The 51,910-nt window shown below is 63.9% G+C and carries 55 protein-coding genes, 1 tRNA gene and 2 riboswitches (1 of these 58 cut by a window edge); of the genes, 23 read left to right on the top strand and 33 right to left on the bottom strand.

Features of this window, described 5'->3' with window-relative positions; all coding sequences use genetic code 11:
* Positions 1-717: the 3' portion of a hypothetical protein gene (locus tag GGQ99_RS23285; RefSeq protein WP_246389714.1), read on the top strand. Its footprint begins 66 nt before the window's first position; the window shows 717 of its 783 coding nt (coding positions 67-783); its start codon lies beyond the left edge, outside the window; the stop codon is at positions 715-717.
* Between the two features lie 5 nt (positions 718-722).
* On the opposite strand, the gene GGQ99_RS23280 is transcribed toward GGQ99_RS23285, so the two are convergent.
* Complete coding sequence (locus GGQ99_RS23280; RefSeq protein WP_183264347.1) at positions 723-1,205, bottom strand: hypothetical protein; 483 nt, start codon at positions 1,203-1,205, stop codon at positions 723-725.
* Between the two features lie 360 nt (positions 1,206-1,565).
* On the opposite strand from GGQ99_RS23280, the gene GGQ99_RS23275 reads away from it, so the two are divergent.
* The 3 genes from GGQ99_RS23275 (at position 1,566) to GGQ99_RS23265 (ending at position 4,050) form a co-directional block, all read left to right on the top strand.
* A complete protein-coding gene (locus GGQ99_RS23275; RefSeq protein ID WP_183264346.1) occupies positions 1,566-1,835 on the top strand; it encodes a hypothetical protein in 270 nt (89 codons plus the stop codon).
* On the top strand, positions 1,792-2,286 hold the full coding sequence (locus GGQ99_RS23270; RefSeq protein WP_183264345.1) for a hypothetical protein: 495 nt from the start codon (positions 1,792-1,794) through the stop codon (positions 2,284-2,286). Before GGQ99_RS23275 ends, GGQ99_RS23270 begins: the two co-directional genes overlap by 44 nt.
* A gap of 93 nt (positions 2,287-2,379) precedes the next feature.
* Entirely contained in the window at positions 2,380-4,050 is a 1,671-nt protein-coding gene (locus tag GGQ99_RS23265) for a recombinase family protein (protein WP_343061775.1), read from the top strand.
* Here the strand turns inward: GGQ99_RS23265 and GGQ99_RS23260 are convergent.
* Positions 4,007-4,083 (bottom strand) — tRNA-Met (locus GGQ99_RS23260). The genes GGQ99_RS23265 and GGQ99_RS23260 overlap by 44 nt on opposite strands.
* 82 nt (positions 4,084-4,165) lie before the next feature.
* Between GGQ99_RS23260 and GGQ99_RS23255 the strand changes: the two genes are divergently transcribed.
* Both GGQ99_RS23255 and GGQ99_RS23250 read left to right on the top strand, forming a co-directional pair.
* Positions 4,166-4,327, top strand: a complete 162-nt coding sequence (locus GGQ99_RS23255) for a hypothetical protein (RefSeq protein WP_183264344.1) — start codon at positions 4,166-4,168, stop codon at positions 4,325-4,327.
* 139 nt (positions 4,328-4,466) lie between these two features.
* Positions 4,467-5,420 (top strand): Gfo/Idh/MocA family protein, encoded by a 954-nt coding sequence (locus tag GGQ99_RS23250; protein ID WP_108607227.1) that lies wholly within the window; start codon positions 4,467-4,469, stop codon positions 5,418-5,420.
* An 87-nt stretch (positions 5,421-5,507) separates the two neighbouring features.
* On the opposite strand, the gene GGQ99_RS23245 is transcribed toward GGQ99_RS23250, so the two are convergent.
* Positions 5,508-5,894 (bottom strand): DUF1232 domain-containing protein, encoded by a 387-nt coding sequence (locus tag GGQ99_RS23245; protein WP_183264472.1) that lies wholly within the window; start codon positions 5,892-5,894, stop codon positions 5,508-5,510.
* Between the two features lie 5 nt (positions 5,895-5,899).
* Positions 5,900-7,090, bottom strand: a complete 1,191-nt coding sequence (mnmA, locus tag GGQ99_RS23240; protein WP_108607229.1) for a tRNA 2-thiouridine(34) synthase MnmA — start codon at positions 7,088-7,090, stop codon at positions 5,900-5,902.
* A gap of 268 nt (positions 7,091-7,358) precedes the next feature.
* On the opposite strand from mnmA, the gene sciP reads away from it, so the two are divergent.
* Positions 7,359-7,634, top strand: coding sequence for a CtrA inhibitor SciP (gene sciP, locus GGQ99_RS23235; RefSeq protein ID WP_013529904.1), 276 nt, complete (start codon positions 7,359-7,361; stop codon positions 7,632-7,634).
* An 81-nt stretch (positions 7,635-7,715) separates the two neighbouring features.
* On the opposite strand, the gene GGQ99_RS23230 is transcribed toward sciP, so the two are convergent.
* Complete coding sequence (locus tag GGQ99_RS23230; protein WP_183264343.1) at positions 7,716-8,642, bottom strand: NADP-dependent oxidoreductase; 927 nt, start codon at positions 8,640-8,642, stop codon at positions 7,716-7,718.
* A 155-nt stretch (positions 8,643-8,797) separates the two neighbouring features.
* Between GGQ99_RS23230 and GGQ99_RS23225 the strand changes: the two genes are divergently transcribed.
* The gene (locus GGQ99_RS23225; RefSeq protein ID WP_246389713.1) at positions 8,798-9,133 is read left to right on the top strand and encodes a winged helix-turn-helix transcriptional regulator; all 336 of its coding nucleotides are present in this window, start codon (positions 8,798-8,800) and stop codon (positions 9,131-9,133) included.
* Between the two features lie 49 nt (positions 9,134-9,182).
* On the opposite strand, the gene GGQ99_RS23220 is transcribed toward GGQ99_RS23225, so the two are convergent.
* A complete protein-coding gene (locus tag GGQ99_RS23220) occupies positions 9,183-9,560 on the bottom strand; it encodes a flagellar export protein FliJ (RefSeq protein ID WP_108607231.1) in 378 nt (125 codons plus the stop codon).
* A 451-nt stretch (positions 9,561-10,011) separates the two neighbouring features.
* Here GGQ99_RS23220 and ctrA point away from each other — a divergent pair, with 451 nt between their 5' ends.
* Positions 10,012-10,707, top strand: a complete 696-nt coding sequence (gene ctrA / locus GGQ99_RS23215; RefSeq protein WP_018429116.1) for a response regulator transcription factor CtrA — start codon at positions 10,012-10,014, stop codon at positions 10,705-10,707.
* Between the two features lie 60 nt (positions 10,708-10,767).
* On the opposite strand, the gene GGQ99_RS23210 is transcribed toward ctrA, so the two are convergent.
* Entirely contained in the window at positions 10,768-11,136 is a 369-nt protein-coding gene (locus tag GGQ99_RS23210) for a response regulator (RefSeq protein ID WP_183264341.1), read from the bottom strand.
* 228 nt (positions 11,137-11,364) lie between these two features.
* Positions 11,365-11,994, bottom strand: coding sequence for a histidine phosphotransferase ChpT (gene chpT / locus GGQ99_RS23205; protein ID WP_108609783.1), 630 nt, complete (start codon positions 11,992-11,994; stop codon positions 11,365-11,367).
* 334 nt (positions 11,995-12,328) lie between these two features.
* Between chpT and GGQ99_RS23200 the strand changes: the two genes are divergently transcribed.
* Together GGQ99_RS23200 and GGQ99_RS23195 are read left to right on the top strand one after the other, a co-directional pair.
* Entirely contained in the window at positions 12,329-12,910 is a 582-nt protein-coding gene (locus GGQ99_RS23200) for a DUF1134 domain-containing protein (RefSeq protein ID WP_055973511.1), read from the top strand.
* A 105-nt stretch (positions 12,911-13,015) separates the two neighbouring features.
* Entirely contained in the window at positions 13,016-14,143 is a 1,128-nt protein-coding gene (locus GGQ99_RS23195; protein ID WP_183264340.1) for a coiled-coil domain-containing protein, read from the top strand.
* Between the two features lie 2 nt (positions 14,144-14,145).
* Here the strand turns inward: GGQ99_RS23195 and GGQ99_RS23190 are convergent, their stop codons facing one another.
* From GGQ99_RS23190 to GGQ99_RS23170, 5 genes are all read right to left on the bottom strand, one after another.
* Positions 14,146-14,949: a TrmH family RNA methyltransferase gene (locus tag GGQ99_RS23190; RefSeq protein ID WP_183264339.1), complete on the bottom strand. Its 804-nt coding sequence runs from the start codon at positions 14,947-14,949 to the stop codon at positions 14,146-14,148.
* Positions 14,950-15,007: 58 nt separating this feature from the next.
* Positions 15,008-15,304 (bottom strand): ArsR/SmtB family transcription factor, encoded by a 297-nt coding sequence (locus GGQ99_RS23185; protein ID WP_055973517.1) that lies wholly within the window; start codon positions 15,302-15,304, stop codon positions 15,008-15,010.
* Between the two features lie 130 nt (positions 15,305-15,434).
* A complete protein-coding gene (locus GGQ99_RS23180; protein ID WP_183264471.1) occupies positions 15,435-16,211 on the bottom strand; it encodes a HugZ family pyridoxamine 5'-phosphate oxidase in 777 nt (258 codons plus the stop codon).
* Between the two features lie 133 nt (positions 16,212-16,344).
* A complete protein-coding gene (locus GGQ99_RS23175) occupies positions 16,345-17,106 on the bottom strand; it encodes a 3-hydroxyacyl-CoA dehydrogenase (protein WP_108607233.1) in 762 nt (253 codons plus the stop codon).
* 103 nt (positions 17,107-17,209) lie between these two features.
* Positions 17,210-17,746 carry a GNAT family N-acetyltransferase gene (locus tag GGQ99_RS23170; RefSeq protein ID WP_183264338.1) on the bottom strand — a complete coding sequence of 179 codons (537 nt, stop codon included), beginning with the start codon at positions 17,744-17,746 and terminating at the stop codon, positions 17,210-17,212.
* A gap of 274 nt (positions 17,747-18,020) precedes the next feature.
* On the opposite strand from GGQ99_RS23170, the gene GGQ99_RS23165 reads away from it, so the two are divergent.
* On the top strand, positions 18,021-19,010 hold the full coding sequence (locus GGQ99_RS23165) for a glutathione S-transferase family protein (RefSeq protein WP_183264337.1): 990 nt from the start codon (positions 18,021-18,023) through the stop codon (positions 19,008-19,010).
* 123 nt (positions 19,011-19,133) lie between these two features.
* Here the strand turns inward: GGQ99_RS23165 and GGQ99_RS23160 are convergent, their stop codons facing one another.
* Positions 19,134-19,634 carry an NUDIX domain-containing protein gene (locus tag GGQ99_RS23160; protein ID WP_183264336.1) on the bottom strand — a complete coding sequence of 167 codons (501 nt, stop codon included), beginning with the start codon at positions 19,632-19,634 and terminating at the stop codon, positions 19,134-19,136.
* 53 nt (positions 19,635-19,687) lie between these two features.
* Between GGQ99_RS23160 and GGQ99_RS23155 the strand changes: the two genes are divergently transcribed.
* The gene (locus GGQ99_RS23155) at positions 19,688-20,623 is read left to right on the top strand and encodes a metallophosphoesterase family protein (RefSeq protein WP_183264335.1); all 936 of its coding nucleotides are present in this window, start codon (positions 19,688-19,690) and stop codon (positions 20,621-20,623) included.
* Here the strand turns inward: GGQ99_RS23155 and GGQ99_RS23150 are convergent.
* The 6 genes from GGQ99_RS23150 to GGQ99_RS23125 form a co-directional block, all read right to left on the bottom strand.
* Positions 20,613-21,221, bottom strand: coding sequence for a hypothetical protein (locus GGQ99_RS23150; RefSeq protein WP_183264334.1), 609 nt, complete (start codon positions 21,219-21,221; stop codon positions 20,613-20,615). The genes GGQ99_RS23155 and GGQ99_RS23150 overlap by 11 nt on opposite strands.
* Positions 21,222-21,373: 152 nt before the next feature.
* Complete coding sequence (locus GGQ99_RS23145) at positions 21,374-22,174, bottom strand: alpha/beta fold hydrolase (protein WP_183264333.1); 801 nt, start codon at positions 22,172-22,174, stop codon at positions 21,374-21,376.
* A 128-nt stretch (positions 22,175-22,302) separates the two neighbouring features.
* Positions 22,303-24,060: a tetratricopeptide repeat protein gene (locus tag GGQ99_RS23140; RefSeq protein WP_183264332.1), complete on the bottom strand. Its 1,758-nt coding sequence runs from the start codon at positions 24,058-24,060 to the stop codon at positions 22,303-22,305.
* 136 nt (positions 24,061-24,196) lie between these two features.
* Positions 24,197-25,864 (bottom strand): 2-isopropylmalate synthase, encoded by a 1,668-nt coding sequence (leuA, locus tag GGQ99_RS23135; protein ID WP_183264470.1) that lies wholly within the window; start codon positions 25,862-25,864, stop codon positions 24,197-24,199.
* Positions 25,865-26,256: 392 nt separating this feature from the next.
* A complete protein-coding gene (locus tag GGQ99_RS23130; RefSeq protein WP_343061773.1) occupies positions 26,257-26,565 on the bottom strand; it encodes a DUF6958 family protein in 309 nt (102 codons plus the stop codon).
* 114 nt (positions 26,566-26,679) lie between these two features.
* On the bottom strand, positions 26,680-27,762 hold the full coding sequence (locus GGQ99_RS23125) for an AbrB family transcriptional regulator (protein WP_183264331.1): 1,083 nt from the start codon (positions 27,760-27,762) through the stop codon (positions 26,680-26,682).
* A 562-nt stretch (positions 27,763-28,324) separates the two neighbouring features.
* Here GGQ99_RS23125 and GGQ99_RS23120 point away from each other — a divergent pair.
* Together GGQ99_RS23120 and GGQ99_RS23115 are read left to right on the top strand one after the other, a co-directional pair.
* On the top strand, positions 28,325-29,263 hold the full coding sequence (locus GGQ99_RS23120; protein ID WP_425486855.1) for a multicopper oxidase domain-containing protein: 939 nt from the start codon (positions 28,325-28,327) through the stop codon (positions 29,261-29,263).
* Positions 29,260-30,465 (top strand): ZIP family metal transporter, encoded by a 1,206-nt coding sequence (locus GGQ99_RS23115; protein WP_183264330.1) that lies wholly within the window; start codon positions 29,260-29,262, stop codon positions 30,463-30,465. The genes GGQ99_RS23120 and GGQ99_RS23115 overlap by 4 nt, the downstream gene beginning before the upstream one ends.
* Before the next feature lie 10 nt (positions 30,466-30,475).
* Here GGQ99_RS23115 and GGQ99_RS23110 read toward each other — a convergent pair whose 3' ends face one another.
* Positions 30,476-30,775, bottom strand: coding sequence for a putative quinol monooxygenase (locus GGQ99_RS23110; RefSeq protein WP_183264329.1), 300 nt, complete (start codon positions 30,773-30,775; stop codon positions 30,476-30,478).
* A 246-nt stretch (positions 30,776-31,021) separates the two neighbouring features.
* Between GGQ99_RS23110 and GGQ99_RS23105 the strand changes: the two genes are divergently transcribed.
* Positions 31,022-31,789, top strand: coding sequence for an outer membrane protein (locus GGQ99_RS23105; RefSeq protein WP_183264328.1), 768 nt, complete (start codon positions 31,022-31,024; stop codon positions 31,787-31,789).
* Positions 31,790-31,901: 112 nt separating this feature from the next.
* On the opposite strand, the gene GGQ99_RS23100 is transcribed toward GGQ99_RS23105, so the two are convergent.
* The 7 genes from GGQ99_RS23100 to GGQ99_RS23070 all read right to left on the bottom strand — a co-directional run bounded on the left by GGQ99_RS23100 (position 31,902) and on the right by GGQ99_RS23070 (position 40,668).
* Positions 31,902-32,858 carry a cation diffusion facilitator family transporter gene (locus GGQ99_RS23100; RefSeq protein ID WP_183264327.1) on the bottom strand — a complete coding sequence of 319 codons (957 nt, stop codon included), beginning with the start codon at positions 32,856-32,858 and terminating at the stop codon, positions 31,902-31,904.
* 28 nt (positions 32,859-32,886) lie between these two features.
* Positions 32,887-35,076: an anthranilate synthase gene (locus GGQ99_RS23095; protein ID WP_183264326.1), complete on the bottom strand. Its 2,190-nt coding sequence runs from the start codon at positions 35,074-35,076 to the stop codon at positions 32,887-32,889.
* 242 nt (positions 35,077-35,318) lie between these two features.
* On the bottom strand, positions 35,319-36,326 hold the full coding sequence (locus GGQ99_RS23090) for a FecCD family ABC transporter permease (protein ID WP_183264325.1): 1,008 nt from the start codon (positions 36,324-36,326) through the stop codon (positions 35,319-35,321).
* A 53-nt stretch (positions 36,327-36,379) separates the two neighbouring features.
* Positions 36,380-37,324, bottom strand: a complete 945-nt coding sequence (locus GGQ99_RS23085) for an ABC transporter substrate-binding protein (protein WP_183264324.1) — start codon at positions 37,322-37,324, stop codon at positions 36,380-36,382.
* A gap of 20 nt (positions 37,325-37,344) precedes the next feature.
* Complete coding sequence (locus tag GGQ99_RS23080) at positions 37,345-38,160, bottom strand: ABC transporter ATP-binding protein (protein WP_183264323.1); 816 nt, start codon at positions 38,158-38,160, stop codon at positions 37,345-37,347.
* A gap of 108 nt (positions 38,161-38,268) precedes the next feature.
* A riboswitch (cobalamin riboswitch) is annotated at positions 38,269-38,477 on the bottom strand.
* Positions 38,478-38,509: 32 nt separating this feature from the next.
* Positions 38,510-39,676 (bottom strand): MFS transporter, encoded by a 1,167-nt coding sequence (locus tag GGQ99_RS23075; RefSeq protein WP_183264322.1) that lies wholly within the window; start codon positions 39,674-39,676, stop codon positions 38,510-38,512.
* A 134-nt stretch (positions 39,677-39,810) separates the two neighbouring features.
* The gene (locus tag GGQ99_RS23070) at positions 39,811-40,668 is read right to left on the bottom strand and encodes a LysR substrate-binding domain-containing protein (protein WP_183264321.1); all 858 of its coding nucleotides are present in this window, start codon (positions 40,666-40,668) and stop codon (positions 39,811-39,813) included.
* Positions 40,669-40,764: 96 nt separating this feature from the next.
* On the opposite strand from GGQ99_RS23070, the gene GGQ99_RS23065 reads away from it, so the two are divergent.
* On the top strand, positions 40,765-41,670 hold the full coding sequence (locus GGQ99_RS23065) for a DMT family transporter (RefSeq protein ID WP_183264320.1): 906 nt from the start codon (positions 40,765-40,767) through the stop codon (positions 41,668-41,670).
* Positions 41,671-41,716: 46 nt separating this feature from the next.
* Here the strand turns inward: GGQ99_RS23065 and GGQ99_RS23060 are convergent, their stop codons facing one another.
* Entirely contained in the window at positions 41,717-44,143 is a 2,427-nt protein-coding gene (locus GGQ99_RS23060; RefSeq protein WP_183264319.1) for a membrane-bound PQQ-dependent dehydrogenase, glucose/quinate/shikimate family, read from the bottom strand.
* A 236-nt stretch (positions 44,144-44,379) separates the two neighbouring features.
* Between GGQ99_RS23060 and GGQ99_RS23055 the strand changes: the two genes are divergently transcribed.
* Both GGQ99_RS23055 and GGQ99_RS23050 read left to right on the top strand, forming a co-directional pair.
* The gene (locus tag GGQ99_RS23055; protein ID WP_183264318.1) at positions 44,380-44,835 is read left to right on the top strand and encodes a MarR family winged helix-turn-helix transcriptional regulator; all 456 of its coding nucleotides are present in this window, start codon (positions 44,380-44,382) and stop codon (positions 44,833-44,835) included.
* Positions 44,836-44,929: 94 nt separating this feature from the next.
* Positions 44,930-45,697 (top strand): isocitrate lyase/PEP mutase family protein, encoded by a 768-nt coding sequence (locus GGQ99_RS23050; protein ID WP_183264317.1) that lies wholly within the window; start codon positions 44,930-44,932, stop codon positions 45,695-45,697.
* A 41-nt stretch (positions 45,698-45,738) separates the two neighbouring features.
* On the opposite strand, the gene GGQ99_RS23045 is transcribed toward GGQ99_RS23050, so the two are convergent.
* Both GGQ99_RS23045 and GGQ99_RS23040 read right to left on the bottom strand, forming a co-directional pair.
* Positions 45,739-47,121 carry an FAD-containing oxidoreductase gene (locus GGQ99_RS23045; protein WP_183264316.1) on the bottom strand — a complete coding sequence of 461 codons (1,383 nt, stop codon included), beginning with the start codon at positions 47,119-47,121 and terminating at the stop codon, positions 45,739-45,741.
* On the bottom strand, positions 47,118-47,579 hold the full coding sequence (locus tag GGQ99_RS23040) for a DUF4126 domain-containing protein (protein ID WP_108607255.1): 462 nt from the start codon (positions 47,577-47,579) through the stop codon (positions 47,118-47,120). Before GGQ99_RS23040 ends, GGQ99_RS23045 begins: the two co-directional genes overlap by 4 nt.
* Before the next feature lie 176 nt (positions 47,580-47,755).
* Here GGQ99_RS23040 and GGQ99_RS23035 point away from each other — a divergent pair, with 176 nt between their 5' ends.
* The 3 genes from GGQ99_RS23035 (at position 47,756) to GGQ99_RS23025 (ending at position 49,675) form a co-directional block, all read left to right on the top strand.
* Entirely contained in the window at positions 47,756-48,301 is a 546-nt protein-coding gene (locus GGQ99_RS23035; protein ID WP_183264315.1) for a sugar O-acetyltransferase, read from the top strand.
* Between the two features lie 54 nt (positions 48,302-48,355).
* Positions 48,356-48,502, top strand: a riboswitch (FMN riboswitch).
* A gap of 76 nt (positions 48,503-48,578) precedes the next feature.
* On the top strand, positions 48,579-49,052 hold the full coding sequence (locus GGQ99_RS23030; protein WP_183264314.1) for a 6,7-dimethyl-8-ribityllumazine synthase: 474 nt from the start codon (positions 48,579-48,581) through the stop codon (positions 49,050-49,052).
* Between the two features lie 146 nt (positions 49,053-49,198).
* A complete protein-coding gene (locus tag GGQ99_RS23025; protein ID WP_183264313.1) occupies positions 49,199-49,675 on the top strand; it encodes a GFA family protein in 477 nt (158 codons plus the stop codon).
* Here GGQ99_RS23025 and GGQ99_RS23020 read toward each other — a convergent pair.
* Positions 49,672-50,364, bottom strand: a complete 693-nt coding sequence (locus GGQ99_RS23020; RefSeq protein ID WP_108607259.1) for a winged helix-turn-helix transcriptional regulator — start codon at positions 50,362-50,364, stop codon at positions 49,672-49,674. The genes GGQ99_RS23025 and GGQ99_RS23020 overlap by 4 nt on opposite strands.
* Positions 50,365-50,502: 138 nt before the next feature.
* On the opposite strand from GGQ99_RS23020, the gene GGQ99_RS23015 reads away from it, so the two are divergent.
* On the top strand, positions 50,503-51,675 hold the full coding sequence (locus GGQ99_RS23015; RefSeq protein WP_183264312.1) for an acyl-CoA dehydrogenase family protein: 1,173 nt from the start codon (positions 50,503-50,505) through the stop codon (positions 51,673-51,675).
* Positions 51,676-51,742: 67 nt separating this feature from the next.
* Here GGQ99_RS23015 and GGQ99_RS23010 read toward each other — a convergent pair.
* Positions 51,743-51,910 (bottom strand): formate--tetrahydrofolate ligase (locus tag GGQ99_RS23010; protein ID WP_183264020.1); only part of this gene is annotated, 168 nt, incomplete at its 5' end.

Here is a 51,910-nt window from a genome sequence, read left to right as displayed (position 1 = left end):
ATGGTTCGCGCCTTGCTTGACGGTCGAAAGACCAAGACGCGGCGCATCATCCCGCAGCCAGAAATGACGGCCTTTGGTTGGAACGTCCCCTGGCAGGTTGGTGGCGGTGTCGTCTTCAGCGATCAGTCGACGCCTGAGCTAATTGCAGCCGAGTTGATAAATGGCGTCCGCGTTCAGGCCGGCGACCGGCTGTATGTCCGCGAAGCCTGGCGGGTTTCTAACAAGTGGAACGATACCGCTCCGCGCGATCTGCCGCCGCGCACCATGACGGTTATGTTCGAGGCTGGCGGGTCGATGGGCGGGGTGAGCTCTCCCCCCGTTGGCCGCCTTCGGACTGCGGATGAGTACCCGCCAGATCTCTCTTATCCGTCTTCCATGCCCAAATGGGCCGGCCGCCTTCGCGCCGGCATGCATATGCCGCGCTGGGCCTCGCGCCTCACCCTGACCGTCACCGACGTTCGCGTCGAGCGCCTGCAGGATATCAGCGAGGCCGACGCTGTTGCGGAGGGAGCGCGCACGGCCTACGGCGAATGGTTTGACACCGGCTTTTGTCTCGTGAAGGCAGATCGAGTTCCGCCGATAACCTTGTTTGCTTGGCTCTGGAACAGCCTCAATGCTGGCCGCGGCTACGGCTGGGACACCAACCCTTGGGTGACCGTGACCACTTTCACGGTGCGCGTCGGCAACATCGACATCATCGACGAGGTGGCGCCATGAACGCCCTATCTCGCCTGACTCACTTTGGCTTCAAGGGCCGCCACACTCGCCTGGACGCGATTGAACATTGCAGGATCATGGTCGCCGGAGCGTTTCAACAATGCAACAGCCGCCTTGGCTTCGACATCAGCGATAAAAAAGCGTACCACGCTCTCATCCCATTTCAGCGAGACCTGAAACCCTGTCGTCTCGCATCTTTCGACCAGAATTTGTGGGAGTCCATCGAGGCTGATCTTGTTCGCCTTCAGATCGTGAAGGATCGCGATGGCGACCGCACTAGCAATAGCGCTGCCAGATACCTTGAGAGATTGATAGTACGTCAGTTTTCGATCCCTTTCCTGCGTTTCGTGTTGACTGCCTGGCATACAGGTCAGATCGACAACCGCATAGTCAGGTCGGGGCGCGATGTCTGATCGGATCCCCTGCATCAATCCGCGCTGCCGGCGTACCGCATCCAGTGACAAGCACCCTGACAGCGCCGAGATCATCTGCGGGAAGTGCTTTTGCTGCCTGCCGGCGTCGGTGAGGGCTGAACACCGCCGGCTGTGGCGTGAGCTCCGAAAATGGGAGCGCCGCATAACTCGGACCGCCGACGACCTGAAGGCCAACAGAATGCGCCGTGTCCGTGATCGTCTCGAGGATAACCTCAATCGGCACTGGATCAGCGACGTCAGACCGAATTTCTTCGAACCGGGGCGCCCCGAGGGGCTCGCCTCCTTCCTGGAGGAGGTCGGCTTTGGAACGAATTAGGTGCGACTCCCTTAACCAGCCCGATATTTATTTCTCGGTCTCGGGAACCATTTCGCCATCTCACTACATAACACTAGAAAGCAGGAGGGGGCGCTATCTTGGCAGAATACTCGTACTTCATCATCGAATTCGATGGTCGAACCAGAGAACTCGACCTCATCAACCCACGGATCTACTTCGAGCAGGGGCGTTGCCGTTTCAAGTACGACGGCCCCATCCCAGGGTTCTGGCACGCCCATATTCGTGCGCGCCATCAGCTCGGCCGCGGCTTCGAAGTGAAGTGGGAGCTCGACCGGAAGCCGCGGACGCCGGCGGGGGCCGGTCATGAAGCCGGTCATCGTCCACCGCTATTCCTGGCACATCACTGAAGCCATTGAGGCCCTGCTTGGGGACGCCGCCGGCGACGCCAAGAGCTGGAGGATCCGAGTCGAGGGCGACGAACTCGTCGTCGACATAGTGGCGCCGGACCTGCGCCTGACCCCAGAACAGATCGCGGAATCATGTCCTTTGCCTCCGGCGGAGACCTCAGAGGCGGCAAGCGTGCCGGCCGAGGAGCACGCAGCGGAGCAGCCAAAGCCGGAGCGCAAGGGCGGCCCACTCGCTCGTTCCGCCGCCATCATCGGTTCCGAAAAAGGGTTCTGGACCTTTGCGAAGCAGAAGCGTGGTGTCGATATCGCCTCGGCCGAGGAGGCCGGCGCCTGGTTGCGCAAGGTCTGCGGCATCGAAAGCCGCGCCGACCTCGATCATGATGCCCGCGCCGCCGATATCTTCCGTCCCATCGAGAAGGCCTATCGGCTCTGGCTTGAGGGCTATGACTGATGATGAAGCGAAAGCGCTTGGTCATCGCGCCACCACCAGGTCTAGAACCCGAGCTCGCCAAGATCATTGAGGCCCTTGCGCGCAAGGCCGCGCATGAGGATTACTGTGGCGGCGCCACCGATGGCCCCACAACGGATGAACCCGATGTCAAAACGCGCCGCGCTGTACGCCCGGTATTCAAGCGATCTGCAGACTGATCGGTCCATCGAGGATCAGCTCAATCTCTGCCGGTCCTATGCCGTTAAACAGGGCCACGACATCGTGGCCGAATTCCATGATCACGCCAAATCCGGTGCCTCGATCATGGGACGCGATGCCCTGCTTGGCATGATGGATGCGGCTCGCGACGGCGCCTTCGATGTGCTCGTCGTCGAGGCCCTGGACCGGATCTCGCGCGATCAGGAAGATCTCGCAGGCATCTTCAAGCGGCTGACCCATGAAGGCGTCGAGATCTGCGCCGTCCACGACGGTCGTGCCGACATCATCCAGATCGGGATCAGAGGGCTCGTCGGCGCCCTGTTTCTCCAGGATCTCGCCCACAAGGTGAGGCGCGGTCTCGCTGGTGTCGTCCGCGACGGCAGGAACGCCGGTGGCAAGGCCTATGGCTACAAGCCCGTTCTGGGAAAGCCTGGCGAGCTCGAAATCGTTGAAGCCGAGGCCGAGGTGGTTCGGCGGATCTATGAGGAATACGCCGCGGGGGCACCACCGCGAGATATCGCGGGGCGGCTGAACCGTGACGGCATCGTTGCACCACGCGGCAACGATTGGCAGGCATCCACGATCAATGGCAACATGAAACGGTTCAACGGGATCCTGCAGAACCCCATCTATGACGGCCGCATCATCTGGAACCGCGTCTCGATGGTGAAGGATCCCGATACGGGGCGCCGGATCTCGCGACCAAATCCCGAATCAGCATGGCAGGAGGTCCCGGCGCCTCATCTCAGGATCGTGCCGGCTGAGCTATTCCAGGCCGTTGTCGAGCTGAAAAGCCATTACCGCCCGTTCTCGAAGACGATGAAGCGCAACCCGAAGCGGCTGCTATCCGGCTTGCTGCGGTGCGGGGCCTGCGGTGGCGGGATGTCGATCCACGGCAAGATGGGCAGGGTGACCCGGATCAAGTGCACCAAGGCCACCGAAGCCAGGACCTGCGGCAACCGACGGCCGTATGTGCTCGAGGATATCGAGGCCGGTGTGATTTCGGGGCTGCAGCAGCGCCTCAGCGATCGGCGGTCCGTCGAATACTACGTGACGGTCTACAACGCCGAACAGCAGCGGCTGTCGGCCGGTGACGGCGCCGAACGGGAAAAGGCGGCGCAACGTCTCGCCGCCGTCAACAAGTCGTTCCAGCGCGCCGCAGATCTCGCCATCGACGGCGTCCTCAGTGCTGACGAGGCCAAGGTGCGGCTCGACGAGCTCCGTGTCGAGCGGGCCGAGATCGAGAAGAAGCTGGAAACGATGCCGGAGCCCCCTAACGTCATCCAGTTGAAGCCGGCGCTGATCAACCGCTATCTGCGGATCGTGGAGACACTGGCAGCCAGCCTGCGAGGCAACGACGAGTTGACCGACGACATCAAGGCTACGGTTCGCGAGCTGATTTCGAAAGTCACGGTCTACCCGACATCGAGCGGACAACCGCCAGAGATCGAGGTCGAAGGGTTTCTTTCGAAGTTCGTCGAGGACGCCCCCGAACAAAATCTCAAAATTCGGGGGGGAGTGATGGTAGCGGGAAGTGGACTCGAACCACCGACCCCAGGATTATGATTCCCGTGCTCTAACCAACTGAGCTATCCCGCCAGGGTGGAGAAGGCTCGAAAAACTGTCTCGGAAGAGGCAGGCGTCGATGCGTTCGCCAAGGTCGGGCGGATATAATGTCTGGATGACGAACCTGTCAAGCAGTGACATTGCGCAATTCCGGATAATTGCCAAGGACGCATCGCCGGTTGCTATTCAGCCTGTTTGCGGCTGGTTTTTGGGCGGGATTGCTCCTGCGCCGGCCCGCAACTTTGATATGCAGCGCATGATGGGAGCCTGGCCGTAGAGCGTGCGGTTAACGATCTTTGGCGTATGCTTGAACCCACGTGCATGCGAGCTAGGTGATTTTGGCGCAGGCTGCGGGGTTGAGTTAGAGAGGCTCGGACATTATGTCTGCCGACATAAATCCCCCTGGAAAGAGCCTGATGAATCCGCGTATTGCAGTTCTTGGATGCGGCTATTGGGGCGGTAATCATATCCGCACCCTGAAGTCGCTCGGCGCCCTTCATGCCGTCTCCGACGTCGACCCGGCCCGCGCCGAACGATTTGCCGCCGAGCAGGGCTGCCTTGCGCTGACGCCGGACGAACTGTTTGCCCGCGACGACGTCGACGCCGTCGTCATGGCGCTGCCGCCGCAGTTCCACGCCGATTTCGCGATTCGTGCCGTCGAGGCGGGCAAGGACGTGCTGGTCGAAAAACCGATTGCCCTGACCGTGCCCGACGCCGAGCGCGCGGTGAAAGCCGCGCGCGACAATGGCCGCGTGTTCATGACCGGGCACGTGCTGCGCTTCCATCCGGCTTTCGAAGGGCTCAAGGCGCTGGTCGACAAGGGCGAACTCGGCGAAGTCGGCTACATTCATTCGCATCGCCTGGGCCTCGGCAAGTTCCACGCCGAAAACGATGCGCTGTGGGATCTCGCTCCGCACGACCTGTCGATGATCCTGGCGATCACCGGCACAGCCCCGATCGAGGTGCGCGGCGAGGGCGCTGCAGTGCTCAACCACCTCAGCGATTTTGCCCACCTGCACATGCGCTTCCCCAATGGCCTGCGCGGGCACCTGTTTGCATCGCGCCTCAATCCGTATCGCGAGCGCCGGCTGACGGTGGTCGGGACCAAGGGCATGGCGGTGTTCGACGACGTCGAGCCGCAGGAGCGCAAGCTTGCACTCTATCGGCATGCGGTGTGGCGGGACGAAGGGCAGTGGACGTCGACGATGAACGAGCCGACCTATATCGCGCTCGAAAATGCCATGCCGCTGACGCGCGAACTCGAGCATTTCATCCACTGCATCCAGACGCGCGAAGAGCCGCGCACCGGCGCCGAAGAGGCGCTGGGTGTGCTGCGCATCCTGACTGCGGGCACGGTTACGCACGACTGAAGTGAGGGGAGTAGGGGAGTAGGGGAGTAGGGGAGTAGGGGAGTAGGGGAGTAGGGGAATAGAGCAGTATTGCCCGGTCCCTTTTTCCTACTGCCTTATTCCCCTCATCACCCACCACCCGGCAAGGGCGAGAGCTGCCAGCCATACCGTCACGACGAAAGCGAGGCCTGCCAGGCTCCTGGGCTTGGCGTTGATTTCGGCTGCCTTTGCACGGAAGTCGGCCATCAGTTCGGGCGGGATCATGCGGATGACCAGCCAGATGCCCAATGGCACGATCAGCAGATCGTCGAGATAGCCGAGAATCGGCACGAAGTCGGGAATGAGATCGATCGGGCTCAGCGCGTAGGCCGCCACGCAGGCGGCTGCCACGCGGGCATACCAGGGCGTCGACCGGCTGCGCGCGGCGAGGTAGAGGGCCACGACATCGCGCTTGAGGAGCCGCGCCCAGCGCTTGGCCGCTTCCAGCACGGGTATCGAGCTTATTCTGCGGCTATGGAGCCCGGCGTTGCCGCCAGCCGTGACAGCATCGCCTCGGCGTCGGCATGGCGTTCGGAACGTTCGATGAAACCGCCGCCGAAGACGCGTGCTTCGTTGACCTCGTCGGAATAAAGCACGCAGGCTTGGCCGGGCGCTATGCCCGACTCGCCATCGACGAGTTCGACCCAGGTCGCGCCGTCGCGATGATGCAGAACCACGGGGCGGGGCGGACGCGACGAACGCACCTTGGCGTAGAGCTCGAGGCCGCCAGCGGGAACGGCAGACAGCGCCTCGTCGCCCAGCCAGTTCATGCCGCGCAGGAAGATCTTGTGCGTCTCCAGCGCCTCGCGCGGGCCGACGATCACACGGGCGCGTTCGGCGTCGATATGGACGACGTAGAGCGGTTCGCCGGAAGCGATGCCGATGCCACGGCGCTGGCCGATGGTGTAGCGCAGGATGCCTTCGTGGCGGCCAAGCACGCGGCCGTCGATATGGACGATGTCGCCGGGATTGGCGGCGGAGGGCCTCAGCTTGGCGATGATGTCGGTATACTTGCCCTGCGGCACGAAGCAGATGTCCTGGCTGTCCTGCTTGGCGGCAACCGTCAGGCCCATGCGCTCGGCTGCGGCGCGAACCTCGGGCTTGGACATGCCGCCGAGCGGAAAGCGCAGGTAGTCGATCTGTTCCTGGGTGGTGGCAAACAGGAAATAGCTCTGGTCGCGGTCGGCGTCGACCGGGCGGTACAGCGCGCGATGGGCGCCATTCTGCCTGGAGCGGATGTAGTGGCCGGTGGCCAGCGCATCAGCGCCGAGCTCGCGTGCGGTGGCGAGCAGGTCGGCGAACTTGACCGTCTGGTTGCACGACACGCACGGGATCGGCGTCTCGCCGGCGACGTAGCTTTCGGCGAACGGGTCGATGACGGCCTTGCGGAAGCGCTCTTCATAGTCGAGCACGTAATGGGGAATCCCGAGCGTCTCGGAGACGCGGCGGGCGTCGGCGATGTCCTGTCCGGCACAGCACGAACCGGCGCGATGGGTGGCCGCACCGTGGTCGTAGAGCTGTAGCGTGACGCCGACGACGTCATAGCCTTCCTGTTTGAGCAGGCCGGCCACGACTGAAGAGTCGACACCGCCCGACATGGCTACAACCACGCGGGTGTCTTCGGGGCGTCCGGGCAGGTCCAGGCTGTTCATCGGGATTGCGTTCCGCTGTCTTTAGGTCGGCTGCATGCCAATGGCTGCAATATAGGTCAAGCCTCGCCGCAGTGCCACCCGAAGCGGTCTGGTCCACCTTTTTCGGCGGCAAACCCGCCAACTGGGCAGGTGGTTAAATTGCGGATTGAGAGTCTAACGTTCTGTTCACGTTCGTTACTTAGCTCTTAGGACACGCTTAGGCAATTTTTAAAGCTGTGGCGCTAGTGTGGCAGGTGATTGGGTCTTTGAGTTTTTAGTAGAGAGTACGATGACCGATCTGGTTAGACCGCGTGTCAAATATGTTATCGGGCCGGACGGCAGCCCGCTTACGATTGCCGATCTGCCCCCGACCAATACGCGCCGGTGGGTTATCCGCCGCAAAGCGGAAGTGGTCGCAGCGGTCAGGGGAGGGCTGCTCAGTCTCGACGAAGCGTGCCAACGCTACAAGTTGACGACCGAGGAGTTTCTGTCCTGGCAGGCTTCCATTGACGAATATGGCCTTGCCGGACTGCGCACCACGCGCATCCAGCAATACCGTCATTGACACCGGCCGTTACGGCCAACCAACAAGAAAGGGTGCGGCTTGCCGCACCCTTTTTCGTTTGAGCCCAGGCTTCCTGCAGCGCTAGAGCGCAAGCACTACCTTGCCCCTCGGTTTGGTGGCGAGGAAAGCGTGGGCAGCGCCTGCGTCCTCGAGCGCAAAGCTCTTGGCGACATGCACCTTGAGCTTGCCGGCGGTGGCCAATCGGCCAAGTTCCTCGAGCCCCTCGCGGTCGGGCCGCACCAGGATGCGCTCGAGCCGGATGCCCAGGGCCTCGGCGTCCGACTTTGCCTTCTCGCTGGGGTCGAGCAGGGCAACGAGCACACCGCCCTTGCGCAGCACCTTGAGCGATTTCTCGGCATGCTCGCCGCCAAGCGGATCGAACACCAGGTCGACCTGCCCGGCCACGGCGACGAAGTCGCTCGATGTATAGTCGATTACCTCATCGGCGCCGAGGGAGCGGACGAACTCCACCTTGCCGGGGCTTGCCGTGGCAACGACATGGGCACCGAGCGCCTTGGCGATCTGTACGGCGAGATGGCCGACACCACCGGCGGCAGCATGGATCAGGACGCGGTCGCCGGCCTTGAGCTTTCCTGATGTCACGAGACCCTGCCAGGCGGTCAGTCCGGCGAGGGGGAGGGCCGCAGCCGAGGCATGATCAAGCGCTGCTGGCTTGTGTGCGACCTCAGTTGCCGGTGAGGTCGCAAATTCGGCATAGGCCGCGGCCTCCGCCGGGAAGTGGGGCATGCCGAAGACCTCGTCGCCGGGGGCGAAACCATTGGCGCCGGGGCCCACCGCCTCGACCGTACCCGAGACATCCCAGCCGAGCACAAAGGGCGGTTCGCCGAGCAGGGGGTAATAGCCGCCGCGCACGGCAGCATCGACCGGATTGACGCCTGCTGCCCTGACGCGGATCAGCACTTCGCCTGATTTGGGCTGCGGGGCGGGGCGTTCGGCAAGCTCAAGCACTTCTGGGCCGCCGACGGTGGCCTGGGTAATGGCACGCATGGGATTGTCCTCCTTGGGATGATGCATGTGCCACTATCATTTGGATAGTATCAATCGATTGTCGAGAATGTACCTCAATGATATATAGGTACCCCATGGATAGTGAATGCGCTCCCGATACCCCATTCGGCTACGACGCCTTCCGGCGTCAATGCATGTCGCACACCGTGCTCGAGATGCTGGCTAGCAAGTGGGTCTATCTGGTTGTCGGGGCGTTGAAGCCGGGCAAGCGGCGCTATGGCGAGATGCAGCGCAAGGTCGAGGGCATCACGCCCAAGATGCTGACGCAGACGTTGCGCGTGCTGGAGCGGGACGGGTTGGTGCGGCGCGAAATCTTCCCGGTCATTCCGCCAAGGGTCGAATATGAGTTGACCGACCTCGGCCGGAACCTGGCGGACCTGCTCAATCAGATCAGGGTGTGGTCGGAGCAGCACGCGCCCGATATTCGCGACGCGCGGGCAAGGTCGCTCGAAGGCGAACTCGTCGTGTAATTGCCGGCCGGGCGCCGCCGGGCCAGAATCTGTCTAAAGGAGCGGCTTGTCAGCCGATCATCGCGTTGCGGCCACCCGTCTCGGCCTCGCGGGTGGTGCGGTCGCGCGATTCCAGCATTTCCGCCTTGGACAGCTCCGCTTCAGCTTCGGAGAGTAAGGATTCGGCAGCGGCGCGCTGTTGCGCCAGGTCATGCTGGGAGTTCTTCAGGTTGTCACGTCGTTGCCGCGCCGCCTTGGCGAAGGTCGGGTAGGCGAAATGATTGAGATCGGTGATCCCCGCCTTCTTTTCCTCGGCGACGATCTGCATCTCGAGTTCGTTCGCCATCCGGTCGAACTCGGCGATCATCGAATCAAGCTGCATCAGCTGGCGGCGCTTTTCGTTCACCTGAAACTGCTTGAGCCTGACCAGGTTCTCACGTGATTTCATGACCCGACACTCCCGAACAACGAAAAACGCACTTGCACTCGCCTACTTTGGCCCCGAGGGACCCTGCCGCACCCGAACCGGTTCTGAACTCCCGGCTATGGAAAACAAACTTTTAAAGTTTTTCTCCGCCGGTAACCATTCGTTTACGGGCATCGTTAATCATACCCATCGAGACTTAAGGCCCGGTAAAGATTCTGGTTTTCGCCGCGAATGTGATCGGTCCTTCTCTGGAGTCGCTTAGTCAACCTAGTTAATGCGTCGCGTTAAGATGTTGACCGTGTGATTCATGTTTGGATTCAAGAGGGTGTATGCGCCGGTTAAAATTTCTGATATGGTCTTCCATACGAAATTAGGTTTTGTTAACCATTCGATGGCAGCCTCCGATTCAGTAGCACTGGGCCGGTATGGACGAGACCGCGAAGATGTTCCGGCAGCAGAAAAGGGGATTTGAATGCGCGTTCTGCTGATAGAAGACGACAGTGCAACCGCACAGAGCATCGAACTGATGCTCAAATCGGAGAGCTTCAACGTCTATACGACCGATCTCGGCGAAGAAGGCGTCGATCTCGGCAAGCTTTATGATTACGACATCATCCTTCTCGACCTGAACCTGCCCGACATGTCGGGCTATGAGGTTCTGCGCACTTTGCGCCTGTCCAAGGTCAAGACGCCGATCCTGATCCTCTCCGGCATGGCCGGCATCGAGGACAAGGTGCGTGGCCTGGGCTTCGGTGCCGACGACTACATGACCAAGCCGTTCCACAAGGACGAACTGGTAGCGCGCATCCACGCCATCGTCCGCCGTTCGAAGGGCCACGCCCAGTCGGTCATCATGACCGGCGACCTGATCGTCAATCTCGACGCCAAGACGGTCGAGGTCGGTGGCCAGCGCGTGCATCTGACCGGTAAGGAATACCAGATGCTGGAGCTGCTCTCGCTGCGCAAGGGCACGACTCTGACCAAGGAAATGTTCCTCAACCACCTCTATGGCGGCATGGATGAGCCTGAGCTGAAGATCATCGACGTGTTCATCTGCAAGCTGCGCAAGAAGCTCGACGCCGCATCCGGCGGACAGAACTTCATCGAAACTGTCTGGGGCCGCGGCTATGTTCTGCGCGAGCCGGAAGAGCTTCGCGAAATCGCCTGATTTCTTGTTCCGATTTCAGTCAAAACCCGGCCTGCATGCCGGGTTTTTCTTTGCCGCGAATCAGGCGGCGACGTCGAAGGCGCGGAAGCGGTCGAGCAGTTGCGGCCTGGTGAACGGCTTCAGGAGGTAACCCTGCGCGCCGGCCCGCTTGGCACGCATGATGGCGCCGATGTCCACTTCGGTCAGGCAGATCGCGATCTGCGGCTTGACCCGGCTGTTGAGGGCACGGACGCGGCGGATGAAGTCGGCGGTCGCCATGTCCTCGAGCGCACCGTCGACCACGATGATGTCAGGCATGTTATAGGCGCACATGTCGAGCGCTTCGGCGCCGGTCGACGCCTCGACGACGGCCATATCGGGGCTGTTGAGGATGCGTTTGGCGACTTTGCGGATGACGCTGGAGTCATCGACGAACAGGCAGCGCTTCATGGCCCGGTCCTTCTTGCGGGGGCCGAACGCGCCAAGCGCGCCGGGGTGATGCACTCACCCTAGCGCGACCTCGTAAAGAAGCTGAAAACCCGAATGGTAAAATTCGTGGAAACGATGCCGGTCAACAAGGGCTGAGACCGTGCAGGACGCGGTGCCACCAGGTTCCATGCCGCCAGAAGGGGCAGGGCGGCCAATTTTACTCGGCGAATACTGGCGCGCGGCGCCTTTTCACTCGGCAGTCAGCAGAATTTCTTCCGGCGTGGCGTGGATCGAGATCGTCATGCCAGCCTCGCGTGCGAGCAGCAGCGTGTAGTAGGGCTGAACCGAATGGGCGTCGATGGGCTCTTCCGGCTTCTGGCCGGAATGCAGCTCGAGGAACTTCGGCGGCACGCGCAGCATCGGGCCGCTGGCCGACAGGGTGAATTTCGGCGCGGTCTCGACGTTTTCGAGCGTGACGCCGAGCTTGCCGCCACGCGGGATCGCGGCGTGGGCAACCAGAAGCAGGTTGAGCAGCAGCTTGACCTTGTTCTTGGGCAACAGCGCGCGCCCGCCCGACCATGCCAGTTCCGGCTTCTCGTTCTTGAGAAACGCGGTGGCGACCGCTTCGGCGTCGCCGGTGTCGATCAGCATGCCGGCCGAACCGGCAGCACCGAAGGCGATGCGGGCGAACTGCAATCGCGCCGATGCGTTGCGCGCACTGGTGCGGATGAGGCGCATGGCGTCTTCGTCGGCGCCGCCCTCGTCAAGCAGTTCGAGGCCGTTGTTGATGGCGCCGACCGGCGAAATGATGTCGTGGCAGACCCGGCTGCACAGCAGCGCCGCGAGATCGGGGGCGGAAAGCATCATCAATTCGGCCATGAACGACATCCCTCGGCAGCAGCTTAAGTTCAAAATGAGACCAGGACCCACCAATGCGAATCAGGGCTGGTCGACGGTACTCTTGGTTACACAGCGCCGGTAACGGCGGCAAGAATCAGCATACTGCACTTGATTAAAACGCCTACATTTGGGCGCAAATCCGGCCTTTCCACAGGGTTTTATGCCTTCGATCCGCCATCTTCATCAGGCAGTTTAATGGTTGAAAAAGGATTACGGCATAGTTTGCCGGAGTTGGACGAGCCAGCTGCCGATCAAGAGCAGCAGCAGTCCGGGGCGTCGGAGAAAGTGTGCTCCCTGACGGAGATTTGGAAGCATGATTTCCCGATTCTATGGCCGGACGTTCGCCCGGCTAGTTGCCGCGATGTTCGTCCTTGTCGGCGTTCTGGCATTTTCGACATCTGCGTCTCGCGCGCAGCAATACACGGCGCAGGAGATCCTCGATTCCGGACACCGGTTTTTCGGCTCGACCTCGGGCGGTCTCGCCAGCGTCGTCGAGAAGGTTTTCGCGTCTTACGGCCTGCCTAACGGCTATGTACTGGGCGAAGAGGGTTCCGGCGCCTTTGTCGGCGGCCTGACCTATGGCGAAGGCACGCTCTATACCAAGAATGCCGGCGACCATAAGGTGTTCTGGCAGGGGCCTTCGCTTGGCTGGGATTTCGGTGGCCAAGGCTCGCGGACGATGATCCTCGTCTACAATCTGGACGACATCAATAATCTCTACGACCGCTACGGCGGTGTTGCCGGTTCGGCCTATATCGTTGCCGGCGTCGGTTTCAACGTGCTCAAGCGCGGCAACATCCTGCTGGTGCCGGTGCGCACGGGCGTGGGGGCGCGACTGGGGGTCAATCTCGGCTACCTGAAGTTGACGCAGCAGCCGACGTGGAATCCCTTCTGATTGTGTGAAGAACAGGCTGGTCGGGTGCCATAGCGTTTGCAGCGGTGCTGGATTCCTGCCATGGGAACATGGCAAAGTCGGCCTGTCCGTAACGGGTAATGTGCCTTGGTCCAGTCGATCCTGTTTTTCGTTCTTGGCTTCCTGACCGCCGGGTTTCTCGTGCTGCTGGTCGCGCCGTCGGTATGGCGGCGCGCCGTTTCGGTTACGCGGCAAAGGGTCCAGGCGAAGCTTCCCATGACACTGGACGAGATTCGCGCCGACAAGGACAGTCTCCGCGCCGAACATGCCATGGCCCTGCGCAAGGTCGAGGTCCAACTCAAGGCTTCGCAGGAAAAGGTGCTGGCGCAAGCCATCGAGCTCAGCCGCCACCGCGAGGCAAAGAAGCTGGTTGCCGACGGCCATGCCGAGAAGGACCGGGTTGTCAGCGAGCTCGAGGCCAAGCGCGGCAATCTGCATGAAGAGGTCGGCAAGCGCGACGAGCAGGTCAAGGCGCTCGCCGCCCAGCTCGCCGAGGCCGAGCGGCTGCTGGAGAAGCGCTCCGAGGAAATCGAGGAGATGGGCAGGCTTTATGACGAAGCCAGCCTTTCATCCAGCAATCGCCAGATCGAACTGGTGAGCCGCGAGAGCGAGATGGGAAAGTTGTCGGACGACATGTCGGCGCTGCGCCATCAGCGAAAAGACACGGATCGGCGCGTGAGTGAGCTCGAAGCCGACAACAAGGCCGTGCGCGAGGCGTTGACGGCGGAAACCAGGCGCGCTGCGGACCTCGACAAGAAGTTGCAGCAAATGGTGACGTCGCTGAGCGATCGCGACGACAAGATCGAGCGGCGCGAGGGCGAACTTGCCCGCGTACGCGCGCAACTGAAAAGTGCGCCGGCGGCGCAGGAGGCCGGCAGCATGAACAATGAAACCGCTCCATCGGCCGAGCGCGAACGTCTCGAAGGCCGGCTGACTACGCTCCTGCGCGAGAACAAGCGGCTGAAGGGCGAACTTGCCCGGGCAGGGCGATCTGCGCCGGTTGCGGGCGAAGACTCTGTGCTGCGCGAGCAGATGCACGAACTCGCGGCCGAAGTCGTGGCACTCACGGCGCGGCTCGAGGGACCGGAATCGCCCATCGCCCAGGCACTCGCAAAGGCGGGCGGCACCCCGGCTCCGACCAATGATGACGGGCCGGCGATGATCAGCCTCGCCGATCGGGTCAGGGCTCTGCAGAAGTCCCCGCCTGCCGAATAGGTCTATCCGGTTGCATCCGTGAAATGATGCAGCGCGATCGCCGAGGCGGCCGCGACGTTGAGGCTGTCGAAGCCCGGCGCCATCCTGATCCTTGCCGTCGTCAGCCGCTTCAGCAGCGGTTCCGGCAGGCCGTCGCCTTCGGTGCCGAGATAGAGCGCCAGGCGCTTCGGGCGTCGAATGTCGCGGATGTCAGCTTTTCCAGCCGGCGATAGCGCGAGTTGCTCGAAGCCATGGCGCGACAGCGCGTCGGCGAGTTCGCCGGCCGTTCCACCGATGGCGAAGGGCACCTTGAGTGCGGCGCCCACCGAGACCCTGATCGCCTTGCGGTAGAGCGGATCGCAGCAGGTTTCGTCGAGCAGCACCGCATCTGCACCGAAGGCCGCGGCATTGCGGAAGATCGAGCCGATATTGTCGTGGTTGGAAATGCCCACCGGAACCGCGACCAGCGCGCGCTCGGGCAGGGCGGCCAGCATCTCGTCGGCCGAAGGGGCTGAGCCCTTGTTGCCGATGGCGAGGATGCCGCGATGCATGTGGAAGCCGGCAATGGCGTCGATGACGGCAGCGGAGGCGACGTAGACGGGCATGCCTTCGGGCGCGAAGCCGAGCGTCTCGGTCATGCCGGCGAGGCGGTTTTCGAGGACCAGCACCGATTCTGCCTGAAACCTGCCGGCGGCGAACAGTACGTTCAGCACAACCTTGCCTTCGGCAATGAAGCGCCCTTCGCGGCCGACCAGATCGCGCTCGCGGATGCTGAGATAGGGCGCGACACGAGGGTCTGCCGGGTCTTCGATGCGGATGATGTTCATGGCTTGCTCCATAGCGGAGGGCAGGCCGCTATGGGAGCCGAAAAGGCATGGATGCCCGTCAGGCGTCGTCGAAAATGCCTTCCAGCGTGCCGAGCAGCTTGCGCACGGCTTCCGACTTGCAGGTATAATAGATCATCTGCCGGTCGCGACGTGTCTCGACCAGCTCCTCGTTGCGCAGCCGCGCAAGATGCTGCGAAAGCGCCGACTGGCTCAGCGACACTTTTTCAGCGATGGCCCCGACCGACATCTCAGTGTCGAGCAGGTGGCTCATGATCATCAGCCGCTTTTCATTGCCCATAAGCGTGAGCAATGAGGCTGCGGCTTCCGCGTTTGCCGTCAATTTCTTCGGTTTCATGCGAACCCCGTGTATCTTCAATGCTTTCCGGCGTCATGGGGGCAACAACACCGAATTACCACGCCAGATCCTCAATGGAATCAATGAATGATCTAACAAAACCAGCAGAAATCAGCTTTCCTCTAAAAAATCAAGACTTTGCTTCGCGGCCTACTCTTGCCATTTCGACAAGGCTGCGCCTGAGATCGGCGGCTTCGACAAGCATTTCCGGGAAAACTACCCGTCCGGTTTCGTCGCCGGCGGCAAGATCCATCCCCTCCGGATCGAAGCCGCTGAGCGTCCAGGCACCGTCGGTGAGCTTGCCGAAATGGCTGGCGTAGATGGCGATCGCCTCGCGGTGATCGGAATTCATGTGATCGAGCGCCGACTGTTCGGCGCCGGCAATGGCGTCTACCGCCGGGCCTTGCAGCAGCAGGTCGTCGCGGCTGAGCAGATAGGCCTTGCCGAAGCCGCCATTGAGGTTGGCGCGCTCCAGTTCGAGCCGATAAATGGCGAAATCGCCAAGCCCGACATAAAGCTTGGCCTTCGGGTTGCGGTTGATGTAGCGGCGTTCGGCGCGGGCCTGCTCCGGCGTGCCGCGCTCCAGGCGAACCGCCCGGCAGAACAGCGTGATGCGCGGATAGGCGAGCGGGTCGCCCTTGCCGATCTCGCCGACGAGAAGCGAGCAACGCGGATCGGCGACGATGCCCTTGGTGTGGGCGGAGAGGCCGGAGATCAGGATCAGCGGCGTGCCGTCGACATCGGTTGCGGTGCCGACGCGGCTGGCCAGCGGGGCGCCGGTTTCCGGCTCGATGACGGCGAGCGCGCCATGCCGCGCGGTGCGCATCAGCGAACGCGCCAGCGCGATCGCCTCTGCATCGGTTTCGCGGATGACATCCTTCTTGCGCTCTTCCAACACCTTCACCATCAAATATGAATAATTCAATCTACTTATCTTTATCCTCGCAGGTTTGGCAAGGGCGTGCCTTGTCCAAGACGAGACAACCCCGGAGCTTGCGCGTCCGGGGCTGTACGATAGACGAATTGCAGACGTCAGGAGCTTATTTCGGCGCCATGCGGATGGCACCGTCGAGGCGGATGGTTTCGCCGTTGAGCATCTGGTTCTCGACGATGTGCAGGGCAAGGGCCGCATATTCCGACGGCTCGCCGAGGCGCGGCGGGAACGGCACGGCGGCACCGAGCGAATCCTGCACCTCCTGCGGCATCGCCGCCATCATCGGCGTCTTGAAGATGCCGGGCGCGATCGTGGCGACGCGGATGCCCGAACGGGAGAGGTCGCGGGCGATCGGCAGCGTCATGCCGACGACGCCGCCCTTGGATGCGGAGTAGGCGGCCTGGCCGATCTGGCCGTCATAGGCGGCGACCGATGCCGTGCTGATGATGACGCCGCGCTCGCCGCCCTGCAACGGCTCGAGCTTGGCCGCACCGTCGGCGAACAGGCGGATCATGTTGAACGAGCCGATCAGATTGACCTCGACCACCTGGCGGAAGACGCTCAGCGGGTGCGGCCCGTCCTTGCCGACTGTCTTCACACCGACGGCGATGCCGGCGCAGTTGACGAGGATGCGCGGGGTTCCGAGCTTGGCGGCGACTTCGGCGAAGGCGGCGACAGCGCTTTCCTCGTTGCTGACGTCGCAGCGAACCGCCACGCCACCGATGTCAGCGGCAACCTTTTCGGCCCGTTCGAGGCTGAGGTCGAAGATCGCAACCTTGGCGCCCTTGGCTGCGAGTGCGCGTGCGGTTGCCTCGCCAAGGCCGGAGCCGGCGCCGGTGACCACTGCGATCTGCCCGTTTGGATTCATGTCAGCCTGTCCTCTTCTTGCTGTGAACGGATGGTCTATCGCATCGGCCTGAAAACCGAAATCGGTATTAAGACCGCGCTCTGCACGGAAAGGGCAGTCGGGTTCAGGCGGGCTCGGCCACGCGTTGCGGGGTCTTGGCCAGGTCGGCGTGGCAGACTTCGCCCGACAGCAGCGCGACCGCACCGGGAACGACCTCGTGTGCGAGCAGGCGGTTGAGGTCGACGGGGCGCGGCATCTCGATCTGCCCGCGTGGAATGCGGGCAAAACCGAGTGGTCCGTAATAGGGTTCGTCGCCGACCAGGATCACCGCCGGCTCATTGGCCTTGGCGGCTGCAGCCAGCGCCATGGTGACGAGCTTGCGGCCGATGCCGAGGTTCTTGAAGTCGGGCCGCACGGCGAGTGGTCCCAGCATCTGGGCGCGGCCTTCGCCGGCAGCGATCGGCGTCATGCGCACAGAGGCGACGACCTGGCCGGCGTGCATGGCGACAAAAGACAAGGAGCGGTCGTGCGGGCCGCCTTCGCGGATCTTGTAGGCAGCGCGGGTGAAACGGCCCGGGCCGAAGGCCTCGGCGTTGATGTCGTCGATTTCGAGGTCGTGCGCCGGAGCTTCCGGCAGATAGGTGACGTCGGCGAGGGTCATGTTCGTTGCAGTCCGGTGTCCTGGGATGAGGTGCCGCGAGCCAAGCCGCAGCGTTCGCAAGTCAGCGCCTCAGGCGCGTGCGCTCATTCGTCGTCGGTCAATCCGGATATTTGCAAAGCAATGTGACATCGAAATGCCCGCTATCATCATTTCGCGTGGTCGTCCATCGCGGATTTCGCCGATGTGCGCGCAACGTTGAACGATGCGTTCAGGATGCGGACCTTCGGATTGCCGGTGTCATGCCCTACATGCTGGCAAACGAAAGGATTTCACGATGGGATTGCTGGTCGAAGGCAAATGGCAGGACCGCTGGTACGACACCAAGTCGACAGGCGGCAAATTCGTGCGCTCGCATGCGCAATGGCGCGACTGGATCACCGCTGACGGCAAGCCGGCGGAAGGCCGCACGCGCGGCTTCAAGGCCGAGCCGGGGCGCTACCATCTCTATGTCTCGCTCGCCTGTCCGTGGGCGCACAGGACCCTGATCTTCCGCGCGCTGAAGAAGCTCGAGGACATCATCTCGGTGTCGGTCGTGCATCATTTCATGGGTGAGAACGGCTGGACCTTCCGCACCGACGACGGCGCCACCGGCGACACGCTCTACGGGCTCGACTTCCTGCACCAGCTCTACACCAAGGCCGACCCGACCTATTCGGGCCGCGTCACCGTGCCGGTGCTGTGGGACAAGAAGGAAAAGACGATCGTCTCCAACGAGTCGTCCGAGATCATCCGCATGCTGAACTCGGCGTTCGACGAATGGGGTGATGCCTCGCTCGATTTCTACCCGGAGGCGCTGCGCAGCGAGATCGATGCGATGAACGACCTCGTCTACCCCTCGATCAACAACGGCGTCTACCGTGCCGGCTTCGCTACCACCCAGGCCGCCTATGAAGAGGCCTTCGGGGAGCTGTTTGCGGCGCTCGACACGCTGGAAGACCGCCTGTCGCGCCAACGCTACCTCGTTGGCAACTCGCTGACCGAGGCCGACTGGCGGCTGTTCACGACGCTGGTTCGCTTCGACCCGGTCTATGTCGGCCACTTCAAGACCAATCTCAGGCGAATCGCCGATTATCCCAACCTGTCGAACTATCTGCGCGAGCTCTACCAGGTGCCTGGCGTTGCCGAGACGGTGAACCTGCATCACATCAAGTCGCATTATTACGGCAGCCACACCGGCATCAATCCGACCGGCATCGTGCCCGTCGGTCCGGAGGTCGATTTTTTGGCACCGCACAACCGCGGGAAGTTGTTGAAGGCGGCCTGAGCGCCCCCTGTTGGCGCTCAGTAGCCCTCATGGTGAGCCTGTCGAACCATGAGGGCGCTTGGCTCTATTCTGCTTGCCCAAACCCGTGGTTCGACAGCTCACCGTGAGGGTTTGGGGAGTCCGTCACCAATACGGCGACGCTGGCACGCCCTCAAAGACTTCGGCGATGCGCCGCCGCGTCGCTGGCGTCGTACCCTCCGGTAGGGCGTCGAGCGGAAAGAATCCCGCCTCGGCGATCTCATGGTCGGGCAGCTTGGGCCGGTCCTGCCTGAATGCTTCGATCAGGTAGAACCCGACATGGTCGCGCCGGGTCGCCTGCTTGTTGAGGTGGATCGATTTCAGCACGGGCGGCGCGGTGAGGCTGATGTTGCCTTCCTCCTCCAATTCGCGTGTCAGCGATTCGACAAAAGTCTCGCCGATCTCGACGCCGCCGCCAGGCAATTGCCAACCGGGCACGTAGGTGTGGCGGATGAGGAAGACGGCGTTGGTCGCCTTGTCGTGAACGAGGCCACGCACGCCGAGCGTCATCGGCCTTCTCAGCAGAAAATAGAGGTGAAACAGCCTGCCTCGCAGCCGCGCCCACAGGCTCTGGCGCTGCGGAGCGGCCTTGATGTGATTCCCCATCAGGCGTGCCGCCATGGGTGGAAAGCCGGAGCAGCGTCACCTAAAAGGGAAGGATGTTCAGGCTTGCGCATATCTCAGACGTCCATCTTGGTCCGCTTCCGGATGTAACCTATCGCGACCTCGCCTCCAAGCGCATGGTCGGCTACGTCAACTGGCAGCGAAACCGGCGCCGCCACCATCACGACGGCATCGTCGACACAATTGTAGCCGACCTCAAGGCGCAGGCGCCCGACCATCTCGCGGTGACCGGCGATCTGGTCAACCTGGCGCTCGACGGCGAGATCGAACTGGCGCGGTTGTGGCTCGAAACGCTTGGTACGCCGGCTGACGTATCGGTCGTGCCGGGCAACCACGACGCCTATGTGCCTGGTGCCTTCGACAAGGCCTGTCACGCCTGGGCGCCATGGATGAATGGCGACGGCTCCCATGGTCCTATCGGCCGCCACACCTTTCCCTATCTTCGCGTGCGCAAGAACGTGGCGCTGATCGGCGTGTCGACGGCGCGCGCGACCGCACCCTTCATGGCCAGCGGTTTCTTCCGCGAAGGCCAGGCGGCACGGCTGGCGCGCATTCTGGAGGAGACGGGCAGGCGGGGGCTGTTTCGGGTGGTGATGATCCATCATCCGCCGGTGCGCGGTGCCGTGGGCCAGCACAAGCGGCTGTTCGGCATCGGCAAGTTCCAGAGCCTGGTCATGCGCTACGGTACCGAACTGGTGCTGCACGGCCATTCGCATTTGCCGACGCTGCACTGGATCCACGGACCGACTGGCCGGGTGCCGGTGGTCGGCGTTGCAGCCGCTGGGCAGGCGCCCGGCGGCCACAGGCCGGCGGCGCAGTTCAACCTGATCGATATCTCGGGCGAGCCAGGCGGCTGGAATGTGAAACTGACCCGCCGCGGCCTGGTGGGACCTGCGATGGCGCCTGCGGAGATCGCAAGCCTTGACCTGACGGCAATGGTTCCGCGTTCGATCGTCGAGGTCAGAAGCTGACGCCGGTCGCGGCGAGGCGCAGCCAGTAGAGCGCGGCCATCACCGCGATGCCGGCGACGGCGCCGGCGACAAGCAGGCCGAAGCCGGACAGGAAGCGTGGCCATATCGGCCGGGCGATGGGCCGCAACGGCGGCTCCGCTTCGGCGACAGGGTCCCTGGCAAAGCTCGGCAACGCCAGCTCGGCGCCTCCGTCCATCATCTGCTGCCGCTCCACGATCCGCTCGGCGATGTAGCGGGTGACCTGGGCGGCGACGCGCTTGGTGTCGGTCGTCTCGGCCAGGACGACGCGTCCGATGCGGGTGTCGCGCACGAAGCGGAACGTGCGGCGGTCGCGACCGAGGGCGACATGGCTCACGGCGTCGATCCACAGTCGCGGCTGCAAGCCCGACGATATGGCAAAGTCGAAATTGTCGATGTCCTTTGGCACGTCGGCGAAGACTTGCTCGAGCTCGGCGGCAAGCAATTCGAGCCGCATGCGATGGGCCTCGCGCAGGTCGACGACGACGTCGGTGCGATCCGCCGTCGCGTTCTTGACATCGCGAATGGCGTCCGACAGCACGCGTGCCGGCTTCATCGCGGTCACGTTGTCGTCGCTCATCGCCTCTTGCCTCTGGTGTCGGTTAAGCAAGAGTTAACATAATCACGATCGCGGCGGAATTGTATCCCGCCGAAATGTCCTGCCGCAGATGCGACGCGGTCAAAACGGTTTCTGTACAATCCTTTATCGGCAGCCGTGCAGAATCCGATTCATCAGGCCTTGTTGTCGGTGAATGTCGGCTGGCGCCGCTGGCGCCGGCGGCTCATGCGGCGCACGATGTCGGCTACGAGACCTGGCGTCTCCTCGGGCAGCATATGACCGATCTCCAGCACGTGGTGAACGAGGAACCCAGGCGGGAGATCGTCGGCATGGCTGTAAGGCAGCACGGCATCGTCGGTGCCCCAGACCACCATCACCGGCATGGCCAGCGAGGCAAGGTCTTGACGCGGGATGACTCCCTGCCTGCCGTCGGCCGTCATTGCCTCGGCAAAGGCGACCAGCTTTTCGGTCTGGCCGGGCCGGGCGCGCATCTCGGTAAGGTTGCGAATGGCGGCATCCGGCACTGTGCTGTCAGGGCTCGACATTTCGGCGAGACAGGCGCGGATCTCGTCGGCGCAGGCGGCTGCCGCATAGCGCCGGAGCAGGGGAGCGTTGATCTCAGGTCCATAGCCACCAGGCGCAAGCAGTGTCAGCGATGCGACGCGCGCGGGGTCGAGCAATGCTGCGAGCGTTGCCACCGCGCCGCCCATCGAGTGGCCGACGAAGTGGGCGCAGGCTATGCCGCGCGCCGCAAGATCGGAAAGAACGGCCTTTGCCGCCACCTTGGCCGAGCCGGCCTTGGGATAGTCGAGCGAACGGCCGTGTCCCGGCAGGTCATAGGCAATGGTCCTGAATGCATCACCCAGCGTGTCGACGACATCCTCCCAGATGTCGCAGCAGCCGCCGAAGCCGTGAAGCAAGACCACCACGTTGGTGCCGTTTCCCCGAACGGCCGCATGGATGGAGTAATTCATCGTCCCTGAAATAACCCGAAGCCTGAAATCGACTGCAACTATAAGTATAATTCGTTGGATTTAAAATGCCGTTGGACGTTTGTAGCGCGCCCAATATGCAAAAAAACAGTCCAAAAATAAACCGAAACTCAAGTCTGGTTGCCCAGTCCGGCTGCGCGCAGGGCCTTCGTCAGCGATTTTATCAGCTCCGCGGGATATTTGCCCTTGTTGAAGGCGGTGGCCGGGTCGGTGGCGAAGGCAGGGTAGGTTGCAGAAATCTCCTTCACCAGCGATGCGGTGAGCTTCTCGTCGCCGGCGAAATCCGCGGCGATGAGGCGTGCAGCCAGATAGTGCGGCTTCTTGTTCGCGGTAAGCGAATTGGCGGCGCGCGCCGCGGCGTAGCGGTTGCCCAGCATGAATTCGCCGAGGAACAGGCCATAGTCCCACCAGCCGGGACGGGCACTGGTGCTTTCCACCGCGCGCTTCATGATCGGCACGCCGTCGCTGTAGCTCCCCGACAGGACCAGCGCATAGCCGTAAGCGGCCGCCATGGTCAGGTCGTAGGTATTGAGTTCGTAGGCCTTGCGCATCCAGCGGATGGACTCCGTGCGGTCGCCGAGGCGTGACTGCAGATAGCCGTAGGCACGATGCGCATAGGGGCTGGTGGCGCCGGTCTGTACCGCGTTGTGGGCCTGCGCATAGGCTCCGTCGGCGGTGGCGTTGGGCGGATAGCGGTAGTTGTCGGTCACGGCTTCGAGTTGCAGCGAAGCGAGTTCGGCATAGACGATGGGAGACTTGGCGCCGCGCCGCGACAGTTCTTCCATGCATTGATAAGCGGCGCGGTGCCTCGCGGCAGTCTGATCCATGTAAAAGTCGTCGCTGAGCAGAAGGCAGGCCACCAGCCCGCGCTGCAGCCCGTTCTGCTCGATGTAGCCATAGATCATGCCGGAAACCGGAATCGCCGAGGTGACGATTTCGGCCATGCGGTCGTCGATCGCATCCGGCTGGACCTCCTGAGGCGACAGTACGCGCGACAAGAGGATGCGGCCGCTGGCCATGTGCTGCAGTTCGATCAGCACGGAACCCGGCGAGGGGCCCGCATTCACGGCGAAATCGAAATCGGTTGCGTCGGCACGCCTGGCTCGTTCCGAACGGTCGCGGGCGATGAGATCGATGGTGTCGAAGCCCGACAGCGCCGTTCGCAGCACTGTCGCGACCCGCGCGGTGTCGCCGCCCTCCGGGCCGAGGTGAATATGCACGGCCGGCAACTGGTCGACTGCATCGGTGATACTGGCGGTGGAGTTGCGGAAGTCGGTCACGCTGGCGGAATTGGTGGCGGACGGGCCGCCGATGTTGCGGAAGACCAAGATGCCGAGCATGACGATGACCAGTGCCATCGCCGCCCAGAAATACCTGAGCTGCCGTTTGACGCTGGTGCCCTGCAACACCGGGTCCATCTGGTCTTCGGCATGTAGCGCCGCCGCCCCCAGCTCGACATTGGCTGGTGACGCAATTGCCTCGTTTCCCTCGATTTCACCAGGGGAGGGCACGTCGGGCGGGCTCTCGGCAACCGCCTCGTAGGCGGGCACGTAACTGCCGCGGGGAATGGTGATGCGGATCGGGTCGGCCGTGCCCTCGACGGCATAGTACTGGGCCAGAAGTTCGCGCAGGCGTCCGGCCTGGACGCGGACCACGGCATCGGTTGCCGAATCGAATTCGGCGTCCTTGCCGAAGACATCGACGGCGATGGCAAAGCCCTTCAGCCGCTCGGCTTCGCCGGCGAGATCGCGCTCCACGAGATAGCGCAGCAGTTTTCGTGCCCGATCGGACCGGCCGAAGGTCTCGCTGGCAACAAGCCGCTCAAGCGCTTCGCGCACTGCGGGGGCGGCAGGCGTGGAGGCAACCAAGTATCGACCCTTTTCGAACCGGTACGAATGATCGGATCATAGTCGGCTGGCGGTGGCGCACAAGCATGCAGCGCACCGATGCACAAACGCCTCGCCCGTTATCCACGGGCGAGGCGTGTCCGGAGTGGCGTTAACCCTAACGCGTCAGGATGCGATTGGCTGCTGAAACCACCGCTTCAAGGGAAGCCGCCACGATATTAGTGTTGATTCCGGCGCCGAACAGGCGTCCGCGCGGATGCTCGACCTCCATGTAGCAGATGGCCGAAGCGTTGGAGCCGCGCTGGATCGAATGCTCGGAATAGTCGAGCACCGAAAGGTCGATCCCGATATGGCGGGACAGGGCATCGACGAATCCGTCGATCGGGCCGTTGCCGGTTCCGGAAATCACCACTTCCTTGCCGTTGTCGACAATGGTCGCCTCGACGACGCGGCGGCCCTTCATCACAGTATCGGGAAAGGTCTGGTGATCGACGAATTTGAGGCGTGCGGCCGGCTGGTCTACATAGACTTCGAGGAAGCGTTCATGGATGCGCTTGACCGACACTTCCTTGCCTTCGGCATCGGTGATCGCCTGGATGTCCTGGCTAAACTCCACCTGCAGGCTGCGCGGCAGGTTGAGGCCGTAGTCGGCCTGGAGCACATAGGCGATGCCGCCCTTGCCCGACTGCGAGTTGATGCGGATGATCGCCTCGTAGCTGCGGCCCACGTCCTGCGGGTCGATCGGCAGGTAAGGCACTTCCCACAACGGCTTGTTGGCGACCTTGATCGCCTTCATGCCCTTGTTGATAGCGTCCTGGTGCGAGCCGGAGAAGGCGGTGTAGACCAGTTCGCCGACGTAGGGGTGGCGTTCGGGAATGACCATCTGGTTGGAATATTCGTAGACGGCCTTGATCCGCTCGATGTCCGAACAGTCGAGTTCAGGGTCGACGCCCTGGGTGAACATGTTGAGCGCCAGCGTCACCACGTCGACGTTACCGGTGCGCTCGCCATTGCCGAACAGCGTGCCTTCGACACGGTCGGCACCCGCCATCAGGCCGAGCTCGGTGGCAGCGATGCCGGTGCCGCGATCGTTGTGGGGATGCAGCGAGATGATCAGGTTCTCGCGATTGTCGAGGTTGCGGCACATCCACTCGATCTGGTCGGCATAGATATTGGGCGTCGCCATCTCGACGGTGGAGGGCAGGTTGATGATCAGCTTGTTGTCGGGCGTCGGCCTGATGATCTCGGTGACCGCGTTGCAGATTTCCAGCGCGACTTCGAGTTCGGTGCCGGTGAAGCTTTCCGGCGAATACTGGAAACGGTAGCCGCCGCCGGCCTTGGCCGCCATGTCGGTGATCATCTTGGCGGCGTCGGTGGCGATCTGCTTGATGCCGGCGACGTCCTTGCCGAACACCACGCGGCGCTGCAACTCGCTGGTCGAGTTGTAGAAATGCACGATCGGCTTGTGCGCGCCCTTCAGCGCCTCGAAGGTGCGTGTGATCAATTCCGGCCGGCACTGCACGAGCACCTGCAGCGACACGTCGTCGGCGACGTTGCCGTCTTCGATGCACCAGCGGGCGAAATCAAAATCGGTCTGCGACGCCGAGGGGAAGCCTATTTCGATTTCCTTGAAACCCATGTCGAGCAGCAGCTGGAACATGCGCGCCTTGCGGTCGTGACCCATCGGGTCGACGAGCGACTGGTTGCCGTCGCGCAGGTCGACCGAGCACCAGATCGGCGCCTTATCGATGACCTTGGACGGCCAGGTCCGGTCGGGCAGGTCGATCTTGTGATAGGCTTGATACTTGACGGCGGCGGTCGGCATGCCGGCGCTCCGGCCGGAAGCTGGGGTGGTCTTGCTCATTGTCGGTCTCGTTCTCTTGGCCGCCATGCACGACATAGCGCGCATGCTTCAGCGGTCTTAAATCAGAATTTCGGATCTGTTGTGAAGAGTAAAGGAGCAGATGCCTCGGCGGCAATTCGACCGCCGGACGCTCCCTTAACGAGCCCGGCGATCGCCGATAAGGCCGAGAAGAAGAAGAGCCGAAGAAAGCGCGCGCAGCGTCTCGCCCGCAAAAGCGGCCGGACGGGAGATTTCGATGATCTTGCGCGAAGTCATGGCCGCTCTCTTACAGGAGGCGCATGGCGCGCGCAAGGGCGACCGTCCGCGACAGGGCGGATGTCAGCCGGGCAACTCCGGCGTGATGCCGTCGGGCGTCAGGCCTTGTGCAGGCGCAGGGGGCTCACCCGCTCGCGGGCGATGATGCCTTTTGCCTCGAGGTCGAGCTGCACCGCCTTGGCCCACCAGCCTGCCTTGGCGCCGCCGGGATAAAGGTCTTCAGGCAGGTGGCGGCGCACGCCGTCCTGCATCTGCGCCACGGTCAGCCCAGGCGACCTTGCCGGCAGCACCTCGAGGATCGCCTGCTTCATCGCATGATACATGGCGGCATCGGCTGAATTGACCTGGCCGGGGTGATTGACGTTTTCCAGTTCGACTCTTGCTGGTCCGGTGCGCGCCATCGCCATTGTCCCTTCCGTTGGTTTCAGTGCCAGTGACCAAAGGACGAGCGACGGGTGGCCGATGCTACAGGGGCGATCGATCTTGTCGAAATGGGAGCGCTGGCCGGTGCGCGTGGCGTCTCAATCCTTGATCGACTTGGCCACCAGCTTTGCCAGGGCGGGTCCGAACATGAGCACGATCAGGAAGCGCAGCATCTGCAGTGTCAGCACGAACGACAGGTCGACATTGTCGGCCGCCGCGGCGATGATGGCGATCGAATCCATGCCGCCGGGACTGGTGGCGAGATAGGCGGTCAGCGGATCGACGCCGAGGATTTGGTGCAGCCCCCAGGCCAGGGCGCCGCAGAAGGCCATCAAGGCCGCGATCGAGCCGACCACCTGAGGCAAGGCACGCGCGGCGTGGCGCAGGATGGGCCGGGTGAAGTTGAGGCCGATCGACCAGCCGATCAGCGTATAGCCGATGGCAAGCAGCCACTCCGGCAGTTGCTGCGGCACGCCCAGGCCGAGATGCAGGGTCGCACCGACGATCATGCTGCCGACGAAGTAGGGCGAGGGGATGCGCAGCAGAACGCCAAGCGCACTGCCGGCCACGGCGACCCCGATCATCGCGCCGAAGGCGGGCCATTGGAACGCGGGGAACCACTCGATCGGCGGCGTTTCGACGCCCGACGTGTCGACCCAGAGCCGGGCGACGACCGCGGCGGCAAGCGAGACCATGATGACGCGCAGATATTGCATGAAGGCGACAAGCCGGGCGTCGGCGCCGAAGGCGTCTGCCATCAGAACCATCGCTGTTGCCGCTCCCGGCGCCGAACCCCAAACCGCCGTCGTGCCCGGCAGCACCTTGAGCCGCGAGATGAACCAGCCAAGGAAGCTGCTGGCGGCAACCGTGGCAATCGCCGCGCCCAAAAACAGCGGCCATTCGGCGGCGAATGTGGTGAAGATGCCGGGCGAGATCGAGTTGGCGACGAGGCAACCCAACAGCGCCTGTGCTGCGACGAAGAGTGGCTTGGGCACGCGGACCGTGGCGCCGCTGCTGCCGAGTGCGATCGCCACCAGCATCGGGCCGACCAGCAGCGCGGCAGGCAGGTGGACCATTTCCAGCACGCCGCCAACCAGGGCCGAGCAAGCTAGCAGCAGCAGCCATTGCAGCCAGGGCTTCGTTTCGGACAGCGGGGCGGCAGGCTGCGGGTCTGGCTTCATGCGGCCGTCTTAGACCTATTCGGCCGACGGTGTCAGCCCTGTCCAAGGGTAATTATCTTCGTGAGCGCCATGCGTTTGGCGGCAACAAAGGCAATTGCGGTTCGCGACCTGTGGACGCCGAATTGATGAATCGGAACAGGTGTTTGTCGCGGTCGGCTGCGGCTCTGAAACCAGCGATGTGCGCAATACAGGCAACTCCTCTCCTCTGTAGCTTGCGAGGGCGTCTCTCCGCCCGTGCTGGATTGTCTTTGCACGGCACTGGTTTGAGCCATGGCGCTGCCGCTCAGATTCAACTTGTGCACTGGCGACTGCGAGTGCATGATGCAAATCATTCGCATTTGCAAAAGAGGGTAAGGTGGAAACACCAGGTTGGTTGCGGGAACGGCTGAGCCGCAGGTTGCTGTTGGCCGGCGGCATTTGCACGGCTGGCGCGACCGCTGTCAGCGTCAGTTCGGCCGTGGGCCAGGCGGCGCACGGCGGGCATGATGCTGCTGGCGCGGCTGCTGCCGACAGCGCCTATAAGGCCGGTCCAATATCCGGGCACAGCGGCGCCCATGGCGCGATGGTCACGGTCGGCGAGGTCGACAGTGTCCGCAACGGCTTCGACCCGGCCAAGATGCTTACCGACTGGGATGTTGGAACGAAGTCGGTCCTGCCCGACGGTCGCACGCTCCGGACCTTCGAGGTCGCTGCCGAGGACAAGGAGATCGAGATCGCCCCGGGGGTCATGTTCCCGGCCTGGACCTACAACGGACGCGTTCCCGGTCCGGCGCTGCGAGCGACCGAAGGCGAGCGCTTACGCATCGTTTTCAAGAACTACGGCTCGCACCCGCATTCGATGCATTTCCATGGCATTCATGCGGCGCGCATGGACGGCGTGCCTGGGGCCGGCCTGATCAATCCCGGCGAGGAGTTCGTCTACGAGTTCGACGCCAAGCCCTTCGGCTGCCACCTCTACCACTGCCACGCGTTGCCGCTGAAACGGCACATCCACAAGGGCATGTACGGCGCCTTCGTCATCGATCCCGATCCCGCCCGCCATCCCGAGCAGGCTGAAGTCGCCCGTTCGCGGCTCTACGGCATGCCCGAGAACAGGCAGTGGCAGGAGTTCGTCATGGTGATGAACGCCTTCGACACCAATTTCGACGGCGAGAACGAGTTCTATGCCGTCAACACGGTGGCGCACACCTACATGAATTCGCCGATCAGGATCGTGAAGAACAGGCCGGTGCGGATCTACCTGATCAACGTCGTCGAGTTCGATCCGATCAACTCGTTTCACCTGCACGCCAACTTCTTCGACTATTTCGACCAGGGAACGACGCTAACGCCGACATTGAAGACCGTCGACCTGATCACCCAATGCCAGGCCCAGCGCGGCATCGTCGAGTTCAGCTTCGCCGATCACGAGCCAGGCCTCTATATGTTCCATCCGCATCAGTCGGAATTCACCGAGCTTGGCTGGGTCGGCATGTTCGACGTCGTGGAGGAAGTCGCATGAGGGACGCTCCGATCGTCGAAACCGAAGCCGAATTGCCGGGCACGCCTTCGCCGCGCCGGGCGCTGTGGTGGGTCGTCCTGCCGCTGCTGGCCTTTGCCGCTGCCATCGCGGTTCTGATTGCGACCAACCCGATGGCGAGGTTCAACAGCGGTGCGCCGCCGGTTGAAGACATTGCCTTCGAACGCGTCATCCTTGCCGGCGACGGCATCAGCGTCCTGGTCCGTGCCGGCGGGTCCGAACCGATGACCATCGCCCAGGTCCAGGTCGACGATGCCTATTGGCAATTCACGCAAGATCCCCCCGGGCCTTTGGCGCGAGGGTCGTCCGCCTGGATCCACGTGCCTTTCCCGTGGGTGCTTGGCGAAGCGCACGCGGTCAATCTGGTGACCAGCACGGGTGCCACCTTCGCTCACGAAATTCCCGTTGCCGTGGCGACACCGGTCCCCGACAGCTCGAGCCTGCTGACGCAGGCGATCCTCGGCATCTTCGTTGGAATCGTGCCGGTTGCGGTCGGACTGATGTTCTATCCGGCGCTGCGCGGCGTCGGTCGCTCCGGCATGAGTTTCCTCCTTGCGCTCACCGTCGGCCTGCTCGCTTTCCTGATGGTCGATGCGTTGAGCGAAGCCCTCGAGTTGGCAGGAGAATCCGCCGCGATTTTCCAGGGGCAGGTGATGGTGGTGCTGGCCGCAACGGCCAGCTTCCTGATCCTGATGGGGATCGGCCGGCGCAACGGCGCGCCGAAGGGTCTTGCGCTCGCCACCTACATCGCCATCGGCATCGGGCTGCACAATTTCGGCGAGGGGCTCGCCATAGGTGCCGCCTTCGCCGCCGGTGCTGCCGGGCTAGGTACTTTCCTGGTGATCGGCTTTGCGCTGCACAATGTCACCGAAGGGATCGGCATCGCCGCACCCATCCTGCGCCAGAGGGTGACGTTGTGGACCTTCGTTTGGCTGACGCTGCTCGCCGGCGGGCCGGCGGTGCTTGGCCTGTGGATCGGCAGCCTCGCCTTTGCGCCGCAATGGTCGGCACTGGCGCTCGCCATCGGCGCCGGGGCCATCCTGCAGGTCATCGTCGAGGTGACGGCACTGCTGCGCCGCCGCGACGGCGTTGACGTTGGCGGCCTGTTCAGCCCTGCCGCCATGACCGGCCTCGCCGCAGGTGCCGGCCTCATGTACCTCACCGCCATGCTGGTGAAGATCTGATTGGGTGGGTTCAGGAACCCGGAAGCCCAAAGCCGCCGACCGGCTCGATCTCGGTGCTGCTGTCGAAACCGGCAATCAGCGGCATCGCCTGCTTGATCGCCGCCTGCACTTCGGGCAACTGCAAGGATGCCTTGTGGCTTTCCCTGTCGTCCCACACTTCGGTGATCCAGATGGCGTCGGGATCGGCCGGATCCTTGGCGACGACGTAGCTCAGACAGCCGGGCATGTTGCCGGTGCTACCAAGCAGTATTGCCAGCAATGCGTCCCGCTTGCCGGCTTGCGCGCGCATCTTGCCTATCAATCCGAACATACCCGATATCCTCGCATCCAAATCTCCGCCGCAGGCGATTGAGCGCGTGCAGGAGCTTCATGTCCAGTGTCGCAAGTGGCTGGGTTGAAAGGCTGCTGACAGATGCCTTGCCCCGATTTCCGCTCAATTCCGGAGTCTTCCGCTCGCTGCGCGAGACGCATCGGTCAGCCCGGCACTAGGGATTGGCCGATTGGATTCGGGGACAGGACGCCGCCGCGGCGTCCAGGGGGAAGTGCAGTGCGCAAGATGCATAAACTGGTCTTGGCGGCGACGATCCTGGTTGGCAGCGTCGCAATTGCGTCTGCCGCCGACCCGCGGGTTGCCCAGCCGGCGGCCCCGTTCGACTGGACTGGCTTCTACGCCGGTGGCCATGCAGGGGTTGGCTGGGGTGATGCCGACTACACATTCGCCAACGACGAGGGAATCAATTTTCCCTCGGAAAACTACTTCAACTGGGAAGCTGGAGACACTTTCTCACATCGGATGGGCGGCGGATTGCTCGGTGTCCATGCCGGCTACAACCAGCAGCACGAAAATCTCGTGCTCGGCCTCGAGGGGTCGCTTTCCCTCGCAAATGTCGGCAGGTCCGGCATCCACAGTCCGTTCAATTGGAATGACACTCGGCAGGACACCATATCGACGCGGCTCGACTGGCTTGGGATGCTGACGCCGCGGGTCGGCTATGCCTCCGACAGATGGCTGGTCTTCGCAAAGGGCGGCCTGGCCTATGGCCAGGTGCGCAGCCGCATCGATGCTTACAGCGACGTGGGCAGGTTCGATGTTACGAAGACGTTTTCCCGGCCAGGCTGGACCATCGGCGCAGGCGTCAACTACGCCTGGACGAACAACATCATCCTCGGGCTCGATTACAACTATGTCGACCTTGGGTCGTTCACTGTTTCAAGCTTTGCCAGAGATTCCGAAACGGGCGAAATCGACACCCGCGGCTCGACCCACAATGTCGACACGGCATTTCACGCGATCATGGCGCGGGTGAGCTGGCAGTTCAACTAATCCGGCGGGGGGCCGGGCGCATCGGTTCGAGCGGGGCGTTTCCTCGAGCCGGTGCGCGTTCTTCTTTGATTTCGCGTTGTCCCATGCCAGGCCGGGCTACATCAGCTCAAGATCACGCGAACGGCACCGCCACGGTGCCCCTGGGCAGCTTGGCCTCGTCGTCAGGCTCGACATGGATGATGACCCGCACCGACGGGATGTCGGCCCGCAGCGCATCCTCGATGCGGTCGCAGATGACGTGGCTTTCGCCGACGGTCATGTCGGCGTCGACGACAAGATGGAACTCGATGAAAGTGGCGCGGCCTGCGATGCGGGTCTTGAGGTCGTGGACCTCGATCGCGCCCTTGGAATTGGCCGAGATGATGTCGCGGATGCGCATGTGCTCGTCGAGTTCGACGGCGCGATCCATCAGCCCGTCCATCGACGAGCTGATGACGTGCCAGCCCTGCCACAGGATGTTGAGCGCCACGATCACGGCCAGTGCCGGATCGAGGATCTTCCAGCCGGTGACAACGGCAGCGACGAGGCCGATCAGCACGCCGGCGGAGGTCACCACGTCGGTCATGATGTGATGGCCGTCGGCAACCATGGCGGGCGAGCGTTCGGCCCGGCCGACGCGGATCAGCGCGCCTGCCCAGATGGCGTTGATCACTGCTGCGACGCCGTTGATGCCGAGGCCGAACCAGGGCTGCTCGACGTCCATCGGCACGCCCCAGCTGCGCCAGACCTCGAACAGGATCAGGAAGGCGGCAACGACGATCAGCACGCCTTCGAGCACGGCCGAGAAATATTCCGCCTTGTGGTGGCCGTGCTGGTGGCCCATGTCCGCCGGCTTGTGGCTGATCTTGATCGCCCAGAAGGCGGCCATGGCGGCGACGACGTTGACGATCGATTCGAGCGCGTCCGAATACAGCGCCACAGAACCCGTCAGCCACCAGGCGACGAATTTCAGGCCCATGACGCCCGCGCCGATGATGATCGACCAGAAGGCGAGTCTGGCGACACGCCGCTTGGACGATGGCTGTCCACCGCGGGTGGCCGACAAGCTCTGTGTTTCGGTTTCGCTCATGATCTCTGCTTGTAGTCCCGGCGGCCGCTCAGGCCGCCTTGTCCTTGGCCTTGCGCGGCATGTGCGCGACGACGTTCTCGATCATGCGCATGCCGGCATCGTGGCCGAGGGTCATGATCGATTCGGGATGGAACTGAACGGCGGCGATCGGCTCCTTCTTGTGCTCGAACGCCATGATGACACCGTCCTCGGTCTCGGCGGTGACCACGAAATCGCTGGGCAGGCGCACCGGGTCGGCGAAGATCGAATGGTAGCGGCCGACGGTCACTTCCTTTGGCAGGCCGGAGAAGATGATGCCCGGCTTGGAGACGCGGATGCGCGACGGCTTGCCGTGCATCGGCACCGCCAGCTGGCGCAATTCGCCGCCATAGGCTTCGGCCAGCGCCTGCAGGCCCAGGCAGACGCCGAAGATCGGCAGGTCGCGGTCGCGTGCCTTCTTGATCGTCGCCGCCGTGTCGAAATCCTTGGGCGTGCCCGGTCCGGGCGAAAGCACCACGAGATCCGGCTTGATGCGGTCGAAGATTTCCTCGGGCACCGGCGAGCGCACGGTCGAGACGTCGGCGCCGGTCTGGCGGAAGTAGTTGGCCAGCGTGTGGACAAAGGAGTCCTCGTGGTCGACGAGCAGGATCTTGACCCCTTCGCCGACGCGCGCGGTGGTGCGCTCGGTGCCTGCGGAGTTGCCGGTCTTGGCGTCGCGGATGGCGGAAAGCATGGCTGAGGCCTTCAGTTCGGTTTCGGCTTCTTCTTCTTCGGGAACGGAATCGTAGAGCAGGGTGGCGCCGGCGCGCACCTCGGCGATGCCGTCCTTGATACGAATGGTGCGCAGCGTCAGGCCGGTGTTCAGGTCGCCGTTGAAATGAACCATGCCGATCGCCCCGCCATACCAGGCGCGCGGGCTCTTTTCGTTCTGCTCGATGAACCGCATCGCCCACAATTTGGGCGCGCCGGTGACGGTCACCGCCCAGGCATGGCTGAGGAACGCATCGAAGGCGTCCATGCCCTCGCGCAGGCGGCCCTCGATGTGGTCGACGGTGTGGATCAGCCGCGAATACATCTCGATCTGGCGACGGCCGATGACGCGCACCGAGCCCGGTTCGCAGACGCGGCTCTTGTCGTTGCGGTCGACGTCCGAGCACATCGTCAGCTCGGATTCGTCCTTCTTCGAGTTCAGCAGCTTGAGGATCTGCTCGCTGTCGGAGATGGCGTCGTCGCCGCGCTTGATGGTGCCCGAGATCGGGCAGGTCTCGACGCGGCGGCCGTTGACGCGCACGAACATCTCCGGCGACGCCCCGATCAGGTATTCGCCCTCGCCGAGATTGATGAAGAACGAGTAGGGCGAGGGGTTGATCGTCTTCAGCCGGCGCGAGATTTCGGACGGTGCGGTCTCGCAGCGCTCATAGAACATCTGGCCGGGCACGACCTCGAACAGGTCGCCGCGCTTGAAGCTGTCCATCGCCCGGCGCACCAGCTGGGCATATTCGCCCGGCTCGTGGTCGCCGCGTGGGGGGATGCGGTCGGAAGCCTTGAAGGGCTCGGCAGCGCTGTCGCGGGCGATGCCTTCGGTCGAAAAACCCTTGCCGGAATAGTCGTAGCGGTCGTGCCAGGCCTTGGCCGAATAGTGGTCGACGACCAGGATCTCGTCGGGCAGGAACAGCACCAGGTCGCGCTGGCTCTCCTTGCGCTCCAACTTGTGCTCGACCGGGTCGAACTGGAAGGCCAGGTCGTAGCCGAAGGCGCCATAGAGGCCGAGATTGCTGTCCTCGTCCGATTTGAACAGTGCGGTGATGGCACGCAGCACGGTGAACACCGAAGGCACGCGCGAACGCTCCTCTTCGGTGAAGACACGCCCGGGCGTTGCCACCTGAAGCGCGATCAGGCGCTTGGTCGTCTCGCCGATGGTCAGTTCCTCGAGCGGCGCCAGTGCCGCGTGGATGACCGGCAGCAGCACCTCGCCACGTGCATTGAGCGCCTCGATCTTCATGGCGCGGCCGCGTGCCGAGATCACGATCGGCGGGTCGATGATCGCGGTGTCCCAACGCGTGTAGCGGCCGGGATATTCGTAGTTGGAGGAGAAGACCGCGCCGCGCCGGCTGTTCAGCCCGTCGAGATAGGTCTCGATCGCCCCGGCATAGGCGGTCTCATGGCGCTGCCTGGTGATGGAAACACCACCTCCGGTCACGTAGCGCTCGGCACCGTTATCAAGCAGTTCCAACGTCATTCCCGTCTCCATCTGTTGCCGTGGGAGCGTCCGGAGCCTGGTTCGAAAAAAGCAAATGGCCGCCCGGAAATCCCGTTGCGGCCATCACAATTTTCACGCGCACGCGCTTCAAGAGGCCGCTGTCAGCTGGCCCGCCACCAAATATTCTGGAGCGAAGTCGTGTTCATGGCAAATCCATAGCTAGGAAAAACCGGGGGTGCAACTGGATTTGCGTCGTCTTGCATTGCATTACCAACTGACGCTCAATTTGTCGTCCGGCGCCGCATCAGCACCACGAATGCCACGCCTCCGATCAGTCCGGTGACGATGCCGAGCGGCATGTCCTGCGGCGGCATCACCGTGCGGGCGGCCATGTCGGCAGCGATCAGGAAGATGGCTCCCACCAGCGCCGACAGCGGCAGCGCGCGGCGATAGTCGCCGCCGACGAAGAAGCGCACGATATGCGGGATCATCAGGCCGACGAATGCGATGGCGCCGGAATAGGCGACGGCACATCCGGTCAACAGCGCGCAGACGACAAACACATTGAGCCGAAATCGCCGGGCCGGGATGCCGAGCGCGGTGGCGCTCTCGTCGCCGAGCGTCATGGCGTTCAGGTTGCGCGTCTGCGTCATCAGCCAGACGCCGCCCACAAGGAGGGCTGCAAGCGGGTAGGGCAGGTGGCTCCACTGCGCCAGGCCGAGCCCGCCGAGCATCCAGAAGATCGCGACATGGGCGGCCTTGGGATCGCCGATGAAGATCAACAAATTGCCGGCGGCGCTGATGATGAAGCTCACCGCCACACCGGCGAGGATCAGCTGGCCGGCCGACTGCACCCGTGCCAAATTGGCGATCGCTAGCACCAGCGCTGTCGCCGCCAGCGCTCCGGCAAAGGCGAACACCGGCACCGTGATGGCGCCGAAGATCATGCCGGCGTGGATAAGCGCCATGATCGCCCCGAAAGCAGCGCCGGACGAGACGCCGAGCAGATGCGGATCGGCGAGCGGATTGCGCGTCACTGATTGCAGCGCCGCACCCACCAGCGCCAGCGAGGCGCCGACGGCCGCGCCCAGGATGACGCGTGGGGCGCGCACGTCCCAGACGATATTCTCGCGGCCGCTGGACCAGGCCACCTCGACGCTTCCCGGCACCAGCTTGTTGGCGATCACGCCCCACACGGTCTCAAGAGGGATCGCGACCGGACCGACGCCGACGGCGATGACCATGGCGGCGACGAGCAGGATGACCAGCCCCGGTATCAGGGCCGGCATGGCATGGATCAGGGCGTGCCTTGGCCCCGCGACGAGGTGGCGGTGCGACACGGTCAGTCGGCCCGCAAGGCGGCGGCCAGCCGCTTGATGGCGGCGATGTTGCGCGGACCTGGCGTCGCCTCGATGTATTCGAGTACGAAGAAGCGGTTGTTCTTGACCGCGGTTATGTCCTTGAAGGCCGGGTTGGAGCGCATGAACTCGATCTTCTGCTCGGCGGTGACCTCGCCATAGTTGACGATCACCACCATGTCGGGGTTGCGGTCGATGACCGGCTCCCAGCCGATCTCGACCCAGCTCGACTCGACGTCGTCGGAGATGTTCTTGCCGCCGGCGGCCTCGATGATCGCTGTCGGCATGGCGTAGCGGCCGGCGGTGAAGGGTTTCTGCTCGCCGGAATCATAGAGGAACACGCTGACCGGCCTGTCCAGCTTGGGCAGCGACGCCTGGAAATCGGTGAGCTCCTTCTCGTAGCCTGCCACCAGCGCTTCCGCCTTCTCGCGTACGCCGAAGATCGCGCCGAGATTGAGCAGGTCGGCATACATGTCCTGAAGCGACGACTTGTCCTTCTTCATGATGTGGATGCAGCTCTCGGTCAGCTCGTAGACCGGGATGTTGAAGGGGGTGAGCGTGTCGGGGGTGACGTCTCCGCCGACCTTCATGCCGTAGTTCCAGCCGGCGAAGAACAGGTCGGCATCGGCACCCAGCAGCACTTCCTTGGTGACGTATTTCGGCGCGAGCTCCGGCAGTTCGCCGACGCCCTTGCGCAGGTTCTCGTCCAGCGTCTTCCAGCCGGAAATGCCGGAATAGCCGGCCATGCGGTCAGCCAAACCGAGCACCAGCATCATCTCGGTCAGGTTGACGTCGTGGGAGACAGCCCTTTTGGGCGCGGCCTCGAAAGTCACGTCGCGGTTGCAGCTCTTGACGGTGGCGGGGAAGCCGCTGGCAGCGGCGGAAGCACAGGTGGCGAGCAGGGCGGCGGCGATGATGGGCAGGCGCATTGGGGCTCCTTGAGTTGTTGTCAGCGTTCGAGGTGGAAGGAAAAGCGCGGGCGACCGGTGATGGGATGGTCGTCGAGGATCGCACCGACGGAAAAGCTCAAGCGGATGCGTTCGGGCGTCAGGATGTCTGCCGGCCTGCCGCAAGCGACCGCGCGGCCTGCGTCCATCACCAGCACGCGGTCGGCATGGGCGGAGGCCAGCGCCAGATCGTGCAGGGAGACGATGACGGTGCAACCGAGATTGCCGAGCAGCTCCAGAACTTCAAGCTGGTGGCGGATGTCGAGATGGTTGGTCGGCTCGTCGAGGATCAGCAGATCGGGCCGCTGCATCAGCGCGCGGGCAATCATCACGCGCTGCTTCTCGCCGCCGGACAGCGAGTTGAAGTCGCGCGCGGCGAGCGCGGTCAGGCCGAGCAATGCAAGCGCTGCCTCGACCTGGTCGTAGTCCTGATCGCCGGTGCGAATGCCGGTTGCGTGCGGGGTCAGCCCCAGCTCGACGATCTCTGCCACGGTCAGCCCGAAGTCGGAGGCGCTTTCCTGCAGCACGGTGGCGATGCGGCGGGCGCAGTCACGCGGCTTCATCGTCCAGATGTCGGTGCCGTCGAGCCGGACCGTTCCCGAGATCGGTCTGTGGTAGCGGTAGAGGCAGCGCAGCAGGCTCGATTTGCCGGCGCCATTGGGGCCGACGATGGCGAGCATTTCGCCAGGCGCGACGGCAAGGCTCACTGGTTCGAGAATAGGCCGGGAAGCGCGAGGCCCCCAACTGACGCCGTCGAGTTCGAGCAGTGCCGGGGTGGTGCCTACGAGGCGGCTAGCGGCGTGGACGCGATCGAGCATGCCCTGTCTCCGCAGTCAGGCGGAGGTGGCAGAACGATCCGGTGAGCGCGCCGGTACGGAAAAAGGCAGTCGCAACCATCATCATCTCCGCGGCACACCCCGGCCGGTTGAGTTAATCGGATGATGGCAGGTCTCCTGGCTTGCGGGTGATCACTCCTCGGAGCCTTCCCGGCCGTTTGGCCAGTGGCATTTTCCGATTTGCTATCCGCTCACAGTTGCGGGGGCAGCCACGGTTTCGCGTCAGGGACGTCTCACCGTGTTCCCATTTAATCCGCTGCCCGAGTCAGGCAGCAGGAACCATCAATGAGGTGGCTACAGCAGCTGCGAAGTGCTGACAATCGCTAAAGCGTCATGCCGCCTGCTGAATTGCGTCACGCCGGTCGAGCGCGAAGGAAAACAGTGCGACGCCGAAGGCGGAGAGCGCGATCGCCGCGCCGACAAGAGGCAGGTCGGCATAGCTGACGCCCATCGAGATCGCGGTACCGCCGGCCCAGGCGCCGGCGGCATTGCCGGCGTTGAAGGCGCCCTGGTTGAGCGTCGCTGCAAGGTTCGGCGCTTCCGAGGCGGTTTCGACGACCCGCATCTGCATCGGCGGCACTATGACGAAGGTCATCACTCCCCAGAGGAAGATAAGCAGGATCGCGGCGGGCGCCGAATAGCCGAGCTGGGCCAAGGCGACGTGGATCGCGGCCATCACCACCAGCGCGCCGATGGCCGTCGGCATCAGCTTCCAGTCGGCCAGCTTGCCGCCGATGATGTTGCCGATGGTCATGCCGCCGCCGAAGAGGAGCAGGATCCAGGTGACAGATGCAACCGACACGCCGGTGACGTCGGTCAGGATCGGCTTGATGTAGGTGAAGACGGCAAACAGGCTGCCCGAGGCGAGCGCCGAGATGATCATGGCGAGCCACACCTGCAGTTTGCCGAGCACCTTGACCTCGCTGGCCACGCCACCCTTGCCGGGAGGGGCGACGCCCGCCGGCACCAAGAAGGCGATGGCGGCGACCGAGATCAGGCCGATGGCGACGACGGCGAAGAAGGTCATGCGCCAGCCGAAGGCCTCGCCCAGTGCCGTGCCGCCGGGCACGCCGAGGATGTTGGCGAGCGTCAGGCCGGCAAACATCAGGGCAATGGCGCTGGCGCGCTTGTTGGCCGGCACCAGGCTTGCCGCCACCACCGAGCCGATGCCGAAGAAGGCGCCGTGGCCGAAGGCGGTGATGACGCGGGCGATCATCAGCGTCCAGTAGGTCGGGGCGATGGCGCAGAGCAGGTTGCCGAGTACGAACATCATCGCAAGCCCGATCAACACCGGCTTGCGCGGCAGTTTTGCCGTGCCGACGGCAATGATCGGAGCGCCGATGACCACGCCGAGCGCGTAGCCGGTGACCAGCAGGCCGGCGGCCGGGATCGACACGCCGAGGTCGGCTGCGACCTCGGGCAACAGGCCCATGATCACGAATTCGGTGGTGCCGATGCAAAAGGATGCAACGGCCAGGGCGAGGATCGGCAAGGGCATGATGGACTCGGGGGAGGCTGAAACGATTTAGGTCTACAGTTTCCTCAAGTCGCTCGCGGCACAAGCGATGTTGGTGCATTGCAGCAATGCGTGCTGTGCATGGCAGCCATTCGCTGGCAGCAAGCCGGCTTACATCAGGACTGCTGCGTCAGGTCGCGGCGGAGGAAGTCGTAGAGCCGCTCGACGGCCGAATTGCCCGCCTGAGGATTGCGCAGGATGCCTATCTCCATCTCGGGCAGGGGCGGCAGGCCCTCGGCTTCGCCGATGACCCGCAGGCTGGGCGGCACGCTGCGCTGGGCGAGGCCGGCGACGGCCAATCCCGCCTGGACCACGGCGATGAGCCCGAGCAGGCTGGCGCTGGAGTAGGTGCAGCGGAACGATCGGTCGGCCGCACCCAGCACCTGCAGCACGCTCTTGCGCGCGACGCAGCCCGGCTCGAACAGGGCGACGGGCAGGGGATCGATCTCCCAGGCGACATGGTTGGGCGAGGCGACCCAGACGAGGCGCTCGCGCTGCAGCACCTCGATCGCCTGCTCGGGACCGCGGGTGATGATGGCGAGGTCGAGCTTGCCGTCGGCGAAGGTTTTTATCAGGGAGGTCGACTGCTCGCAGATCAGTTCCACGTTGACCAGCGGGTGGGCGGCAGCAAAGCGCGACAGGACCGGCGGCAGCAGGAAGGCGGCGTAGTCGTCGGGCACGCCGAGCCGCACGCTGCCGGCCTCCTCGGGACGGGTGACGCTGGCCCAGGCTTCGTCGGACAGTTTCAGCAGCCGGCGGGCATAGACCAGAAGCTCCTCGCCGATAGCGTTGGGCAGGACCGCACGCGGGCCGCGGACCAGAAGCTGCTTGCCGACAGTCTGTTCCAGCCGCTGCATCTGCATGCTGATCGCCGACTGGCTGCGCCCTACCCGTGAGGCGGCATGGGAAAAGCTGCCGCTGTCGGCAACGGCGACAAACGTCCTGAGCAGGTCGAGGTCGAGCGGCAAGGCCATGGCGGTATCAGTATTTCGAATAGGGTTTGCCAAATCTATTCGTTTGAATGAAATCGTCAATGCGGGCTTGCTTGATCATCGCCAAGGAAGACCAGCATGACCAACGCTTCCCGCTTTCCCGCCCTCTACCTCGCCGTCGCCATGGCGATTGCCGGCACCGTCGGCGCCTTCGTCACGGAGGCCGGCGTCGACCCGGTCACGACAGTGTTCTGGCGCTGCCTGTTCGGCTCGCTGTTCCTCGGCATCTGGTGCCTCGTGCGCGGCTATCTTCCCGACCGCTCGCTGTCTTGGGGCCGCCTCGGACGCGCTGCGCTTTGCGGCGTTTGCATGGTGTTGAGCTGGACGGCGTTCTTCGCGGGCTTCGCCAAGACCTCGATTGCGGTGATGACCATCGTCTATCACATCCAGCCGTTCTTCGTGGTGCTGATCGGGGTGCTGTTTCTCAAGGAGCGCATCACCGCCGACCAGGTCGCCTGGATGGCGGCTGCCTTCTTCGGCGTCGTGCTGGCCAGCGGCCTCGTCGTCTCGGACAATCCGGTCACGACGACCTGGATGATCGGCATCGCCATGGCGCTCGGCGGCGCCTTCCTCTACGCGGTGGTGACGATCCTGGCCAAGGGCCTGGGCGAGCAGCGGCCGGAGGTCACGGTGTTGTGCCAGACGGCGGTCGGCGTGGTCATGCTCGCGCCCTTCGCCAATTTCGCCAGTGACATCGCGCCCGCCTCATGGGGCTGGCTGGCCGGCATCGGGGTGCTGCACACCGGCATTGCCTATGTGATGATGTTTTCGTCTTATCCCAGGCTGACGACGCCGGTCATCGGCGTGCTCACCTTCATCTATCCGGTCGTCGCCATCATCATCGACTGGGCGATCTACGATCATCCTATCGGCTTGGCGCAAGGCGTTGGCATGGCGCTCATTGCGGTTGCGACGCTCGGCGTCAAGCTTGGCTGGCGCCTGCCGATCAGGCGTGCCTCCACAGCCTTCGTCGGCCAGAAATGAAGAAGGGGCGCCTGGGCGCCCCTTCCGGTGTCGATGCCGTCAGAACTCAGTTCGTCTTGGGCAGCTTGTAGGCGACCACATAGTCGCCGCGATCGGGCGACTGGCGGGCGCCGCCGGCCGAGATGACGACATATTGCGCACCCGTTTCAGGCGACACGTAGGTCATCGGCGTGGCCTGGGCGCCGACAGGCAGGCGGCCCTTCCACAATTCCTCGCCGGTCTCCACATCGATCGCGCGCAGGTAGTAGTCCTGCGTGCCGGCGTAGAAGACGAGGCCGCCCGAGGTGGCAACGGGGCCACCGAGCGTCGGCATGCCGATCGGAATCTGCATCCCGGTCTTCATGCCGAGGGGGCCGGTGTCCTCGAGCGTGCCGGCCGGAACCTGCCAGACCAGCGTGCGCGACTCGAGGTCGACCGCGCTGATCGTGCCGTAGGGCGGCTGGTGGCAGGGAACGCCGAGCGGCGACATGAAGCCGTTCTTCAACGCGCCGTAGGGCGTGCCCTTTTGCTGAGACAGGCCGTCATGCGCTGCCGAACCACCATAATTGTCGGCCTCCTCGCGGGCGATGAGCTGCACGAACTGCGGCATGCGGATGTCGTTGACGATCAAGAGGCCACGGGCCTCGTCGATCGCCGCACTGCCCCAGTTCATGCCGCCATAGTAGCCCGGGTAGATCAGGCTGCGGTCGGTCCTCGGCGGCGTGAACTCGCCGTCATAGCGCAGCTTCTTGAACTCGATGCGGCAATAAAGCTGGTCGTAGGGCGTCGCGCCCCACATGCGCGCCTCGGTGAACGGCTCGGTGCCGATCGAAGGCATGCCGACCGAATAGGGTTGGGTCGGTGCGGTCCAGTCGCCTTCCATCGCGCCCTGCGGCACGGCACGTTCCTCGACTTCGGCTATCGGCTTGCCGTCGCGGCGGTCGAGCATGAAGATCTGGCCGCGCTTGGTCAGCTGGATCAGGGCAGGGGTCTTGCCGCCCTTGCCGTCGGGCACGTCATAGAGTGCCGGCTGGGCGGGTACGTCATAGTCCCAGATGTCGTGGTGCACGGTCTGGAACTTCCAGCGCTCCTTGCCGGTGTCCATGTCGAGGGCGACGACCGCGGCCGAATATTCCTCGGCTGCCTTGCTGCGGTGGGCGCCCCAGAAGTCCGGGGTGGCGTTGCCGGTCGGCAGGTAGACGAGGCCGAGGGCTTCGTCATAGGCCGGCGTCGACCAGACGTTCGGCGTGCCGCGCGTGTAGCTCTCGCCTTCCGGCGGCAGCTTGGTGATGGCGGGGTTGCCGAGGTCCCAGGCCCAGACCAGTTCGCCGGTGCGGGCCGAGAAGGCACGGACGGCGCCCGAAGGCTCGCCGGTCTCGACATTGTCCCAGACCCAGCCGCCGACCATGATCAGGTCGCGCATGACGGTGGGCGCCGAGGTCTGGAAGTAGAAGCCGTCCTTGATCTCGCCCATACCCTGCTTGAGATCGACGATGCCGCCATTGCCGAAGTCCTGGCACAGTTCGCCGGTCTTGGCGTCGAGCTGGATCAGGCGGGCGTCGATGGTGGTCATCACGATGCGGGCGGCACAGGCGTTCGATACCGGGGCGGCGGGTGCCACAGGCGCGATAACGCTGGTCGGGGCCAGCGGATCGGTGGGCGCCGGGGCTTCCGCCTGGACCGGAGCCAGTGCCGGCTCGTAGTAGCTGACGCCACGGCAGCGCTGCCAAAGCGGCGACTTGGCCTTGGGATCGTATTTCCACTTCACTTCGCCCGTGTCCGGGTTCAGCGCGTGGACGATGTTGTTGGGCGAGCAGGTGTAGAGCGTGTCGCCGACGAAGAGCGGCGTGCTCTGGTCCTGCGCCGAACCCTGCGGGGTGTCGCCATGGCGGAAGGTCCAGGCGACTTCGAGCTGGTTGACGTTGTCGCGGTTGATCTGGTCGACCGGGGCATAGCGCGTGCCGGCCGGCGTGCGGCCGTAATAGCGCCAGTCACCGGCGCTTGCAGCGGCCGGGGGAACGGCAGGCGCTGGGTCCTTGGCAAATTCGTTGCGCGTCACCCCGTGCGGCGTGAAGGCATAGAAGGCCGTTGCGGCCAGCGCCGTGACAAGCAGGCCGGCGAGCGCGAAGGGAGCGCGCTTGCCATTGCTTGACGGAAACAGCGGAGCCAGGAGCAGCGCCGGGATGGCGATGACGGCGGGCGCCACGAGGCGTGGCACGAGCGGCCAGAATTCGAGGCCGGCTTCCCAGATCGCCCAGGCGACGGTCGCCAGGAACACGATGGCGTAGAGCCACAGTCCCTGCTTGCGGCGCAGCGCATAGAGAATGCCGGAGGCGATGACGCCGAGGCCGGCGAGTGCGTAATACCAGGAGCCGCCCAGGCCAATCAGCTGGACGCCGCCATAAACGAGCGGCGCGCCGATGATGACCATGAGCAGGCCGAAGAGAACCAGGAGCCAGCCGCCGCTGCCTCCGCTTGTCCGTTGTTCTGCCATTTGTAGTTACCTGTGAAGATTGAACATATCGCCACCGCCCTTGTGGGCGACGACGGCTGCGATCGTCATGCCGGCGCTGTGCGGGCGCTTCCTCGCCCTGCGTCCGCATGGAACCGGTGCCGCCCGTGGCGGCCTGCGCATCGTCGAGGCGAAAACCGGTTTTGGTCTTCGCCAGGCACGATGCGTCGTGCGAGAATCTGATCGCATCCTAATAGATAGTATGTTATCTTTCGGCAATGTCCAATGGGGCCACCGATCGCGCCAGTTTCGGCAAGTATTTGGTATCGGTTGCCCGGTTGTGGCGGCACGCCGCCGACCGCGCACTCGACGATTGCGGGCTGTCGCATGCCACCGCCATGCCGCTCGTGATGTTGTCTCGCCTCGGCGACAATGTCCGTCAGGGCGTGATTGCCGACCATCTCGGCTTCGAGGGCCCGTCGCTGGTGCGTATCGTCGATATCCTGGCGGCTGACGGCCTGGTCGTCAGGGTCGGCGACCCCGGTGACCGGCGCGCCAAGATCCTGTCCCTGACCGATGCCGGCCGTGCCCGCGTCGTCGAGATCGAGCGCATTCTCGAGCGTCTGCGTACCGATCTGCTCGCCGGCGAAGGCGACGTGGGTCTCAGGACCGCCGTCAGCTTGCTGAAGCGGCTCGAGGGGCGGCTGCTGAGCGCTGGCCCGGACGCTGGCTGAGGGTGCTGGCCACCTTGATATCGCGTTCTGCGCCATGGCGAAGCCGGGCCGCGCTGCTAGGCTGCAAACCTCCCGAACCCGCGAGGAAGATTCCATGACAAGCCAGATCGACAAGGCAAATGCCTTCCACGCCCTGCATGTGAAGGGCAATCCCGTGGTGCTCTACAATGCCTGGGACCCCGGCACTGCGGCCATTGTCGCCAAGGCCGGCGCCAAGGCGATTGCCACCGGCAGTTGGCCCGTGGCCGCCGCCTTCGGTTTCGCCGACGGCGAGAAGATTCCGCTCGACGTCGCCCTCGACAATATCAGGCGCATCGTCGCGGCCGTCGACTTGCCAGTGACCATGGACCTCGAGGGCGGCTACGGCGTCGTGCCGGAGCAGGTGGCCAAGACGGTTTCGCGCGCCATCGAGGCCGGTGCCATCGGCTTCAATTTCGAGGACCAGGTCGTCGGCGGCGAGGGGCTGCACGACACAGCGTTGCAGGCCGAGCGCGTGGCTGCGGCAGCCGGTGCGATCAAGGCTTCGGGCGTGCCGGCCTTCCTCAACGCCCGCACCGACGTCTTCCTCAAGAACAAGCCGGACACCCACGGCGAAAAGCACGTCGACGAGGCCGTCGAGCGTGCCCGCGCCTACGCCAAGGCCGGCGCGCACGGTTTCTTTGCACCGGGTCTCGGTGACGAGAAGCTGATCGGCCGGCTCTGCCGCGAGGCCGAGTTGCCGGTCAACATCATCGCGCTCGCGCATGTACCGCCGAAGGCCAAGCTCGCCGAGCTCGGCGTCGCCCGCATCAGCTACGGTCCGGTGCCGTATCGCCAGATGGCCGAATGGCTTGAGGCAAAGGCGAGGGCGGCTTTCGAATAGTCAACAGGCCGGGGCCATCCCGACCTTGGGATGGGTCGATCCTATGCCAGCGGCTTCAGTTCGATGGCGATCGTCGGCAACAACTCCGAAACCGTCGGATGAATGTGGACCGCGCGCTGCAGTGTCTCGATTGGTGCCCTGGCGTACATCAGGTCGAGCACGGCATGGATCGCCTCGTCGCCGCCGGTGCCCAGCACCGAGGCGCCGAGGATGCCCCTGCTGTCGGCGTCGACGAGGATCTTCATGAAGCCCTGCGTCTCGCCCTTTTCGACGGCGCGGCCGACCCGCGTCATAGGTCGCTGGCCGACCAGCACCTTGCGGCCCGACTTGCGCGCCGCAGTCTCGGTCATGCCGGCCCGGCCGAGCGGCGGGTCGATGTAGAGCGCGTAGGCCTCGATGCGGTCGCTGACCTTGCGCCCGTCCTTGTCGAGCAGATTGGCGGCGACGATCTCGAAGTCGTTGTAGGAGGTGTGGGTGAAGGCGCCCTTGCCGTTGCAGTCGCCCAAAGCCCAGATATGCGGGACATTGGTCCGGAGCTGGTCGTCGACTTCGACATAACCGCGCTTGTCGGTGGCGACGCCCGCTCTGTCGAGGCCAAGGTCGTCGGTGTTGGGTTTTCGCCCAATGGCAAGCAGTACATGCGAGCCCGTCACCGCACGGTCGCCGCTGGTGCAGTCGACGCCGACCTGCACGCCGTCGGGATGCCGCGCGAAGCTGATGCACTCTGCATTGAGCCTCAGCTTGATGCCCTCGTGTTCGAGGATGCCCTTGACCGCCTCGGAGACGTCTTCGTCCTCGCGCGAGATCAGCCGGGGCCCCTTTTCGACCACCGTCACCTTTGCGCCGAAACGGCGGAACATCTGGGCGAATTCGAGCCCGATATAGCTGCCGCCGACCACGACCAGATGCTCCGGCAGGAAGTCGACTTCCATCATCGACGTGTTGGTCAAATAGGTGATGTCGCTAAGCCCCGGCATATCGGGGATGTTGGCGCGGCCGCCGACATTGATGAAGATGCGTTCGCCATGCAGCAACTCGTCGCCGACGCGCACCTTGTGCGGTCCTTCGAAGCTGGCGTGGCCGCGAAACAGCGTACAGCCCTTCATGCCGCCGATCCAGTCTTCCAGGCTGGTCCGGGAATCGACCGTCACCTTGTCCTTGCGCGCCTTCACGACCTTCATGTCGACCGAGATATCGCCGGTCGAAACGCCGTAATCGGCGCCGGTGCGGGCGAGATGGGCGGCATAGGCGCTGGCCACCATGGTCTTGGTCGGCTTGCAGCCGGTGTTGACGCAGGTGCCGCCGACCAACTTGCGTTCGATCAGCGCCACCGTCTGGCCTGCCGCCGTTAGGCGCCCGGCAAGAGGCGGGCCGGCCTGGCCGCAGCCGATGATGACGGCGTCGAATTTCCGGGCGTCCGTCATGCGACGGCGCTCACGATCAGAAGGGCGCCGAGGATCGCCACTGCGTCCTCGATCAGTGCCGCCGGCAGGTCCTTGCCGAAGGCGGCAGCGAGCCTGCCGCGCACTTCCGCGCCGCCGAGCGTGCCCAAGATCGCGCCGATGATGCCGGCGGCCAATCCGCCGACCATTATGCCGCCGGCGGTGCCGATCGCAGCACCGGCCAGGGCGCCCATGACGATGCGGGCGCCGAACTGCTGCGGCACCTTGCGGCTCGGGGTCGACGGCAACTGGTCGGTGACGAATTCGACAAGCGCCAGCACGGTGAAGATCGCCACCGTGATCCAGTGGCCCATGAAGCTGGCCCAGGTGCCGGCCAAGGGCAGCCAGCCGAGCCAGGCGCCCCAGGCAATTGCCGCCGGTGCGGTCATGGCCCTGAGGCCGGTAACAATTCCGATGAGAAGCGCGAGCAGGTAGATCATCCGGTGTCCCCCGTGGATGTGACTGGTCCGAAAATGCTCTTGTCGTGCAGTTCGCCAGTTGCCGGCTCGCCGCCAGATCGTCAGGCTAGCACAGCCTGTCCGTTTGGCCAGAGATGGCAGCTTTTGCAGCCTCGTCCTTCTGTGATTTTGCTTCGTACCGAAGAGGAGATCGTGCCATGAGCGAACGCAAGAAGATGGCCGCCGGCGCGTGGTACAATTGTGTCGATGCCGAACTCGACGCGCTGCGCCTCGTCGCCGCCAACGCCATCTTCGAGCACAATACGCTTGCACCTTCATTGCGCGGGGACATCGCGCCCAAGCTGAAGGCGCTCCTGGGTATGGCGGGCGCGGGCGCGCGTATCGAGGCGCCGTTCCATTGCGCCTATGGCTTCAACATCCATCTCGGCGAAGGCGTGTTCCTCAACGCGGGCTGCACTATCCTCGACACTGCGCCCGTGCGCATCGGCGGCGGCACGATGTTCGGGCCCAATGTGCAGGTCTATTGCCCCGAGCACCACAAGGACCCGGTCCATCGCCGCGCCGGGCTGGAGATCGCCCGGCCGGTCGCAATCGGCAAAAATGTCTGGATCGGCGGCGGCGCCATCATCCTCGGCGGCATCGAGATCGGCGACAACGCGATCGTCGGCGCCGGCTCGGTGGTGACAAAGAACGTGCCGGCAGGTGCTACCGTTGTCGGCAATCCGGCGCGGCCAGTTCGCTGAAACTATTATTCCTGCGATTGACAGCGCCGGCCCGTGCCGCCATATCGGAGGTGTTAATGTTCTCAGGGCGGGGTGAAAGTCCCCACCGGCGGTAAGGGTTTTCGAACTCAAGCCCGCGAGCGCTTTCCGGCAACGGGAAGGTCAGCAGATCCGGTGTGATTCCGGAGCCGACGGTCATAGTCCGGATGGAAGAGAACGAACGGGAAAGCGGTGGCGCATGCTGCCGGGATTCCGTCTCGTGCGTCCTGATTCTGGTTCGAAACGGAAGGATGGACCCATGAATCAGCAATCCCCGAAAGACTTCGATACCCGCCGCGTTGCCGTGATCCGCGCACGCTGGCATGCCGACATCGTCGACGAATGCGTCAATGCCTTCGTTGCCGACATCGAGAAGCTGGGCGGCGGCCGCATCGCCGTCGACGTCTTCGACGTGCCCGGCGCCTATGAAATCCCGCTGTTTGCCAAGACGCTCGCCGAAACCGGCCGCTATCAGGCGATCCTCGGCGCTGCCTTTGTCGTCAATGGCGGCATCTATCGCCATGAATTCGTCGCGCAGGCGGTGCTCGACGGCATGATGAACGTGCAGCTCCAGACCGGCGTGCCGGTTCTGTCGGCTGTGCTGACCCCGCACAATTATCATGACAGCGCCGAGCATCACCGCTTCTTCTTTGACCACTTCAAGGTCAAGGGTGCCGAAGCGGCCCATGCCTGCGTCGAACTGCTCAAGGCACGCGAACTGGTCGCGGCCTGACACCATCGGACGCACCCGGCTCTCCCCCAGGGGAGGGCCGGGTGGACCGTCCGGTTGTCACACGCCACGCTGAAACCCGGCTCTGGCCCCCTATACGGCGATGCGGCGGGGTTGCATGATCGCGGAACTTCAGACGGGAGTCCGCCATGTCGTCCATTCCGCTTCCGCTCAAGGGCACCTGCCGCTGCGGCCGGGTCGAGATCGAGGTGTCGAAAGCACCGATCTGCACCGCCGCATGCCATTGCCCGGGCTGTCAGAAGATGTCGTCCTCGGCCTATTCGCTGACGGCGATGGTGCCGGCCGACGGCTTTGCGGTCACCAAAGGCGAGACCGTCATCGGCGGGCGGCATGGCCAGGACCTGCATCACCAGTTCTGCGATCACTGCAAGACGTGGATGTTCACCCGAGTCGCGGGTGTGGAGTGGTTCGTCAACGTGCGGCCGACCATGCTGGAGGAGACGGCGTGGTTCCGCCCGTTCATGGAAACCTTCACCAAAACCAGGCTGGCCTTCGCCGAAACCGGTGCTGCCAGGAGCTTTGCGGAGTTCCCCACGATGGAGGAACTCGAGCCGCTGATGCGGGAATACCGGGCCTGGGCGGAAGCGGGGAAGGCCTCGAGCTAAGGTACGTTCCGCGCCATCGGCGCGAAGCTGCTGAGGCCGAGCCATGCCTGCATGGCGCGGGCGATCCTGTCGTCGCCGTCGACCTCGAGGCGACCTGAATCGAGCTCCTGCCTGAGCGCGCTCAGCCCCATCCAAACCGACGTCATGCTGCGCAGCGATCCCTTGACCTCGAGATCGATGTCGAAGCCAGGATCCGAATTGCACAGGTCGACCGCGCCGCCATCGACCACCAGCCACCAATTCTGCTGGGATTTCGCCACTTCGGGGTACAGAAAGTGAATCGTGCAGCGCTGCGGCGGCAGCGGCTTGGGATTGAGGTTGCGCCGCATGTCCCACATCAGAAGAGAAGGGTCGAGATTCCTGAGGGTTAGCTGGCTTTCCACCCAGCGGTGGCCCCATTCGCCGAGGCCGAGGATGATCGGGCGCAGGTCTTCGCCGGCATCGGTCAGCCGGTATTCGACCGTCCCAGCCGATCCGCGCCCGGTCTGGACCACGCCTGCGCGTTCGAGTTCCTTCAGGCGCTTGGACAAAAGGGCTGGTGACATTCTCGGCACGCCGCGCCGCAAGTCGTTGAATCGGCTCGATCCCATCAGCATTTCGCGCACCACCAGCGCCGTCCAGCGCGTGCACAGCACCTCGGATGCCATCGAAACCGGGCAGAACTGGCCGTAGCCGCCGCGATCGCTCATCTCGCATCGCTCCCTGAGGAATTGGCGATCATAGCGCAAAAGCCGTCCCGGCGCACCGGTACAGTTCCTGAACTGGACCGGCGATGGCTTTGGCGCAATTCTCCGCCCCGACCTGCCGGTCAACCAGGAGACGACTTGATGAGAAGTCTTGAAAACATCGCGACGGCAAGTGCAGGTGGGACCATTCCGGTTGCCACCGATGTCGTGGGCGCGGCCCATGAACTGGCTCCGATCCTTGCGGAACGTGCTCCCAAGTTCGACGAGAGCGATCGGTTCGTCGCCGAGAATTACGTGCTTTTGAAAGAAGCCGGACTGGTTCAAGCGGGCGTGCCGCTCGAACTGGGCGGCGGCGGCGCCGAGGTGTCCGAACTTTGCGACATGCTGCGCATCCTCGCCCATTCCTGCGGTTCGACCGCGCTTGCCTTTGCCATGCACACACATCAGGTGGCGATCCCCGCCTGGCGCTGGCGTCACCAGAAGGTGGCGGCGGTCGAGCCCCTGCTCAAGCGTATCGCGGCCGAGAAGATCATTCTCCTTTCCAGTGGCGGGTCCGACTGGATCGGCGGCTCGGGTAAGGCCGAGAAGGTCGATGGCGGCTATCGCATCACCGCGCGAAAGGCGTTCACCTCGGGTGCCGTCGCTGGCGACATCCTGATGACCGGCGCGATCCTCTGCGAAGAGGACGGCACCGAAAAGGTCATCCATTTCGGCGCGCCGATGCGGGCGCCCGAGGTCAGCGTCATGGACAACTGGCGCACGCTCGGCATGCGCGGCACCGGCTCGAACGACGTCGTCATCGACGGACTGTTCATCCCCGATGCGGCGGTCGGCTTCTCGCGCACGCCGCGGCAATGGCATCCGGTGTTCCAGATCATCGCCACCGTTGCCTTCCCGCTGATCTACGCGGTCTATCTCGGCGTCGCCGAAAGTGCGCGCGACATCGCCGTCGAGATCGCGCGGAAGAAGCCGGGAGGCGAGGGCGTGCTCAATCTTGCCGGCCGCATGGACACGGCCCTGCGCGCCGCCCAGATGGCCCACCGCTCGATGATCGAGACGGTCGAACGTAATGCACCCTCGGCCGAAAGCGTCAATGACGTGATGATCGGACGCGCGCTGGTCGCGCGCCACGGCCTCGAAGTCGTCGACCTTGCCATGGAACTGGCGGGCGGGGCGTCCTTCTACCGCGAACGCGGGCTCGAACGCCGCTTCCGCGACATGCAGGGCGCGCGCTTCCATCCGCTCCAGGCCGGCCCGCAGGCGCAGTATGCCGGGGCGATGGCGTTGGGATTGCCGGTGAACGGGATCTTCTGATCCGCGCAAACGAAATCGGCCGCCGCGATGTCGCGGCGGCCGAGCTTTTAGGGAAATCCGTTTTATCTCAGAACAGGCCTTCGATCTGACCTGCCTCGTTGAGGAAGATCTTTTCCGACGACGGCGCCTTGGGCAGGCCGGGCATGGTCATGATCTCACCGCAGATGGCGACGATGAAGCCGGCACCGGCCGACAGCCTGACCTCGCGCACCGACACGACATGGCCGGTGGGCGC

This window comes from Aminobacter niigataensis (assembly GCF_014200015.1).
Taxonomy (GTDB): domain Bacteria; phylum Pseudomonadota; class Alphaproteobacteria; order Rhizobiales; family Rhizobiaceae; genus Aminobacter; species Aminobacter niigataensis.
The sequence above is the reverse complement of the archived record's forward strand: the minus strand, read 5'-3'. Positions and strand labels throughout refer to the sequence as shown.

Excerpts from the sequence above, each read along its gene's own strand:
- GGQ99_RS23250 (WP_108607227.1), top strand. The coding sequence starts at position 4,467 with ATGAATCCGCGTATTGCAGTTCTTGGATGCGGCTATTGGGGCGGTAAT.
- GGQ99_RS23085 (WP_183264324.1), bottom strand. The coding sequence starts at position 37,324 with ATGCGCCTGCCCATCATCGCCGCCGCCCTGCTCGCCACCTGTGCTTCC.
- GGQ99_RS23070 (WP_183264321.1), bottom strand. The coding sequence starts at position 40,668 with ATGGCCTTGCCGCTCGACCTCGACCTGCTCAGGACGTTTGTCGCCGTT.
- GGQ99_RS23080 (WP_183264323.1), bottom strand. The coding sequence starts at position 38,160 with ATGCTCGATCGCGTCCACGCCGCTAGCCGCCTCGTAGGCACCACCCCG.
- GGQ99_RS23175 (WP_108607233.1), bottom strand. The coding sequence starts at position 17,106 with ATGAATCCAAACGGGCAGATCGCAGTGGTCACCGGCGCCGGCTCCGGC.
- GGQ99_RS23105 (WP_183264328.1), top strand. The coding sequence starts at position 31,022 with ATGCATAAACTGGTCTTGGCGGCGACGATCCTGGTTGGCAGCGTCGCA.
- GGQ99_RS23265 (WP_343061775.1), top strand. The coding sequence starts at position 2,380 with ATGAGGATTACTGTGGCGGCGCCACCGATGGCCCCACAACGGATGAAC.
- GGQ99_RS23030 (WP_183264314.1), top strand. The coding sequence starts at position 48,579 with ATGAATCAGCAATCCCCGAAAGACTTCGATACCCGCCGCGTTGCCGTG.
- GGQ99_RS23225 (WP_246389713.1), top strand. The coding sequence starts at position 8,798 with ATGTCGCACACCGTGCTCGAGATGCTGGCTAGCAAGTGGGTCTATCTG.
- GGQ99_RS23035 (WP_183264315.1), top strand. The coding sequence starts at position 47,756 with ATGAGCGAACGCAAGAAGATGGCCGCCGGCGCGTGGTACAATTGTGTC.
- GGQ99_RS23025 (WP_183264313.1), top strand. The coding sequence starts at position 49,199 with ATGTCGTCCATTCCGCTTCCGCTCAAGGGCACCTGCCGCTGCGGCCGG.
- GGQ99_RS23115 (WP_183264330.1), top strand. The coding sequence starts at position 29,260 with ATGAGGGACGCTCCGATCGTCGAAACCGAAGCCGAATTGCCGGGCACG.
- GGQ99_RS23130 (WP_343061773.1), bottom strand. The coding sequence starts at position 26,565 with ATGGCGATGGCGCGCACCGGACCAGCAAGAGTCGAACTGGAAAACGTC.
- GGQ99_RS23065 (WP_183264320.1), top strand. The coding sequence starts at position 40,765 with ATGACCAACGCTTCCCGCTTTCCCGCCCTCTACCTCGCCGTCGCCATG.
- GGQ99_RS23210 (WP_183264341.1), bottom strand. The coding sequence starts at position 11,136 with ATGAAGCGCTGCCTGTTCGTCGATGACTCCAGCGTCATCCGCAAAGTC.
- GGQ99_RS23045 (WP_183264316.1), bottom strand. The coding sequence starts at position 47,121 with ATGACGGACGCCCGGAAATTCGACGCCGTCATCATCGGCTGCGGCCAG.
- GGQ99_RS23110 (WP_183264329.1), bottom strand. The coding sequence starts at position 30,775 with ATGTTCGGATTGATAGGCAAGATGCGCGCGCAAGCCGGCAAGCGGGAC.
- GGQ99_RS23055 (WP_183264318.1), top strand. The coding sequence starts at position 44,380 with ATGTCCAATGGGGCCACCGATCGCGCCAGTTTCGGCAAGTATTTGGTA.
- sciP (WP_013529904.1), top strand. The coding sequence starts at position 7,359 with ATGACCGATCTGGTTAGACCGCGTGTCAAATATGTTATCGGGCCGGAC.
- chpT (WP_108609783.1), bottom strand. The coding sequence starts at position 11,994 with ATGGCCGAATTGATGATGCTTTCCGCCCCCGATCTCGCGGCGCTGCTG.
- GGQ99_RS23160 (WP_183264336.1), bottom strand. The coding sequence starts at position 19,634 with ATGGGGAATCACATCAAGGCCGCTCCGCAGCGCCAGAGCCTGTGGGCG.
- GGQ99_RS23150 (WP_183264334.1), bottom strand. The coding sequence starts at position 21,221 with ATGAGCGACGACAACGTGACCGCGATGAAGCCGGCACGCGTGCTGTCG.
- GGQ99_RS23060 (WP_183264319.1), bottom strand. The coding sequence starts at position 44,143 with ATGGCAGAACAACGGACAAGCGGAGGCAGCGGCGGCTGGCTCCTGGTT.
- GGQ99_RS23180 (WP_183264471.1), bottom strand. The coding sequence starts at position 16,211 with ATGGTGAAGGTGTTGGAAGAGCGCAAGAAGGATGTCATCCGCGAAACC.
- GGQ99_RS23075 (WP_183264322.1), bottom strand. The coding sequence starts at position 39,676 with ATGCCCTTGCCGATCCTCGCCCTGGCCGTTGCATCCTTTTGCATCGGC.
- leuA (WP_183264470.1), bottom strand. The coding sequence starts at position 25,864 with ATGCCGACCGCCGCCGTCAAGTATCAAGCCTATCACAAGATCGACCTG.
- GGQ99_RS23255 (WP_183264344.1), top strand. The coding sequence starts at position 4,166 with ATGACGAACCTGTCAAGCAGTGACATTGCGCAATTCCGGATAATTGCC.
- GGQ99_RS23190 (WP_183264339.1), bottom strand. The coding sequence starts at position 14,949 with ATGAACATCATCCGCATCGAAGACCCGGCAGACCCTCGTGTCGCGCCC.
- GGQ99_RS23170 (WP_183264338.1), bottom strand. The coding sequence starts at position 17,746 with ATGACCCTCGCCGACGTCACCTATCTGCCGGAAGCTCCGGCGCACGAC.
- GGQ99_RS23280 (WP_183264347.1), bottom strand. The coding sequence starts at position 1,205 with ATGATCTCGGCGCTGTCAGGGTGCTTGTCACTGGATGCGGTACGCCGG.
- GGQ99_RS23220 (WP_108607231.1), bottom strand. The coding sequence starts at position 9,560 with ATGAAATCACGTGAGAACCTGGTCAGGCTCAAGCAGTTTCAGGTGAAC.
- GGQ99_RS23100 (WP_183264327.1), bottom strand. The coding sequence starts at position 32,858 with ATGAGCGAAACCGAAACACAGAGCTTGTCGGCCACCCGCGGTGGACAG.
- GGQ99_RS23125 (WP_183264331.1), bottom strand. The coding sequence starts at position 27,762 with ATGAAGCCAGACCCGCAGCCTGCCGCCCCGCTGTCCGAAACGAAGCCC.
- ctrA (WP_018429116.1), top strand. The coding sequence starts at position 10,012 with ATGCGCGTTCTGCTGATAGAAGACGACAGTGCAACCGCACAGAGCATC.
- GGQ99_RS23120 (WP_425486855.1), top strand. The coding sequence starts at position 28,325 with ATGGTCACGGTCGGCGAGGTCGACAGTGTCCGCAACGGCTTCGACCCG.
- GGQ99_RS23230 (WP_183264343.1), bottom strand. The coding sequence starts at position 8,642 with ATGCGTGCCATTACCCAGGCCACCGTCGGCGGCCCAGAAGTGCTTGAG.
- mnmA (WP_108607229.1), bottom strand. The coding sequence starts at position 7,090 with ATGAACAGCCTGGACCTGCCCGGACGCCCCGAAGACACCCGCGTGGTT.
- GGQ99_RS23165 (WP_183264337.1), top strand. The coding sequence starts at position 18,021 with ATGGGATTGCTGGTCGAAGGCAAATGGCAGGACCGCTGGTACGACACC.
- GGQ99_RS23200 (WP_055973511.1), top strand. The coding sequence starts at position 12,329 with ATGATTTCCCGATTCTATGGCCGGACGTTCGCCCGGCTAGTTGCCGCG.
- GGQ99_RS23020 (WP_108607259.1), bottom strand. The coding sequence starts at position 50,364 with ATGAGCGATCGCGGCGGCTACGGCCAGTTCTGCCCGGTTTCGATGGCA.
- GGQ99_RS23145 (WP_183264333.1), bottom strand. The coding sequence starts at position 22,174 with ATGAATTACTCCATCCATGCGGCCGTTCGGGGAAACGGCACCAACGTG.
- GGQ99_RS23040 (WP_108607255.1), bottom strand. The coding sequence starts at position 47,579 with ATGATCTACCTGCTCGCGCTTCTCATCGGAATTGTTACCGGCCTCAGG.
- GGQ99_RS23095 (WP_183264326.1), bottom strand. The coding sequence starts at position 35,076 with ATGACGTTGGAACTGCTTGATAACGGTGCCGAGCGCTACGTGACCGGA.
- GGQ99_RS23050 (WP_183264317.1), top strand. The coding sequence starts at position 44,930 with ATGACAAGCCAGATCGACAAGGCAAATGCCTTCCACGCCCTGCATGTG.
- GGQ99_RS23270 (WP_183264345.1), top strand. The coding sequence starts at position 1,792 with ATGAAGCCGGTCATCGTCCACCGCTATTCCTGGCACATCACTGAAGCC.
- GGQ99_RS23155 (WP_183264335.1), top strand. The coding sequence starts at position 19,688 with ATGTTCAGGCTTGCGCATATCTCAGACGTCCATCTTGGTCCGCTTCCG.
- GGQ99_RS23185 (WP_055973517.1), bottom strand. The coding sequence starts at position 15,304 with ATGAAACCGAAGAAATTGACGGCAAACGCGGAAGCCGCAGCCTCATTG.
- GGQ99_RS23090 (WP_183264325.1), bottom strand. The coding sequence starts at position 36,326 with ATGCCGGCCCTGATACCGGGGCTGGTCATCCTGCTCGTCGCCGCCATG.
- GGQ99_RS23015 (WP_183264312.1), top strand. The coding sequence starts at position 50,503 with ATGAGAAGTCTTGAAAACATCGCGACGGCAAGTGCAGGTGGGACCATT.